Consider the following 57,671-nt stretch of genomic DNA (forward strand, 5'->3'; position numbering starts at 1 on the left):
TGGTCGCCGGGCGCGGCGACAAGGTGTGGACGTGGGGAAGATGCGAGGCGTGTGCGCCGCAACGCCCGGATTGTCGGCCGCCGTCGCGCATGCGCCATGCCCGGGCGCGAAGCCTTGTCGTCAAACTTGAATCGATGTGCTGCAGCGATGCAGTTGCGTGATCGAGCGCGTGGACCGGACACGCGGTTGCAGCACCTTGCGGCCGCAGGCGACGGCGCGCGCGTCGGGCGCGTGTGGGCAACCGGCCGCCACCGTGAAGTGCGCTGTTTACATCCAGCGCAGTGCTCATGCAGCACAGTGTGCGCAACCGCACCCTGTGCACGGGCGTGTCACCTGCGCATCCGCAACTCGCCAAGTCATGCCGCGCCGCGCCACGCGCACTGGCTTGCGCCACCAGTCGTGCACCTGGCGAGGGTCCGCGGCGTGGCGAAAAAGTTGCCACTACCCTGATGCCCACCGGTGCGTTGCCACCCTGCGCACGCTGCGCGGCGCAGGCAGCCGCATTGCCTACCTGCGCCGCATGTCGCATCGCGTTAATCATGCGCTGTGTACTATGGGCGTCCGGCCAACCGGACCAGCAACGCGGTCCTGTTCCCCTCGCGCCGATCTCAGCCATGACCATGCAATGCCCGCAGGCGACGCCCGGCGCAGTGCCGTTGGCTGGGCCTGCCCGCCTCGTTCTCCCGGACACTCTCACAACGGATTGGAATGCATCACGACACCAGCCTCATCGACATCATCGCCGTCGGCCTCGCGGTCGCCTTCATCCTTGGCACGCTCGCGCAGAAGGTGAAGCTCTCGCCGCTGGTCGGCTACCTGTTGGCAGGCGTATGCGTCGGGCCGTTTACGCCGGGCTTCGTGGCCGATCAGACCATGGCCAACCAGCTGTCCGAGCTGGGCGTGATGTTGCTGATGTTCGGAGTGGGGCTGCACTTCTCGCTCGAAGATCTGATGGAAGTGAAGTGGATCGCGGTGCCCGGTGCATTGGCGCAGATCGTGGTGGCTACGCTGCTCGGCTGGGCGCTGGCCTGGAGCATGGGCTGGCCGCTGATCCACGGCCTGGTGTTCGGCCTGGCGCTCTCGGTGGCCAGCACCGTGGTGCTGTTGCGCGCACTGGAAGAACGCCGCTTGCTGGACACCCAGCGTGGCCGCATCGCGGTGGGTTGGCTGATCGTCGAAGACCTGGTCATGGTGCTGGCGCTGGTGTTGTTGCCGGCACTGGCGGATGTGCTCGGTACCGGCGCGCCGTCGGCGGCGCACGACGGCCAGTCCACTTCGCTGCTGGCCGCGCTCGGGTTGACCCTGCTCAAGATGGTGGCGTTCGTCGCGGCGATGCTGGTGATCGGCCGCCGGGTGATTCCGTGGTCGCTGGAAAAGGTCGCGGCCACCGGCTCGCGCGAACTGTTCACCCTGGCCGTGCTCGGCATCGCGCTGGGCGTGGCGTTCGTGTCGGCCACGCTGTTCGGCGTGTCGTTTGCGCTGGGCGCGTTCTTTGCCGGCATGCTGCTCAAGGAATCCGAACTCAGCCATAAGGCCGCCAGCGACTCGCTGCCGTTGCGCGACGCATTTGCGGTGCTGTTCTTCGTGTCGGTGGGCATGTTGTTCGACCCGATGATCCTCATCGCCCACCCCTGGCAGGTGCTGGCCACGTTCCTGACCATCACCGTGGGCAAGTCGCTGGCGGCATTCCTGATCGTGCGCGCCTTCGGCCACCCGACCGGCACCGCGCTGACCATTTCCACCAGCCTGGCGCAGATCGGCGAGTTTTCTTTCATCCTGGCCGGGCTCGGTGTGCAGCTGGCGATCCTGCCGGAAACCGGGCGCGATCTGATCCTGGCCGGCGCGCTGTTGTCGATCGTGGCCAACCCGTTCCTGTTCTCATGGCTGGACCGTTGGCAGGCCAAGCAGGCGCAGGACGCACCGGCCACGGCGCAACCGGAGCTGCCGCCTGGCCCGCCGTTGCCGGCCGACGGCCATGCCATCGTGATCGGCTACGGCCGCGTCGGCAGCGCGCTGGCGCAGCTGCTACGCAGCCGCGGCGTGCCAGTGCTGGTGATCGACGACAACGGCGACCACGTGGCCAAGGCGCATGCAGCGGGAATTCCGGGCATCCGGGGCAGCGCGGCAGCGGATCGGGTGCTGGCCGAGGCCCGCCCCGAGCACGCCAAGATCGCGATCCTGGCCATCCCACAGCCACTGGAAGCCGGCGAAGCGCTAGCCAAGCTGCGCGCGATCAACCCGTCGCTGACCCTGCTGGCGCGCGCACACAGCGATACCGAGGTCAAGCATCTGCTCGAACACGGCGCCGACGGTGCCGTGCTGGCCGAGCGCGAACTGGCCTATTCGCTGGCCGAGATGGTGATGTCCACCCCGCCGTATCGGGCGTTGAACGTGCCGGCGTCGTGACGCCGGCGGCTTGTTTCGGTAGCGTCTAGTTCATCGCCAGACCAACTGATGCGCATGAAGCAAGGCGTCGGCGATGGAGTATGTTGTAGCTACTTTGCGCAGAGCGTTTGCGCAACGCTTTGCAAGGCGATAGGCAAGACCGCAGTCGACGCCGACATCAGCGGGATTTGACCGGTCGATACTGACGACGGTCGCCGTAAGCGGCACCTTTGGTCTCCACATTGGCGCATAACCGGTCGCCGCATAGCACTACGTCTGCGGCGTTGTAGGCGCGCAGCAGCTCCGCACGCAACTGATTGTCGCGGATCTCCTGGCGATACTGGCTCAGTAACCATCCGCCGCCTACCAGCAGCAGCAGACTCCCCAGGACAACTGCCGCGCCTTTCCAGAGCAGCAGGCGCTGCCCGCGTTCGATACGCTTGAGTTGATCAGACAGCGACTGCGCGCCTTCGCCGATCAAACCGCCCGCTTGCTGTAGCCGCTTTTCGAACCCGGCGACAGGTTGGTCCAACCCCTGCTGGATGCTTCGAATCAACGTGTCGGGCACGCGTTGTAGCGTTTGTTCGGCCGAACGCGTCACTACATTTGGCAGCGACTGCGCTACCTGCTCCAACTGCTGCGCAAGACGGCGTTGCAGTTGCTCCAATTCGGCACATCGGCGCTCGAACTGTTCCATCAAGGCAGCGGTCTTGCTGGCCAGCTCCATCGGGTCGTGTGTGCTCATCGTGCGTCCTGCCTTGCTGGTGATGACGATTACAGGCTGCGCGCACCGACGCGCATGGTTTCCTGCTGTTGCGACTCGGCCTGTTGCCGCTGTGCCTGCATCGCCTGCTGGGCCGCCTGTTGTTCCTGCTGGTTTACCGCCTCGACCGCCTCGGCGCGCAAGCCGCGGCCGGGCGGTTCGTTGGCCAGGGTATGAGTCATCTGACGGAACTGATCACGGTCGCCGTTCTGTGCGGCGGCCAACATGCGGTCGAGAAATGCGCCGGGGTCGTCCTGCAGGGAGGACGGCTTGCCGCCGTGTGTCGGCGACGCCGCGCGCACCTCCTGCGTATCCTGCTTGAGCGGGACCTGCCAGGTCTGTGGCGCATGGCTGCGCTCGCGGTCTTGCTGAAATTGTTGCATCTGCTGCTGCCAGCTGGGCGCATCCATTTCCCGACGCCCGGCGCCCGACTCCGCTGGACCGCGCAGCTGGTCGACGCCATCACGGACAAGGCCAGGGATTCCACGCGAATACAACGTCAAGCCCGCCCGCAGCGTTTCGACGTCGCCGCGATACTTCTCGATCATTGGCGCGTACTGCTGCGCGAGCTGACGTGTTGCGGGATCGTCCAATACGGAACGATCCGGCTTGCCGTCCGCATCGACGGGGAGAAAGTTATGCATAACGTGCGAATCGCCCAGCTTGGCTGCCGCTAATAACGGAAGGCGCGCATCCAGCACTTCATTGTCGTTGGCGTAATCAGCTCTCTTCAGCGTGGCGATCTCTTGCGGCGTAGCGTATATCTCCACGCGCCCGTAATGCCGGCTGGCGGCGCTGACCGCATCGCCAGCCATTACGTGATTAATTACCTCGTTACCACCCTCGGGAATTCGCCGATCCAGGCTCGTCGCTCCGTAGGCGTTGAATGTCTGTCCTTTCAACCCGAAATGGTGCGCCGTGACCTGAGTCAGTCCGCCGCCAAGGGAATGCCCGGTGACAGTGACTTCGGGCTTATGCCCATCGCGCTTCGCTAGACGCTCTGCCAGCTCGATCGCCCGTTGTGTCAGCTCGATGGCGTCGTCGACCTGGGGATTATGACGCTTCACCACCATGCTGCCATCAGCATAAGCGCCATCTTTCAAGAGCTGTCTATCAGGCTCGGTACCGCGATGTGCAACGATTACCTCCCTAGTATCCACGCTCCGATAGACGACCCCCTGATATCCCGAAGGGCGATCCATATACTCGAGGCGCTGATATCGACCCTCTCCAATTGAAATAACGGGACTCTTTAATCCAACCATATCAGGCCGATTATAAGAATCATTTGCCAGCGCCGCGTAATCTCGGTCAGTTAGAGTCACGGCACTTCCTTCCTGGCAGATAATGTCACCTTAAACAATTCTCCCCGCAACTCATCCTTGAATTTAGCAGGATCGCCCTCACCAGTATCTGGAAAGTCTTCCAACTCGTCCCGCGGGTAGCCACCCCTCCAAAAATAAGTCGTCTTTTTGCCTGAACTTAGAATCTGATCTTTTTCCAGACTAGGCGAAAAGTTCGTCTCCTCTTTCTTGCCATTCGCCTTTAAAGAAATGCCGACACCCATCAATTCCCAATGACACACGCCCTTTCCATAATAATCTGCGTCAATCATGCCGTCTGCAAAAATCGTCGCAACATAGGTCGTGGTATCGATTTTCTTGAAAACTGCAGGAATACTATCTTCTTTTTGCTTTGACCAGACGCCGGCAATCGGCTCAATCGGGGTGCACAGCGTATGGTTAGTCATCTGATAAAAAGCCGCGCCATCTACAAAATCGAACGGTCCTGGCGCATTCTCGATGGTCATGGTGATTCGATAGGCTTGCGTAGGGCGCGGATTCTTTCGATAGATCGGATCACCGTCAGCGTCGCGGGCCTGCATGTCCTTGGATTGCATGGTGGTCTCCTTTGCTCCGCAAGCGCACAGCAATGCGGCCAGGGAGATGCATAGCAGTGTGATGGAGGCGCGATACACGATTGGATTTGGCCAATAAATGCTTGATAGCAGAGCCTACGCCGTTTTTATAGTCGTCTCAACAAGATTCGTCAGGGACGCGATTCAGCCGCTGGCCCATCGCGCTCTGCCTGAAGCTCCGCCGGTCGATTGACCGTTGGATCAGCTCGATTGCATCGTCGACCTAGGGATTATGCCGCTTCACCACCATGCTGCCATCAGCGCAAGCTCCATCCTTGGAAAGCTATCGATCAGGCTCGGTGCCGCGGTGAGCGACTACTATTTTGCGGGTATCCTTTCTCTGGTAAATGATACCTTGATACCAGATGGATGGCCCACATACATTAGCCGCCGGCAAGGAACCCCACCAATATCGATAATCTGGCTTCTTTCTCCAGTCTCACGCGGCCCATCGCGAGCAAGCACCGCCTATTACTGACTTTTAAAACTCATGGCGATTCCTTTACAGATTGCAGGGTGACCTTGAAGAGATTGTCGCGCAGTTCCTTCTTAAACGCTTCGAACACTAGGAAGCACTGTATCCGGGTAGTCCACCACATCTTCCTTACGATACCCACCAGACCAAAAAACAGCCACTGGTTCAAAAGCAAAAAAATCCTTCTTATCCAGACCTAGCATGAAGTTTGCCTCACCCCGTGCACCGGTCGCCTTGAGCGAAACGCTTACCCCGCCAAAATCCCAATGACAAATCCCTTTTCCATAATACATGATACGCCCAGGGTTTCCTAGACATCTCATGGCCATGGAAAATGGTCGATTCGGAGGTGTCTATGAGCAGCAAGCGGTATACGGATGAGTTCAAGATCGAGGCGGTCCGGCAAGTGACTGATCGTGGGTTCAAGGTGGCAGAAGTCGCCGAGCGGGTGGGTGTCACGACGCACAGCCTGTACGCCTGGTTGCGCAAGTTCGGCAAGCCCGGCGTGGTACAGCGCGCCGAGGTGGACCAGAGCGCCGAGGTTCGGCGCCTGAAGGCCGAGTTGCGTCGAGTGACCGAGGAGCGCGACATCCTAAAAAAGGCCGCCGCGTACTTTGCCAAGGGGTAAAGGCAAAGTACGCCTTCATGCAAGCCCACTGCGGGGAGTTCAGGGTGTGTGCGATGTGCCGGGTGTTGCGGGTGAACCGGGCTGGATACTACGCGTGGCTAAAGGCGCCCGACAGTGAGCGCGCCAAGGAAGATGATCGGTTGTTTGGACTAATCAAGCACCACTGGCTGGCCAGCGGCAGTGTGTATGGGCATCGCAAGATCGCCAAGGACCTACGCGATCTGGGTGAGCGTTGCAGTCGCCATCGTGTGCATCGATTGATGCGCGCCGCGGGATTGCGTGCCCAGGTAGGCTATGGTCGCAAACCGCGCTTCCATGGCGGAATGCCGTGCAAGGCGGCGGCCAACCTGCTGGACCGACAGTTCGACGTGACTGAGCCGGACATGGCCTGGGCGAGTGATTTCACCTTCATTCGCACGCACGAAGGCTGGATGTACCTGGCTGTGGTGATCGATCTGTTTTCCAGGCAGGTCGTCGGCTGGGCGATGCGCGATCGGGCCGACACCGAGTTGGTCGTGCAGGCCTTGTTGTCTGCGGTGTGGCGGCGCAAACCCAACGCTGGTTGCCTGGTTCACTCGGACCAAGGGTCTGTCTACACCAGCGATGACTGGCAGAGTTTCCTGGCGTCCCATGGCTTGGTGTGCAGCATGAGTCGGCGTGGCAACTGCCACGACAACGCACCCGTGGAGAGCTTCTTCGGCCTGCTCAAACGCGAGCGGATCAGGCGACGGATTTATCCCACTAAGGACGCCGCACGCGCCGAGGTATTCGACTACATCGAGATGTTCTACAACCCCAACCGCCGCCACGGTTCAACTGGTGACCTGTCCCCTGTAGAGTTTGAACGGCGCTATGCGCAACGAGGGTCTTGAGTGTCTACGGAACTCTGGGCGTATCAACACCGCATCCAACATTCCATCCGAATAAACGATCGCAACGTACGCCCCGTTGTCTACTCTTTGAAAAGCTATTCAAATTCCGTTTTATTTCGGTTTGTCGACATGCCCAAAGCGGGATCGAACGGCGCACGTTCACCGCGATTTGTCATGTCATAAAAGGCTGTACCTGACACTGCCCCAAACGGTCCTGGCGCATCCTCAATGGTCATGGTGACCCGATAAGCCTGCTTTGGATACGGGTTCTTTCGATAGATCGGATCGACGTCAGCGTCGCGGGCCTGCACGTCCTTGGATTGCATGGCGGCCTCCTCTGCTCGCAGGCGCACAGTAAAGTCGCCAGGGAAATGCATAGCAGCGCGACTGAAGTGGGATATATCGTGTAGTTGGCCGATAAACGCCCTGTTTCTACAAGGCTACGTCCTTTCCTGGACAGCAACAATATTTCTCCTGGCGCAACGCCAGTGCTGCTACTCGAATCGGGCGACATAGCTGCACCGGTATCGATGCCTATCTCCAAATTCAGTCCAACGAGTCGAGCCACCTCTCCTGGTTACCCAAAAAGACCGAAAGACACACTTGATAATCATTCCCATCAAGCGCAGGATGAGCGCCCGTTTCCTTGGCGGCCTCTACCATGGCGTATGCAGTCGGCCTTCTCAATGCGTTGCCCAGCGTGCAGCTGTGCGAGCTGCTGGGCCGCATCGGTTGTGGATTCGTGGTGCTCGATCTGGAGCACGTGCTGCGTGCGCCGGAGCAACTGGAACATGCCATCCGCGCGTGTGAGCTGTCCGGCTGCGAAGCCTGGGTGCGGGTGCCGGAGGTGGACGAAAAACTGATCGGCCGCGTGCTGGACGCCGGTGCGCGCGGCATCGTGGTGCCACGCGCCGAATCGGCGCAGCAGATGGCGTGCGCGGTCGCCGCCGCGCGCTTTCCGCCGCTGGGCCGGCGCGGCATCACCGGCGGCCGCGTCACCGGCTTCGGAAACACCGACCTGCCGACCTATATCGCGCAGGCCAACCGCGACATCCGCATTGTGCCGATGATCGAAAGCGCTGCTGGCGTAGCCGCATTGCCCGACATTCTTGCCGTGCCCGGCGTGGCGCTGGTGATGGAAGGTGCGCTGGATCTGGCACTAGATCTGGGCCTGGGTCCGCAACCCACCCATGCGCAGGTGTGGGAGTTGCTGCTGCAACTGCAGGCGCACTGCCGCGCGGCCGGCGTGCCGTTCTGCCCCAATCCACGCACCGACGCGCAACGCGCGCACTGGCTGCAACAACCGGATCTGCGCTGGCTGCTGGCCGGCGAAGACCGCGCCCTGATCCAGCGCGCGTTGCGCGGCCATCTGGCCACGTTCGACGCGCCCGCCTCCCTACCCGCCTGCAGGAGCACGCCGTAGATGTCGACGTTCCGTTTCCACACCCTGACCACTGCCGTCATGGCCGCGCTCACCTTGAGCGTGTCGCCGTCGGCGTTCGCCACCGATACGCCCGATGCCGCCGGGCTCGATGGCGAGACGCCGATCCGTGCGCTGGACGCGATCCAGGTGCAGGGCAGCCTGCTCGGCCGCTCAAAACCCGACGACGTGCAGCGCTACGCGGGCAGCCGCCAGGTGATCGACCGCGAGCAGCTGCGCAATGGCGGCAACCGCTCGCTGGACGATGCCCTGCAGCGCGTGCCTGGCATCAAGATCTTCGACGAAACCGGCACCGGCGCATTGCCGCAGCTCATGCTGCGCGGCCTGTACGAAAGCCGCAGCGGCCGCGTGCAGGTGCTGGAAGACGGCATCCCGCTGGCACTGGCGCCGTACGGGCAAACCAGCCTGTCGCTGTTTCCGGTGGGGCTGAATCAGATCGACCGCATCGACATCGTGCGCGGCGGCGCGGCGGTGCAATACGGGCCGAACAACGTGGGCGGCGTGATCAATCTGGTCAGCAAGGAGATCCCCAGCGACTGGAGCACCACGCTGGCGCACAAGGTCACCGCCGGCGGCCGGGGCCAGTTCCTGCAGGACAGCGCGCTCAGCAGCGGCGGCTACCTCAGCGACAATTTCGGCATGCAGGTCGATGCCAATCGCACCTACGGCGATTATTGGCGCGCGCACAGCGACACCGACATCAGCAATCTGCGCGTGCGTGCGGAATGGTGGCTGGACGACACCAAGCTGCTCAAGGCCAGCGTGCAGCGCTACCTGGTGGACATGGATCTGGCCGGTGCCCTGAGCCCGGCCGATTATCGCCGCGATCCGCGCCAGGCCACGCGCCCGCTGGACACCTTCAACGGCCGCACCACGCGCGCGTCGTTGAGCTATGAGCAACTGCTGGGCGACTGGGGCCCGCTGCAGGACGTGCGCCTGGACTGGACCAACTTCAGCGCGCGCAGCAGCCGCAACTTCATCGTCGGCATGCGCCAGGCCGCCACCGAAACCTGGCGGTCGGACCTGCCGCCGCAACTGCGCCAGACCGCACCGCGCGACTTCCGCGTGGTGGGCAGCGAGCCGCGCCTGAGCTGGAGCATGGGCAGTGCCGGCGGCGTGCGGCAGCAATGGACCGCCGGTGTGCGCGCCGTGCGCGAAGACATCGATTTCCTGGTCGGCAACCTGCGGCTGCGCGATGGCCTGTTCACCACGGTGCGCGACTGGCAGTTCGAAGACCGCGCGCTGGCGGCGTATGTCAGCAATGCCATCACCTTGCCGGACGAGCGCCTGACCATCACGCCCGGCCTGCGCTACGAGCGCCTGGATTCGCGCTATTTCAACCGCGCCACCGGCGTGAGCACGCTCAACCAGACCCGCGACGTGCTGCCGGGGCTGACGGTGGGTTTCCAGGCCAATGAACAGTGGTTCCTGTATGCGGACGGGCAACGTTCGATGCGCGCGCCACAGGTCACCCAGATCATCTTCGGCAACAATCTCGATGCCGAGCTGGCGTGGAATTACGAAGCCGGTACGCGCTATCAGCCCAACGACCGCACCCGTATCCAGGTCGGCGCCTACCTGATCGACTTCGATCAGCAGATCCAGCTGGACAACACCACCCGCGTGTTCCGCAATCTGGGCGAGACCCGCCACCAAGGAGGCGAGGTGGAACTGCAATGGAGCCCGGAGAACCTGCGCGCGCTCACGCTCAACGCCGGCTATGCGTATCTGGATGCCAGCCAGGAATCAGGGACATTCCGTGGCTTGCGCGTGCCGTTTACCTCGCGCAATCAGATCACCTGGGGCGGCACCTACGCGCTCGGTCATACCACTGTCGCGCTGTCGGGGTACTACTTCAGCAAGGCCTTCAGCGATGCCGCCAACACCGTGCAGGAAAACGCCATCGCCTCGGTGGGCCAGCTGCCGGCGTACATGGTGTGGAACACGCAGGTGAGCCATACCTTGTTCGAACGCGATGGGCAGAAATTCAGCGCCTCGCTGGCGATCAACAACCTGTTCGACCGGCAGTACTGGTTCCGTGGCGTGGACACCAGCCCGTGGGGCCGTCAGGCCGCGCCCGGCCGCACCGTCACTGCCGGCCTGGAGTACACGTTCTAACGACTGCGCCCGGTGCGCGGTGCGGGCCGCAGCAAGCCGCACGCGGCGTGAGACGTGTTGCGGTACTGCACCGGCACGCACACCTGGCCGATGTCGGCATCGCTTGATCGGCGTCGCTGCAGCAACCCGCAGCGGCACGACGCGACCACTGTGCAGGGGCAGTGGTCGACCACGATGGCCATGGCGCTCACGCCATCGCCATCGCCCACCACATGGCGTGCATGAGGCACGCATCAGCGCCGCAGCATGCGGCAGTGCGATCGCTGGATCGCAGGCCACCCAACGCCCGTTCGCGGCGCCAGGCAGCCCGTTTACCTATCGGTTTCCCCACCGCCCTGTCGAACGAGAGCTGCCATGAATGCTGTACCCGACGCCCCCCTGGTGATCCTCACCCATGTCTGCCACCCGGCCATCACCGATGGCTTTTTGCCGGCCGCGCACGCGCAAGGCATTCCGGTGTGGCTGCTGACCGACCATCGGCTCGATCACCTGGCCTATTTCCGCGACCACCCCACGCATGCGCCGCAGCGGGTGATCGAATGCGACGTGTTCAATCCGCTCGGCGTGCTGGATGTGCTGCACGACGCCGCACTGCGGCCACGCGCGGTCTTCAGCAACAGCGATCATCTGCAGACCAGCACGGCGCTGGTTGCGGCCGGCCTGGGGTTGCCGGGCAAGGATTGGCAGGTCTGCTACGCGGCCAAGAACAAGGCCGCGATGCGGCAGCGCCTGCGTGCACGCGGCCTGCCCTCGCCGTGGTTCTGCACCCTGGCGCCCGGCGCCGCGCCACCGGACGAGATCCCGTGGCCGGTGGTGGCCAAACCGCGCGAAGGCGTGGCCAGCCTGGATGTGCGCCATTGCGCCGATGCCACGCACCTGCAGGACTATCTCGATGAGGTATGGCAGCGCCACCCGCAGCGCACCGTGCTGCTGGAAGGCATGTTGCAGGGGCCATTGTTCACGCTGGAAACGCTGGGCGACGGGCAGACGCTGCAGGCCATCGGCGGGTTCAGGGTGCGCCTGTCGCCGCCACCGCATTTTGTCGAGTGCGAAGCGCAGTGGGATGCCCGGGTCGATACCGCAGTGGTTGCGCAGGCGCTGCAGCAACTGCGTGCCTTCGGCGTCAACTTCGGCCTGTGCCATAGCGAATTCATCCTCACCGACCAGGGCCCGGTGCTGGTGGAAATCAACTACCGCAGCATCGGCGACCGCCGCGAATTCCTGCTCGACGGCATGTTCGGCGGGCACTGGTTTGCCGCTGCGCTGGCGCCGCATCTGGGCCAACCGCTGCCGCAGCTGCGCAGCGAGCGTGCGCATGCCCTGCTGCGTTACTACGTGGCCGAAACGGAAGGCGAACTGGTCACCGCCAGCGAAGACCGCCGCCATCGCGACGCGCACAGCGACGTGCAGTACCGGCGCATGCGCGCACCGGGCGAACGCATCCAGCTGAGCCACTCCAACAAGGATTACCTGGGCGTGCTGAGTGCGGTGGCCAGCGATGCGCAGGCGCTGGAGCAGGCGGTGGTGCAGGCCGAGGCCGGTCTGCACTGGCGCATCGACACCGCGCAGGTGCACGCATGAGCCGCGCCGACGACCAGCGCTACATCACCACCCGCATCATCGACGCCTGCCTGCGCGAGGATCTGCGCGGAATCGTCAGCCGCGGCCAGGCGGCCACGCCCGACCCGCGCGTGCTGGCGCAGTGGCCCGACCCCGGCCCGGTGGGCGGTTGGTGGCGCATCACGCATCTGCCCGGCGGCACGTTGTGGCTGCCGATCCACCACGGCGGCGTGCTGCAGGACTTCAGCGCCTGCAGCGATCGCTGGGTGGTGCAGACGGCCGACGCTGCGCAGCTCGAACAGGGCGCGCGGGCCTGGCTGCAGCGCATGGGCGCCGAGCTCGATGCGCAGACCTTGCAGCTGCACCGCGCCTATGCCGACGAGGCCGACTGCGCTGCTGCACACCGCGGCCTGGCACGCCAGGCCTACGATGCGCAGGCACCGGCGCTGGCCACTGCCCTGCAGCACGCAGACCCGGCCGAACGCGCCTACCGTTGCGACCAGCTGGCCAGTTACCGCGACCACCCGTTCTATCCCACCGCGCGCGCCAAGGCCGGGCTGGAGGCATCGGAGTTGCGCGACTACGCGCCGGAGTTTGCGCCCACCTTCGCGCTGCGCTGGCTGGCGATCCCGCATGCACTGGTCAGCTGCACCAGCACGCCGCCGGCCGCGCTGTGGCCTGACATGGCCACGCTCGGCCTGCCGCCGGCGCTTGCGCACACCCACCTGGCCTGGCCGGTGCATCCGCTGGTGTGGGAACGACTGGAACAGCCCGGCTTCGAGCTTCCGGCCGGTGCGGTGCGTGCACCGCGTGCATGGCTGCAGGTGCGCCCCACCCTGTCGGTGCGCACGCTGGTGCCAGTGCAGCAGCCGCACCTGCACCTCAAACTGCCGATCCCGATGCGCACGTTGGGCGCACTGAACCTGCGTCTGATCAAACCGTCCACGCTGTACGACGGGCACTGGCTGGAGCGCGCGTTGCGTCGCATCGATGCGCACGACAGCGCCCTACGGGGCCGGTGCGTGTTCGTGGACGAGTCGCATGGCGGGCATGTGGGCCAGACCCGGCACCTGGCCTATCTGGTGCGGCGGTATCCACCCCTGGACGACGCCACGCTGGTGCCGGTGGCCGCGCTGTGCGCGTGGCTGCCCGATGGCCGGCCGATGGCGATCCACCTGGCCGAGCAGTTCGCCCACGGCGACGTGCAGGCCTGGTGGCGCGACTACACCGAGTTGCTGCTTGCGGTGCATTTGAGGTTGTGGCTGCGCTACGGCATTGCATTGGAAGCCAATCAGCAGAACAGCGTGCTGGTGTATGCCCACGGCCAACGCACCCGCCTGCTGATGAAGGACAACGACGCCGCGCGGATCGCCATGCCGCAACTGCGCGCCCAATTGCCGGACATCGACACGCTGGGCCCGCTGCACGATGCGCGGATTGCGGTGGACGATGCGCAGGCGCTGGCGCAGATGTTCTGCACCATCGTGCTGCAACTGGATCTGCAGGCGGTGCTGGAAGGCCTGGCCGAGTGGCAGCCGGCGCTGCGCGCGCCGCTGGCGGCGCAGCTGCAGGCGCAGCTCGCGCGGACGCTTGAACACCTGCACGCCGAAGGCATCGATACCGCGCCCGCGCGTGACCTGCTCGCCATGCCCCGGTTGCCGGTGAAGTACCTGCTCAGTGCCGGCAGCCTGCTCAGCAAGCAGCTCACCGGGGCGAGCGACATCAACAAGTTCTACGGCAACAGCGCGCCCAATCCGTTCGGCACTGCGTTTGCGCAACAGCCGCGCCATCAGGCCGGTGGTGGGCGATGAAGCGCATTCTCGGCCCGGTGCTGGCAGCGCACTATCTGGCCGCCTTCACCGCCCTGGGCATGCCGCTGTTCCTGCCGCAGGTGCTGGCCGAACTGGCACCGGGCGCGGCGGTGGGCTGGAGCGGCGTGCTGTACGTGCTGCCGACGCTGTGCACCGCGTTGACGGCCGGCACCTGGGGGCGGCTGGCCGACCGCTACGGGCGCAAGCGTTCGTTGCTGCGCGCGCAGCTGGGGCTGGCGCTGGGCTTTGCCATCGCCGGCTTCGCACCGTCGCTGCCCTGGCTGGTGGTTGGCCTGGTCGTACAGGGCGGCTGCGGCGGCTCGCTGGCCGCGGCCAACGCCTATCTGGCCAGCCAGCCGCAGGCCGGCCCGTTGGCGCGTGCACTGGACTGGACCCAGTATTCGGCACGGCTGGCAATGGTGAGCGCACCCGCGCTGCTGGGGCTGGCCCTTGCCCTGGGCCCGGCGCAATCGCTGTACCGCGCGCTCGCGCTGCTGCCGCTGATCGCGTTCGCGCTGACCTGGCGGTTGCCGGCGGATCACCCCGCTCCACGGCCAGTGGCCGCACGCAGCGCCGCGTCGGGTCCGGCGCCATTGCAGGCCACTCCAGCGTCATGGCCTGCGCTGCTGCTGGCGCAGTTCCTGTTCTGTTTTGCGATGGTGGTGACCTTCCCGTACTTCATTCCCTACGCACTCGCGCGCGGCGCCGGCCACGATGCGCTCGCCGGCCTGCTCTACAGCCTGCCGCACCTGGTGTACCTGGTGGTGCTGCCGTGGTGGCGGCGCGGCGATGGCCATGCATGGCTGATGCCCGGGCTGTTGCTGTTTGCGCTTGCCTGCCTGTGGCAGGCGCTGCTGCACGACGCCATCGCGCTGGTGGCGGCGCGGCTGCTGTTCGGCCTTGGCATGTTGTTCGGCCTGCGTGGGCTCAACCGCAGCCTGGCCCTGGTCGCCAGCGGCCACGGCGCCGGGCGCCTGTTCGGCCGGTTCGATGCCTGCGGCAAGTGGGCCGGCGTGGCCGCCGGCGCCGCCGCCGGTGCGCTGGCCCAGGCCGCCGGCCCGGCCAGCCCTTTCCTGGCCGCCGCGCTGGCGGCCGCCGCTGCTGCGCTCACCGTCCTGGTGCGCTTTCCTTCGAGGAGATCTGCCGATGTCGCCGCACACGATGCATGACCCCTGGTACGACAGCATGGCCGACGCCCAGGCCTGCAGTTGCTGGTTGAACTGCTACCTGCGCGAGTTCGCCATCCCGCAACATGCCGCCGATTTCGATTACCGCGGGCTGGATCGCCCCGGCCCGCGGGTTGCCGAACAGCGCTGGCTGCGCATCGCGCTGGGTGCCGCCGGCACGCTGTGCGTGCGCATTGCCCATGCCGACCGGCTGGGCCGCTGCCGTTTTGCATCCACGCCGTTTCTCAAGAGCGCCGGCCAGCCGTGGCAGAGCCTGGCAGCGCACGCCCTGGCACGCTGCCTGCTGCAGTCGCTGGGCAGCAGGCAGGCGGTGAATCCGGAGCTGCTGGCACAAAGCGCCAACAGCGTGGCGGTCACCGCGGCGTTGTTGCGGCAGGCCCAGCACAGCGCGGCCAGCGGCGAGGCCATGATCGATGCGGAGCAATCGATGCTGTGGGGGCATGCGCTGCATCCCACGCCCAAAAGCCGCGAAGGCGTCGCGCTGGAGCAGGTACTGGCCTGCGCCCCGGAAGCGCGCGCGCAGTTCCAGTTGTTCTGGTTCCGCATCGACCCGCGCCTGCTGCGCGTGCAGGGCCAGGACGTGCGTGCCAGCTTGACCCAGCTGTCCGGCGACCCGGCGCTGTATCCCTGCCACCCGTGGGAGGCGCAACGCCTGCTGGACGACCCCTTGCTGCGCACGCTGCAATCGCGCGGCCTCATCGCACCGGTCGGCCTGCGTGGCGCTGCACTGCGCCCCACCTCGTCGGTACGCACGTTGTATCACCCGGCGCTGGAGTACTTCCTCAAGTGCTCGGTGCATGTGCGCCTGACCAATTGCGTGCGCAAGAACGCCTGGTACGAACTGGAAAGTGCGGTCGCCCTCACCGAGCTGCTGGCGCCAAGCTGGCAAGCGTTGGCCGCGCAGGTGCCCGGCTTCGATGTGATGCTGGAACCTGCGGCAACCTCGCTGGATGTAGCTCAGGTCGATCGCGCGTTGCACGACGCCGACCCGCACGCCGCACGCAACCTGTCGGAGAGCTTCGGCATCCTGTACCGCAAGACCATCCCCGCCGCGCAGCGCGCGCACTGGCAGCCACAGGTGGCGGCAGCGTTGTTTACCTGTGATGCGCAGGGCAATAGCGTCTGCGCCCGGCAGCTGCAGGCGCTGAGCCGCACGCCGATGGATCGCCGCACCGCCACACTGCGCTGGTTCGGCACCTATGCCAGCGTGTTGCTGGACGGCGTGTGGAGCGCGTTGTTCCAGCATGGCATCGCCCTGGAGCCGCATCTGCAGAACACCGTGATCGGGTTTGCCGACGGGTGGCCGACGCGGGTGTGGATTCGCGACCTGGAAGGCACCAAGCTGCTTGCCCACCACTGGCCACCGACACGGCTGCACGGCGTCGGCGAGCGCGCGCGGCAATCGCTGTATTACACGCCCGAACAAGGCTGGAACCGCGTGGCCTACTGCGCCCTGGTCAACAACCTGGCCGAGGCCATCTTCCATCTGACCGAAGGCGACGGCACGCTGGAAGCGCAGCTGTGGCGCCGCGTGGGAGAGATTGCCGTGCGTTGGCAGCAGCGCCACGGCGCACAGCCCGCGCTGCAGGGGTTGATCGACGGCGCGCCGCTGCCGGGCAAGAACAATCTCGGCACCCGTCTGTTGCAACGCGCCGACCGTCAATCCGACTACACCGCCCTGCCCAATCCCATCGCGCCGCTCCTCCGCGCACGGCAGGTGGCGGCGTGAGCCTGCAGATCGACACGGGCCGCGTCATCGCTGCGTTGCCGCAACTGCGCGCCAGCAGCGATGGCCCGGTCTGCGCGTATGTCTACGATCTGGCCGCGCTGCACGCGCATGCGGCGTGGATGCGCGCGCAGCTACCTGCGCCGTGCGAGCTGTTCTACGCGGCCAAGGCCAATGCGGAGCCACCGATCCTGCATACGCTCGCGCCGCATGTGGACGGCTTCGAGGCCGCATCCGGTGGCGAACTGGCCTGGCTGCATGCACAGCAACCGCAGGCAGCGCTGCTGTTCGGCGGGCCCGGCAAACTCGACAGCGAACTCGCCCAGGCGGTGGCCCTGCCCGACTGCAGCGTGCACGTGGAAAGCCTCGGCGAGCTGCAGCGCCTGGCGGCCATCGCCGCGGCTGCCGGCCGCTGCGTGCCGGTGTTCCTGCGCATGAACATCGCCGTACCCGGCGCCAAGAGCACGCGCCTGATGATGGGCGGGCAGCCCTCGCCCTTCGGGCTCGACCCGCAGGACCTGGACACCGCCATGCAGCTGCTGCGCGCAACGTCTGCGCTGCGCCTGGAAGGGTTTCATTTCCACCTGATGTCGCACCAGCGCGATGCCGGTGCGCAGCTGCACCTGATCGCCGCCTACCTGCGCACCGTGCAGCAGTGGCGACACACCTACGGTCTCGGGCCGCTCAGGGTGAATGCGGGCGGCGGCTTCGGCGTGGACTACCTGGCGCCGCAGGCTTCATTCGACTGGGCCGGCTTCTGCGCGGGGCTGCCGGCGTTGTTGCACGAGCACGGCGATACGGTGCGCCTGCGCCTGGAGCCGGGCCGCTATGTCAGCGCCAGTTGCGGCTGGTACCTGATGGAAGTGCTCGACCTCAAGCGCAGCCACGGCGCCTGGTTTGCAATCGCGCGCGGCGGCACCCATCACTTCCGCACGCCGGCCGCGCAGGCGCACGACCACCCGGTCCGCGTGCTGCGCGGGGTGCACCCGCCGGTCATCAGCGACACCGCAGTCACCCTGGTCGGCCAGCTCTGCACGCCCAAGGACGTACTGGCCCGCAACCAACCCGTCGCCGCACTGGCCCCCGGCGACTGCCTGGCCTTTCCGCTGGCCGGCGCCTACGCCTGGAATATTTCGCACCAGCAGTTCCTGATGCACCCGCCACCGCAGCAGCTGTTTTTGCCGGTGGTGGGTTGATGGTGACCGCACACGATGCCCGCCATACGAACGCACGTCGCACCGGGTCCACCTTGCATGCTGCCCGGATTCCAATCACCCACTGCAGTAGCCGCGCGCAGTTGCTGCCACCCCGGTTCGGTCAGCGGGTCTTCGAACTGGCCGCGCTCACTGCGCTGGCGGTATCGCATGCCGCAGCAAGGTGGTCCGCACGCTCATGCGTCGGATACGCCGGCCTCGGCAAAGGTGGCCATGCCGTTGTGCAAGGCGCAGGCGCTGCGCAGCAGCGGAATCGCCACCGCCGCGCCGCTGGCCTCGCCCAGGCGCAGATCCAGCTGCAGCAGCGGTTCGGCATCGAGTGCGCGCAGCAGCGCAGCGTGACCACGTTCCTGCGAGCGATGCCCGAACAGCAGCCATTCGCGCACGCCAGGGTTGAGACGGGTGGCGACCAATGCCGCAGCGGTGGAAATGAAGCCGTCCACCAGCACCGGGATGCCGGCCTGCGCAGCGGCGATATACGCCCCGACCAGCGCGGCGATCTCGAAGCCGCCGAGCCGGCGCAACCGTTCCAGCGGGGTAGCCGCATCGGAGTGCACGGCCAGCGCACGCGCGATCACCGTGGCCTTGTGCGCGATGCCCTCGGCATCCAGGCCGGTGCCGGCACCGGCCATCGCCTGCGGAAATTGGGACAGCAAGGCGCAACTCAGCGCGGCGGCGGCGGTGGTATTGCCGATCCCCATCTCGCCGCCGACGAACAACTGCGTATCGCAACTCCTGGCCTGCGCGATGCTCTCGGCGCCGGCGGCAAGCGCATCGCGCAACTGCGCCTGAGTCATCGCCGGCTGCTCGCAGAGATTGGCGGTGGACGGCGCGATCCACGCACGTCGCACCCGTGGCAGCTCGCCCGGGTCGTTGACCACGCCCAGGTTCACCACTTCCAGCCGTGCGCCGAGCTCGCGCGCCAGCACCGCGATGGCTGCGCCGCCGCGTGCGAAGTTGCGCACCATCTCGCCGGTGACCGCCTGCGGAAAGGCCGAGACACCTTCGGCGGCAACGCCATGATCACCGGCGTACACCGCAATCCACACCCGCTGCACGGTCGGGTGCGCGTTGCGTTGCCAGGCGGCCAGCTGCACCGCCAGTTGCTCCAGCCGCCCCAGCGCGCCGTGCGGCTTGGTCAGCTGTTCCTGCCGCGCCAGCGCCGCAGCGCGCACGCGCGCATCCGGCGTTGCGCATGCAGCAAGGATCCAGTCGCTACTCACACCGCTTCTCCCGTCAGCACCATGGGCAAACCTGCCACCACCACCATCGCAGGCCCGCACTGTAGCGCCAATGCCTGGCGCCGCCGGCCGGCTTCATCGACAAAACGAGGCGTGAGTTCGCCCGGCGGTACATCGCCGTGCCCGACCGCATTGCTGACCAGCACCCCCTGCCCGGGCAACTGCGGCAGCGGTGTGCAACAGGTCACATTCGCGCATGCAGGCGCCCCGCATCCGGGTGGCCCGGCAGGTTGCGCAACCACAGCGTCAGGTCGACGGCCGGCAACGGTCGGGACCATCGGGAAGGGTCAGGTGGCTGCGGCAACGGCTCGCAGCCATAGATCAGTCGACCAACGGGCCGTGCCCAGGCACGGCCACTGCCCGCAAGGTGCCGTCCAGCGTGATGGGCGCTTCCATGCAGCACCCCCGCAATGGGCGCCAACCGCGGTGACACGCGATGCCGGTGCTGCATCGCCGCTTCGAAGGCCTGCGCGGTGGCCATGTACCTCGCAGGATCGGACGCGGTGCCGGCAACGCATCGGCCAGCGCTTTCCCGAGCGCGTGATTCCAGGACCAACCGGCGCTTCCTGGGTCATGGCGGGCGGGCTACGTCAGGGCGGCGGTCTCCGGAGGCGTTGCAGCGCGTCACCCGGACGGGCGAGCGAGCCGCCATGCAGCGCGGCATGAGCCCGGGGGACGCAGCACAACCAATCCCCAACCCGGCAAAGCGGCCAGCGCCTGCGGACCGTCGGGACCCGCCGCAGCGCAACCCGCCTTCGCGCGACGAAAGGTCGCGTTATTGCGCTGGCTGGTAGCGGAAGGTGAGCAGGTAATTCCGCCCGGGCTGCGCATACCAGCGCGCGGTTTCGTAGCGGCGGTCGAACACGTTGTTGGCGGTGAACTGCACCTTCCAGTCCGTGTTGATCGCATAACTCATGCGCAGGTCCAGCAGACCGTAACCGGCCAGGCGCTCTGTGTTGGCCAGGTCATCGAAGCGCTTGCCCGAGCCGAACAGGCTTGCGCCCACGCCGAACGCGCCGACGGTGCGGTCGGCATCGATGCGCCCACTCTGGCGGGCGCGACGCGGCAGCCAGTTGCCGTGCCCGACCTCGCCATCGGCCTGCGGCGCCAGCCAGGTCAGCGCGCTACGCAGCGTCCAGCCAGCCAGCGCGGTCTCGTAACCGGCTTCGGCGCCACGGATGCGCGCCTTGTCGATATTGTTCGGCTGGCCAAAGGGGTGGGCGGCATCCACCAGCGAGGCGTCATAGGCGATTAGGTCGCTGATGCGGGTCTGGAAGGCGCTGAGCGTCCAGGTGCCCCAGTCGTAGCGCCCCCGCAGCCCAAGCTCCGCACTGTTGGACGTCTCCGGCCCGAGCAACGGGTTACCGAAGTCCGGGTAGTACAGCTCATTGAAGGTGGGCGCCTTGAATGCGGTGCCGTAGCTGGCGGTCAGGCGCAGGTGCTCGGCAAAGTCCCAACCCCACAGCAGGCTGCCGGTGGTCTTGCCGCCGAACTGGCTGTTGTCGTTGCGACGCAGGCTGGCCTGCACCGACTGCGCACCGAAGCTCTGCTGCCACTGCGCAAATGCCGCGCGGTCGATGCGGCTGTCGGCGTCGTAGTTGTCGCTGCTGGCGATGGCGTCGCGCTGCCAGTCAAAGCCGACCGTCAACAGGCCCGGTGCCGTGGTGATGTCGGCCTGCAACGAGCCCTGCTTGCGGCGGGTGTCGTAAGTGGACACGTACGCACCGTCGTAATACGCATCGCTGAAGTCGGAACTGCCGCCGACGCTGGCGGTGAACTTGAGCGCATCGGTGGGTGCGTAACGCACACGGCCACCGACCGCCTGCTGCACGCCCTTGGACAGGTTGCCGCCAAAGACAGAGCCGTCGTAGTCGTTACGGCTCTGCGCACGCAACGCGTGCACGTCGGCATCCCACTGCCGGTTGAAGCGCCAGCCGCCTTGTGCACTCAACGAATCGTTGCGACACCCATCGCGATCCGGGTCGTAGGCGCTGGAACTGGTGTCCAGATACGCATTGATGCCGTCGGTTTCGTCATGCACTGCGTTGACCGAGTACCAGCCGCCGGCCTCGCCCAGATCGCCCTCGCTCCGCCCGGCCAGGCCGGCACCGTAGCGGCGCGCGTTGTTGCTGCCGGCAGCCACGCTGAGCATCGGCACGAAGCTGCCCTGCGGGCGACGGGTGAAGATCTGGATCACCCCGCCCAGCGCTTCGGAACCATACAGGCTGGAAAACGGGCCACGCACGATCTCGATGCGTTCGATCTGTTCGATCGGCAGGTCCTGCAGGGCCGCCCCACCGGAGGTGGCCGAGCCGATGCGCACGCCATCGATCAGCACCACCACCTGGTCGGATTCGGTGCCACGCAGGAACAGCGAGGTCGGCTTGCCCGGACCGCCGTTGTTGGCCAGCGACACCCCGGCTTCGCCACGCAGCAGATCCTGCAATGCGGTGACCTGGCGACGCTCGATCTGCGCGCGGTCGATCACCGTGACCGGCGCCAGTGTCTGGTCCTGGGTCTGCGCGGTGCGCGAGGCGGTGACCACGACTTCGTCGAGATCGACGGCGGCCTCTGCCCGGGCCAGGTTGGTCATGCACAGCGACAGCCCCACGGCCAGCACGGCGCGGGTCGGCAAAACGGAAGAAACGGACATCGACTGCTGCTCCTGGAACCGCGCCTACCCGCGCGGGGGGCAATGGGGGCGGCAGACAGCAACGGGCCAGGCGCCCAACGCCGCAGCGCCAGACGATCAAGGCCACGCCCACCGCGTGCCGGGTCTTGTCCCTCAGGCCGGTCTCCGGGCTCGCGAGTGGAAGCGGACGCTTCCCAGGCCTGCGCCTTCCCATGCAAGCACAGTGGCGTGACGTGCAGACCCTTATCTCGCCCACCGTTGCGGGGGCAGCTCCGGAATTGCGCCCCGCCCAAGGCGAGCCGCGCACCGGATTCCCGTTTAAACCACCGCAACTGCGGCAGTCACCTCAGGGGCGCGCATGGTAGCAGGCGCCTCAGAGGTCTGCGACCACCGGCCAAGCCAAGCGCGTCTCCACGCGCTGGGCGGTGAATGACCGCTTCCTTCTCCCATCGGGGACATTGTCCTCCTTCATGGGGAGAAGGGCTCAACCTGTCCTTCTCCCATCGGGAGAAGGTGCCCCGAAGGGGCGGATGAGGGCGCGATTGCGAGTCGATGGCGCCGTTCGACGTCGACTGCTGCATTGCAGACCTACCGCACCCTCACCCCAACCCCTCTCCCGCAGGAGACTGGCTAAACCTCACGCCCCCTGCAGCGCCTGCTCCAGATCCGCCAGCAAGTCATCGATATGCTCGATGCCGATCGACAGCCGCACGGTGTCTTCACTCACCCCGGCATGCTCCAGCTCGGCCGGGCCCAGCTGGCGGTGCGTGGTGGACGCCGGGTGCGTCGCCAGCGACTTGGCATCGCCGATATTCACCAGCCGGGTAAACAGCTGCAGCGCATCCAGGAAACGCGCGCCGGCCGCACGCCCGCCGGGCAGACCAAACGTGAGCACGCCGGACCCGTGGCCGCCCAGATATTTCTGCGCCAGTGCATGCTCGGGGTGATCCGGCAGCGCGGCATAGTTGACCCAGGCAACGCGTGCGTGGTGCTGCAGATACCTCGCAATGGCCAAGGTATTGGCGTTGATGCGCTCCATGCGCAGCGGCAATGTTTCGATACCTTGCAAGATCAAGAACGCATTGAACGGCGACAGCGCCGCACCGGTATTGCGCAATGGCACCACGCGCGCACGCCCGATATACGCTGCCTCGCCCAAGGCCTCGGTATACACCACGCCGTGATAACTCACGTCCGGCTCGTTGAGGCGCGGAAAGCGTGCCTTGTGCGCCGCCCACGGAAAGCGCCCGCTGTCCACGATCGCCCCACCGATGCTGTTGCCGTGCCCGCCTAGATACTTGGTCAGCGAATGCACCACGATGTCGGCACCGAAGTCGATCGGCCGCAGCAGCGACGGCGTGGCGACGGTGTTGTCCACGATCAACGGCACGCCGTGCGCATGCGCCACGGCCGCCACCGCTTCGATATCGGTGATGTTGCCGCGCGGATTGCCGATCGACTCGACGAACACCGCCTTGGTGCGTTCGTCGATCAAGCCGGCGAACGCCTGCGGGTCGCGATAGTCGGCAAAGCGCGTACTGATGCCGAACTGCGGCAGCGTATGCGCGAACAGGTTGTAGGTGCCGCCATACAAGGCGCTGGAGGACACGATATTGTCGCCGGCCTCGGCGATGGTCTGGATCGCATACGTCACCGCGGCCTGCCCCGATGCCAGCGCCAAGGCGCCGATGCCGCCTTCCAGCGCGGCCACGCGCTGCTCCAGCACGTCGTTGGTGGGGTTCATGATGCGGCTGTAGATGTTGCCCTGCACCTTCAGGTCGAACAGGTCCGCGCCATGCTGGGTATCGTCGAACGCATACGCCACCGTCTGATAGATCGGCACCGCCACCGCGCGCGTGGTCGGGTCGGGGCGATACCCGCCATGCACGGCGATGGTTTCAGGCTTCCACTGCGGATCGGTCATGGCACGGCTCGCTGCTGGACAAGGAGCCCGACGATACCCGGCCGCCGACCCGCACCTCATGACAGCCGGCAATGACGACATCGCCAACGATCAGGTCGTGCAGAGGCGCACGCGCGCCCGCCGTCGCTGCTGGCAACCCGACGCCCCTCAACCATCGCTCACCGCACCGGCTGATGGTAAACGTCGCGCAACATCTCTTTGTACTGATGCATGGGAGGGAGCCCCATGCTACGGCGACGCGCATCCAGGCCCGCTTCGTCCTCAGTGGGCTGCAGCGACATGTAGCCATCCGCACCCGTCTGAAACTGGGTGCCGTAGCGCTGCGGCTTCCCTTGCGCGCGCAAGACACGATCGGTGAGTAGCGCCACATCGTCAGGCGCCACATCCTGCCTGGCAAGCGCCGCTTCCATCAATGCCAGCACCTGCGCCTGAAACCCTGGATCGGCGTCGGAATGCTGTATCAAGGTCCATGCTGCTTTTGCGCCGTCTTCGCCCACCAGGCGCCGTCCCGGCCACCCCTGCGTCGCGACGACCTGCTTGAGCCATTCGGTGTTTTCGCGCATCACCGGCACGATCGATGCCCAGTCGGCTGGCTTGCCTCCAGCGGTGATTGCTGCATTTTGCGCATGCTGATCCTTCTCTACGCGCGCAAGCAGCTCCTGCCGCAATTGCAGATTCAACGCCGTCTGCTGCTGCGCACTGATGCGGTCGGCCTTCGCCAGCAGCGCAGGCCACCCATCCGTCTTTCGCAGCCGATTCAGGCCGGGCCGGTCCTTGCTGCGCAGATCATCGATGGAAATGCGCCCCCGTGGAATTTCCTCTTCGAGATAGCGTATCGCCTCGTCGGTCTGTTTCGCTGCCGCCAGACACTCTGCACGCAGGAGTTCGCCATTTTGCTGCAGTTCGCCGGAGGAGCGCTGCAGTGCGGCCATCACCTGGGCACAACCCGCGTAGTCCTCGGCCTCGTAGGCTTTGAGCGCGGCGAAAATATCCGGCACTTCCGCTGCGTGCAGGGCACCTGTTAATCCCAAGGCGACGCCGACATAGATCGGAACATACGCAAGACGCATCTGAAGTTCCTTGCCAGATGAGGTGTTCGAGGGAGGCAGAGCGCGGCAATCCGCCAGGCTCCAAAGCGGCCCGCATGCCGCAGGCGAGCCGCCCCCGCATCCTGCGGGACGACTCGCCCTCCAATCAAGCCTTACCGAACTCCAGATGCCTGCCCTGCGCATGCGCGCGCATAACCGGTGCTGCGCCTCAGCCCTTGGTGAAAGCCAGCCGCCCGCCTTCAGCGCGCACTTGCACGGTGTCGCCGCTGAGGTAATGCCCCGACAGGATCTGCTGGGCCAACGGGTTTTCCACCTGCGACTGAATCGCGCGCTTGAGCGGGCGTGCGCCATACACCGGGTCGAAGCCGACATTGCCCAACAATTCCAGCGCGGGATCGTCCAGATCCAGCTTGAGGCCGCGCTCGGCCAGGCGTTTTTCCAGCCCATGCAACTGGATGCGCGCGATCGACTTGATCTGCGCCTTGTCCAGCGGGTGGAACACCACGATGTCGTCCAGCCGGTTGATGAACTCCGGGCGGAAGTGCGCCTGCACCACGCCCATCACTGCGGCCTTCATCTGCGTATAGGCCTCGGCGCTGCCGTCGCCGGACAGCTCCTGGATCTGGTGCGAGCCCAGATTGGAGGTCATCACGATGACGGTATTGCGGAAGTCCACCGTGCGGCCCTGCCCATCGGTGAGGCGGCCATCGTCGAGCACCTGCAGCAGGATGTTGAAGACATCGGCATGCGCCTTTTCCACCTCGTCCAGCAGGATCAGTGAATACGGGCGACGGCGCACCGCTTCGGTGAGATAGCCGCCTTCTTCATAGCCCACATAGCCCGGGGGCGCACCGATCAGACGCGAGACCGAGTGCTTCTCCATGAACTCACTCATGTCGATGCGGATCATTGCTTCGGTGCTGTCGAACAGGAAGTCCGCCAGCGCCTTGCACAACTCGGTCTTGCCCACGCCGGTCGGCCCCAGGAACAGGAACGAGCCACTCGGGCGATTGGGATCGGATAGACCCGCGCGCGAGCGGCGCACCGCGTCGGACACGACCTTGATCGCTTCGTTTTGCCCGACCACGCGGTGATGCAGCTCGTCTTCCATGCGCAGCAACTTGTCGCGCTCGCCTTCGAGCATCTTGTTGACCGGAATGCCGGTCCAGCGCGACACCACTTCGGCAATTTCCTCGGCCGTGACGCGGTCCTGCACCAGCTTGAAGTCGTGGTGTTCGACCTCGTTGGCCAGCAGCATCTGCTTCTCCAGCTGCGGCAGCACGCCGTACTGGATCTCGCTCATCTTGGCGTAGTCCTGGCGGCGCTGCGCGGCCTCCAATTCCAGCTTGGCGTGCTCGATCTGCTCCTTGATCTTGGTGGTGCCCTGCAACGCGGCCTTCTCCGATTTCCACACTTCGTTGAGATCGGAGAACTCGCGCTCCAGCTTGTCGATGTCGGTTTCCAGATCAGCCAGACGCTGACGCGAGGCGTCGTCCTTTTCCTTCTTCAGCATTTCGCGCTGGATCTTGAGCTGGATCAGGCGGCGCTCCAGGCGATCGAGTTCCTCCGGCTTGGAGTCGATCTCCATGCGGATGCGCGATGCGGCTTCGTCCATCAGGTCGATGGCTTTATCCGGCAACTGGCGATCGGTGATGTAGCGGTTGGACAGCGTGGCCGCAGCCACGATCGCCGGGTCGGTGATCTCCACGCCATGATGCACTGCGTAGCGTTCCTTCAGCCCACGCAGGATCGCGATGGTGTCTTCCACCGTCGGCTCGCCCACGAACACCTTCTGGAAGCGCCGCTCCAGTGCCGCGTCCTTTTCGATGTACTTGCGGTATTCGTCCAGCGTGGTGGCGCCGATGCAATGCAGTTCGCCGCGTGCCAGCGCCGGCTTGAGCATGTTGCCGGCATCCATCGCGCCGTCGGCCTTGCCCGCGCCCACCATGGTGTGCAGCTCGTCGATGAACAGGATGATCTGGCCTTCGTTCTTGGACAGGTCGCTCAGCACCGCCTTCAGGCGCTCTTCGAACTCGCCGCGGAATTTGGCGCCGGCGATCAGCGCGCCCATGTCCAGCGACAGCACGCGCTTGCCGCGCAGGCCTTCGGGCACTTCACCGTTGATGATGCGCTGGGCCAGGCCTTCGACAATGGCGGTCTTGCCCACGCCGGGTTCGCCGATCAGCACCGGGTTGTTCTTGGTACGGCGCTGCAGCACCTGGATGGTGCGGCGGATCTCTTCATCGCGGCCGATCACCGGATCGAGCTTGCCGCTTTCGGCACGCGCAGTCAGGTCGATGGTGTATTTCTCCAGCGCCTGGCGCTGTTCCTCGGCGTTTTCCGATTGCACGGTTTCGCCGCCACGCAGCTTGTCGATGGCCGCTTCGATCTTCTTCTTGTCGCCACCGGCCGCGCGCAGGGCCACGCCCAGCGGGCTGGCATCGTCGGCGGCAGCCAGCACGAACCACTCGCTGGCGATGAAGGCATCGCCATGTTGCTGGGCCAGCTTGTCGGTCTGGTTGAGCAGGCGATTGAGGTCGTTGCCGATCGACAGGTTGCCTTCCTGCCCGGAGACCTTGGGCAGCGTGTCCAGCGCCTCGCCCAGTCGCTCGCGCAGCAGCGGCACGTTGACCCCGGCCTGCGACAGCAGCGGGCGCGTGCTGCCGCCGCTCTGGTCGAGCAGCGCGGCCAGCACGTGCACCGGCTCGATGATGTTGTGGTCGCGGCCCACGGCCAGCGACTGCGCGTCGGCCAGTGCCTGCTGGAACCGCGAGGTGAGCTTGTCCATCCGCATGGGAAATCCTCTGAACGGGTGGCCGGCGACGCCGGCGATACCGTGCAGATGCGGTTGCAGGGCGGGGTTTCAAGGCTTGCCGGTGCCGGAGCCGGGCTGCAGCGACGCCGGTGCCCGGCTCCAATCAGCAGTGCCAGGCGGCGCACGCAGCCGGTGTGCGGTTGCGATGGCGCACCGCAGCCTCTTGCCTGCTGGTTGAGGGAGGACGCGTAGCGCAGGGCGCGGCGGCGGAGCCTTCGCGCCCGACGCCGGCTGCTAGACGATCCGCTGCAGCGGTGCCCCTCCGTGTCGCGCAGCCTCACGCGTGGCGTCGCGCCGCACATCGGCCTTCGCCGCAGCCGCCTGCTCGGAGGTCTGCGCAGCTCCCAGCAGGCGCGACAGTACCTGCGCCTGGATCGCCGCCAGGGCCGGTGACCCGGGCGCACGCGGGTGCGCCACCGGCACCGCGACATCCAGGCCGACCTGACCCTGCTCGACCACCACGATGCGGTCGGCCAGCGCGCAGGCTTCGGCCACGTCATGGGTCACCAGCACCAGGGTGAAGCCGTAGTGCCGCCACAGCTGCACGATCAGCTGCTGCATTTCGATACGGGTCAATGCATCCAGCGCGCCCAGTGGTTCGTCCAGCAGCAGCAGCCGTGGCCGATGCACCAGCGCGCGCGCCAGCGCCACGCGCTGCCGCTGGCCGCCAGACAGCGCCGCTGGCCAGTCGCCGCCACGCGTGCCCAGCCCCACCGCATCCAGCGCGGCCTGGGCCTGCATGCGGCCGGCACGGCCCAGCCCCAGCGCCACGTTGTCGATCACCCGCTTCCACGGCAGCAACCGCGCGTCCTGGAACATCAGCCGCACTGCATCGCGCTGCGCGGCAAGCGGCGCAGCGCCGCTCTCCACGGTGCCGCTGTCGGCCGCTTCCAGCCCGGCAATCACCCGCAGCAGCGTGCTCTTGCCGCAGCCGCTGCGGCCCACCACCGCGACGCAGGCGCCGGGGACGATCTGCAGATCGATGCCGCGCAGCACCTCGCTGTCGCCATAGCGCTTGCCGATGCCGCGCAGGCTCAGCGGCAGGCCGGTGTCGGTCGCGCTCATCGGCGCACCTGCGCACGCTGCTGGTGTGCCGGATGCCAGCCCAGCCACCAGGCTTCCAGGCCGCGTGCGGCCAGGTCGGCCAGCTTGCCGAGCAGCGCGTACAGCACGATCGCCACCACCACGATGTCGGTCTGCAGGAACTCGCGCGCATTGGTGGCCAGATAGCCGATGCCGGAACTGGCCGAAATGGTCTCGGCCACGATCAGGGTCAGCCACATCAGCCCCAGCGCGAAGCGCAAGCCGACCAGGATGGAGGGCAACGCGCCGGGCAGCAGCACATCGACAAACAGCTGCGGCCCACGCAGGCCGTAATTGCGCGCCATCTCGATCAAGGCCGGGTCCACGCTGCGGATGCCGTGATAGGTATTGAGATAGATCGGGAAGAACGTGCCCAGCGCCACCAGAAACAGCTTGGCACCCTCGTCGATGCCAAACCACAGGATCACCAGCGGAATCAGCGCCAGATGCGGCACGTTGCGCAGCATCTGCAGGCTGCTGTCGAGCAGCCGTTCCGCCACCTGCGACACGCCCGTCAACAGGCCCAGTGCCAGGCCGATGCTGCCGCCGATGGCCAGGCCCACCGCCGCGCGCCAACCGCTGATGGCCAGGTGCTGCCACAGCTCACCACTTTGCACGAGCGTGATGGCGGCACGCAGTACCGCATCGGGCGCAGGAAGAATGCGCTGCGGCAGCCAGCCCGTGGCCGCGGCAATCTGCCATGCCAGCAGCAATGCCAGCGGCAGCAACCAGGGCACCAAGCCAGCGCCCAGACGGCGTGCGCGGGCGCTCATTGCAGCACCGTGGCGGCGGCGCATCGCCTTACCGCGTGTTGCACCGACACGTGGGCGCTCACCTGCGCGCGCGCAGGTTCCCGGTGCCGCATTGCACACGTGCATGCCATCGAGCGCATCACTTGCCCGCCGGCTGTGCAGCGGCAGGCGCAGGCGCGCGCCACACCGCCGGTGCCACCAGCACGCGCTTGGGCAGCAGGCGCTGTGCATGGAACAGGTCGGCAGTGGCTTGCTGGGCCTTGATGACCTGCGCATTGAGCGGCTGCACGCTGGCCGGCGGGCGGTGCGCCAGTGTGCGCTCGACCACCGCAGGCGGCAGCCCGCTCACCTGCGCCAGCACCTTGATGCTGCCGGCGCGGTCGCGCTCCAGCAGGCCATCGGCCTGGTTGAGTTGCACCATCACCTGTTGCACGAACGGACCCCACGCGGTTGCATAGCGGCGCGACGACAGGAAGAACCCGCCGGTCAGCCCCAGCCCTTCGCCGTTGGCGAGCAGGCGTGCACTGCCATCCAGGGTCAGGGCCGAATACCACGGGTCCCAGATGGCCCACGCATCCACCTGCCCGGCCGCGAAGGCCGCACGCGCGTTGGCCGGCGACAGATACAACGGCGTGATGTCGCGCAGGCTCAGGCCGGATTTGGCGAGCAAGCGCAACAACAGGTTGTGCGCGCTGGAGCCTTTCTGAAACGCGACGCGCTTGCCCTTGAGGTCGGCCACGGTGCGCAGCGTGCTCTTGGCCGGCACCAGGATGGTCTCGGCCTTCGGCGTGGGTGGTACCCAACCTACATACAGCAGGTCGGCCCCGGCGGCCTGCGCGAACAACGGCGGAATGTCGCCGGCGCCGCCGAGGTCGATGCTGCCCACGTTCAAGGCTTCCAGCAATTGCGGTCCGGCCGGAAATTCCACCCAGGTGATCCTGGTGCGGGGAAAGCGCTGTTCCAGCAAGCGATGCTGCTTGGCCAGCACCAGACTCGACACCGCCTTTTGATAACCGATGCGCAACTGCGCCGGCTCGGCCGCAAGCGCAGGCTGCCCCAGCACGATGCTGGCGAACAGCAACGCAGACACCCACACGGCCACCCAGCCCGCGCGCGCAGCTGTCAGCCGGCGGCGTGCCGCACGCAGCCAGCGCTTTGCACCTACCGTACCCGCGGCCTGCGTTTCGCCGCCACGCGCGGCCAACGACTGCGTGGCCGTTTCGATTGTCGTTGCTGAAACGCAGTGACGCATCGGCAGCTTCCTCATTGCCAATCGGTGGAGGGTTTTTCCCAGAGGTTGATCCCGCCTTCGACCGCATGGCGATCGATCTCGGCCAACTCTTCTGCGGTGAACGCAGGCGCCTGCAATGCCGCCACGTTTTCGATCAACTGCTCCGGGCGGCTGGCACCCAGCAGCGCCGAGCTCACCCGTGGATCGCGCAGCACCCAGGCCAGCGCCAGCTGCGCCAGGCTCTGCCCGCGCCGCTGCGCAATGGCATCCAGGCCGCGTGCGCGTTGCAGGTTGTCGTCGGACAGGTGTTCGGGCCGCAAGGATTGACCACCGGGGCGATTGACGCGCGCATCCTCGGGAATGCCCTCCAGATACTTGCCGGTAAGCAGGCCCTGCGCCAATGGCGTAAACGCAATCACTCCGGCACCGAGGTCGGCGGTGGTGTCCAGCAACTCCTGCTCCGGCCAGCGGTTGAACAGGTTGTAGGCCGGTTGATGGATCAGCAGCGGCACCTTCCACTCGCGCAGCAGCGCGGCAATCTCGCGCGTGCGCGCTGCCGAATACGACGACACGCCCACGTACAGCGCCTTGCCCTGCTGCACCGCACTGGCCAGCGCACCGGCGGTCTCTTCCAGCGGTGTGTCCGCATCGAAGCGATGCGAATAGAAGATGTCCACATACTCCACGCCCAGCCGCTGCAGGCTTTGATCCAGGCTGGACAGCAGATATTTGCGCGAGCTGCCGCCCTGCCCGTACGGGCCCGGCCACATGTCCCAGCCGGCCTTGGTAGAAATGATCAATTCGTCGCGATACGGCCTGAAATCTTCACGTAGCAGCCGGCCGAAGTTGATCTCCGCGCTGCCGTACGGCGGGCCGTAGTTGTTGGCCAGATCGAAGTGGGTGATGCCCAGGTCGAACGCGGTGCGCAGCAATGCGCGCTGGGTGTCGATCGGCGTGCTGTCGCCGAAGTTGTGCCACAGGCCCAGCGACAGAGCCGGCAACACCAGGCCGCTGCGGCCGACGCGGCGGTAGGCGATACGGTCGTAACGGTCGGGATGTGCGAGATAGGTCATGAGTGGTTCCGGTTGATCAGCGAGCGCTGAAGCGATTGGCGGGGCGTGCCAGCCCCAGATGATCGCGCAGCGTGCGCCCGGCATATTCACGCCGGAACAGTCCACGTCGCTGCAGCTCCGGCACCACGTGCGTGGCCACATCAGCCAGGCCGCCGGGCAGATGCGGCACCAGCACGTTGAACCCGTCTGCCGCGCCCTGTTCGAACCAGGCCTGCAACTCGTCGGCAATCTGCGTGGGCGTGCCGATCAGGCTGTAGTGGCCGCGCCCGCCGGCGATGCGCCGGCCAAGCTGGGCGATGCTCAGCTGTTCCTGCCCGGCCAGCTCGGTGAACAATTGCTGGCGGCTGCGCTGGCCGGTTTCGGTGAGCGGCAATTCCGGCAGCGGACCATCGGCCGGATAGCCGGACAGGTCGAAGTTGCCCAGCATCCGCGACAGCAGCGCGATGCCGACCTGCGGCTCCACCAGGTCCTGGAACTGCTCGAATTTTTCTTGCGCCTCGGCCTGGCTTTGCCCCACCACGATGAACACGCCCGGCAGCACCTTCAGCGCATCGCGCGTGCGGCCGAACTGTTCCAGTCGTCCCTTGATGTCGGCATAGAACGCCTGCGCCTTGGCCAGCGACGATTGCGCGGTGAACACCACCTCGGCGGTCTCGGCTGCCAGCGCACGCCCTGGCTCGGACGAGCCGGCCTGCACCAGCACCGGGTGGCCCTGCGGCGCACGCGCAATATTGAGCGGGCCACGCACCTGGAAGTGCGTGCCGCGGTGGTCCAGCACATGCGCACGCGCCGGGTCGTGATGCAGGCCGGCCGCCTTGTCGGCGATGAAGGCATCGTCGTCCCAGCTGTCCCACAGCCCGGCCACCACCTGCTGGAACTCGCGCGCCCGCGCATAGCGCTCGGCATGCACGTAATGCGCATCGCGATTGAAATTGAGCGCCTCGTCGGCGGCATCGGAGGTGACCAGGTTCCAGCCGGCACGCCCGCCGGAGAGATGATCCAGCGAGGCGAACTTGCGCGCCACGTGATACGGCTCGTTGTAGCTGGTGGTCATGGTGGCGATCAGGCCGATGCGCTCGCTCACCGCTGCCAGCGCGCTAAGCAGGGTCAGCGGCTCGAACAGGCTGGAGCGCGCCATCTGCGGAGCGACCGGCCCGCCGGCTGCGGCCAGGCTGTCGGCGACGAACACCGCGTCGAACTTGGCGGCTTCGGCAATGCGCACCATCTCGCGATATTGCGCAAAATCCAGCGTCTGCGCATTGACCTGCGGATGCCGCCACGCCGCCACGTGGTGACCGGTGGCCATCAGGAACGCACCCAGCGACAGCTGACGTGGCGCACTCATCGTGGACCGCCGCACGTGTCGCAACTCACCGTCACGTTCAAACCCATCGTCAAAAATCCTTGCGCACTTGCAGGCCCAGGTAACGCTGATCGTCGCGCGGTACCAATCGATAGACATTGCCGGTGGCGTTGGCCAGCAGTGGCGCGTACGACCGATCGCCGAGATTGCGTCCCAGCACCGCCACCCGCCAGCCGTGCGCATCGTCGGCCAGCGCAATGCTGGCGTTCCAGATCGCATACGGTCCCTGGATGGTCTGCGGAGTCTGGCTGAGGTCGTACTGCACGCTGTCCTGCCAGCTCACATCGCCGTTGAATTCGAGCGCCAGGCTGCCATGCAGCGGCAGGCGATAACCTGCGCGCAGATTCCCCTTCCAGTCGGGCGAAAACGGCAGCGGCCGGCCATCGACATTGCAATTGGCCGCAGCCGCTGCCGGGCAGGCAAAGCGCTGGATGCGTGCCTGCGTATAGGCCAGCGAGGCGGCCAGGCTGAGCCGCTCGGTCGGGCGGTAGTCCAGATCCAGCTCCAGGCCCTGCGTGCGCACCTGCCCGGCGTTGATCAGCCGCGTCACCACCTGCCCGGCCACGGTGTCGAAGAAGTTGGCCTGGTAATTGGCGTATTCGGTATGAAACAACGCCACGTTTGCACTCAGCCGGTCATCCAGGGCGCGCGCCTTCAAACCCAGCTCCCAGGCGTTGGAGGTTTCCGGCTTCAGTGCCGGCGTGTCGCGCGGCTGCATGTTGAAGAACACGTTGTAGGCCGGGCCCTTGTAGCCGCGCGAATAGGTGAGGTAGCCGGTGGTGCGCGCATCGAAGTCGTATTGCAGGCCGGTGCGACCGGAGACGCCGTTTTCTGCGGTGCTGCCGCTGCTTGCAGTGGCCGGCTGGATGCCGGTGACCGCCGTTGCGGAGGTGGACACGCGCCGATGGTCATAGTCCAGCGTGTCGCGGGTGAAGCGCACACCCAGCAAGGCGCGCAGATCCGGGCGCCAATGCCAGGTGGCTTCGCCGAACGCGGCATAGGTCTGCGCACGGGTGGCGTAGTCGGCCACGCCGACCGTGCTGGCAGTGGGCGAGGTGACGGTGCGGCGATAGGTTTCATCACTGCGCGCGTGCAGGTAATACAGCCCGGCCACCGCCTCCACGGCGCGGTCGCGCGGGGTCTGTACGCGCAGTTCCTGCGAGTACTGCGTGTAGCCCAGATCGCCCCGGTCATGCGATGCGGGAAACGCCGCACTGCGCTGGGCGGTGCGGTCGCCATCCTGGAATTGCGTGTTGTCCCATTGCCGCCATGCGCTGATCGAGGTCAGCACCAGCTCGCCGATGTGCTGATCCAGCTGCAGCGAGGCGCCCTTGTTGATGTCGTCCAGAGACGTGGGGAAATCGCTGTTGATCTGCCGGTTGTCGGCCCCGGCCCGCACCGGCGCCAGGGCGGCGGCAAAGTCGGCACGCGTGCTTGCCACCACTACCCCGCTGGGCGCATCGCTGTGGGACTGCAGGTAATCGGCCAACAGGGTCGCCGTGAAGTCGGGCGTGGGGGTGAGATCCAGCCGCAGCCGTGCACCGGCGCGTCGGTAGCCATTGACGGTCTGCCCATCGGCCACGTTGCGCACGTTGCCGCCGTACTCGGCCCACAACGCCGACACGCTGGCCTTGAGCACCTCCGGCAGCAACGCGCCCCCGATGCTGGCACGCACGCGGTCTTCGTCGCCGCCACCAAAGTGCGAGTAATCCACATAGCCGCCAACTGTCTCCGGCGCCGGCTTGCTGACGATGTTGAGCACCCCGGCCGAAGCGTTCTTGCCGAACAGGGTGCCCTGCGGCCCGCGCAGCACCTCGATGCGTTCGACATCGAGCAGATCCAGCGTGGCCTGCCCGGGCCTGCCCAGCACCACGCCATCGATCACCGTGGCCACGCTGGGCTCCACGCCCGGCGAAGTGGAAATGGTGCCCACCCCGCGCAGGAACAACGAGGTGTCCTTGTTCGACGCGCCGGTGCGGAAGGTCAGGCTGGGCACCAGTGCCGGCAGGTCCGCCACGCTGTTGCGGTTCTCGCGCTCCAGCGTCTCGCCCTGCACCACCGACACCGCCACCGGCACCTGCTGCAAGGTGGTTTCGCGCCGTGTGGCCGTGACCGTCACTGCACCGAGCGTCTGCGCCGCGCCCGCCGGCGTCGCGGGTTCACCTACTTCATCCGCCATGGCCGGCGCACACGCCAACGCCAGGCTCCATGCCAATCGTTGCGGGGTAGCCAACCACCTTGAAGCAGAAGCGATCCCGGCGGGGATCCGGTGTTGCACAGGCATGGAGGTCCTTGTGGGTGGGCGATATGGCGTATTCCGAGCGCGTTGCGGCCGGTTGTGCGCGCGTCGCTTGGCGTTCTGTCGCCAAGCCGGCCGGACCGCGCATGGCAGTAGGGCATGCTGTTTGCCGGCGCCGCGAGCGTCAAATAACCAATGTTTAGGTGGTTATTCACTCGCGCGTTGCGTGGTCGGCGCCGGCCCGCACCGCCACCGTCGGTGCGCTGACGCTGTGCAGGCGCCGGCCAGCGGCGATAATGCGGCCATGGATGCACCCAAGCCCTGGTATCTGTATCTGCTGCTGTGCCGCAACGGCAGCTATTACGCCGGGATCACCAATGATCTGGAGCGGCGTTTCCAGGCGCATGCGCAAGGCACCGGCGCGTGCTACACGCGCGCCAATCCGCCACTGCAGATCATGGCCAGCCACCGCTACCCGGACCGCAGCAGCGCCTCGCGCGCGGAGTGCGCGCTCAAGCGTCAGCCGCGTGCGCGCAAGCTGGCGTGGCTGCTGGCGCAGCCGGCGGCTGTGGCCGGGTCACAGCCCGCTGACGCTGCGGTCACGCCCGACTAGCCGCGCATTGCGTAGGCTGCAGCGCCATTCGAACGCGGAGCAGCGCATGCACTATCAGCTCTACTACTGGACCGGCCTGCAGGGACGCGGCGAATTCGTCCGTCTGGCGTTGGAGGATGCAGGCGCCCGTTACACCGATGTGGCGCGCGTCGACGGCGACGAGGCCATGACAGCGTTCCTGCAGGGTCGGCAGGACGGTGCACAGCCGTTCGCACCGCCCTTCCTGCGTGCGGGCGATGTCGTGGTGGCACAGGTGGCAGCGATCCTGCATTTCCTGGGGCCACAGCTGCAGTTGGTGCCCGAGGCCGAGGCCCAACGGCTGCAGGCGCTGCAACTGCAGATGACCATTGCCGACCTGGTGGCCGAAGTGCACGACACCCATCACCCGATCGGCGTCGGGCTGTACTACGAAGACCAGAAAGCCGAAGCGGCCAAGCGCGCTGCGGACCTGCGCGAGAACCGGCTGCCCAAGTTTCTGGGCTATTTCGAGCAGGTGCTGCAACACGCCGGTGGCGCGCATGCGCTGGGGGTGCACTCGTACGTGGATCTGTCGTTGTTTCAGCTGGTCAGCGGGCTGGACTACATGTTCCCCAGGCGCATGGCGACGCTTGCCAAGGACCTGCCTGGCCTCAAGGCCCTGCAGCAGCGCGTGGCCGAACGGCCGCGGATTGCGGCCTATCTGGCCTCCGAGCGCCGTGTGGCGTTCAACACCAACGGCATCTTCCGCCACTACCCGGAGCTGGATGCCGACTAGAGATCTGCGTGAAGCCTTCGCATGGCGGCCTGCAATCGTTGACGCGTGCGTCGAATGCGCTCATCGCACTCGCCGCCGCTGTCTTCAAACCGCTCGAAGACATGACAGACCGGGCCGCACGTGTGCGCCGCTGGTACAACGCACCCATCACTGCCATCAGCGTCCCTGCAACAGTGCCGCGCGTATGGCGCGCAACTGCGCCTTCACTGCCTGCGCCTGGCTTGGCCCCAGGCGCAGGATCGTCTTCTGCCCGACCGACAAGCCTTCCAGCGCCGGATCCACGAAGCGGTAGCGGCCACGCTCGTCGCGCACGACGGCAATGGGCTGGCGTGGCTCGGGGGTCCGCAGCAGATGGTCGATCACATCGATCACGCGATCGTTGAAGTAACGGTCGGGCGCGCCCAGGTTGGCATAGGCCTGCTGAAACAACGGGTAGAAGCGCACATAGCTGCGGACCAGTGCCTGCGCATCCACCGTGGTGAACGCGGTGACATATGGCGCGTAGCGCGCGGCATTGGCCTGATCGATGACGCTGTGATCGGCAGCGCTGCTGACCTGGAACTCGCCCGGCACCGGCTGCAGCACCAGGGCACGCCGGCTGATGCTGGGCTGGGTCAGATTGTCGATCATCACCACCACGCGCTCGATCAGGTGCGCACGCAGCACGATCGACAACGCGTCGTCTTGCTGCACCAGCGCCTGCAGTGCCTGCCACGCGGCCTCATCGCTTTGCGCCAACGCCGGAATCGCTGCGTCCGCCGCATCGGGCGATGGCGTCTGCACCGGATGGCGGGGCCCGGCCGGCGCCGGCGTTGCCGGAGTGACCGCCGCCGCCACTGCGGTGGCGGTTCGGCTGATGGGCGCGGGCAGCGCGCCCGTATGCTCGGATGGCCCGCTGAACAGCCACCAGGCAGCGCCGGCGATCACGGGCACGGCCAGCAGCCATGGCCAGCGCGAGGACGGTGTTTGCATCGTGGAACTCCTTACGTCGACAACATCCAGGGTGTGACCATGGGATGGCGCAAGGGTTCCATCGCTCGTGGCCGCACGCGCATTCATCGCGCACGCCGGCCCACGCAGGGCACCGCGGCATGCACGGGGTTGCCTGTATTCCAGCGCAAACCCGCGTCATTCCGACCTGGAGCTGCAGCACCACGCTGCGGGTCACGCACCCATGGTGCATAAACGCACGCGTGGCGCTGGAAACGAAGCGTTACCGGCGCCCGGCCGCGCTCATCCGGCGAAATCCAGCCGCGCATTCACCCACGCCGCCACGATGGCGGCCGCTGCCTGCTCGGCCTGTTCTGCCGGCAGCTGCTTTTCGCGCACCAGCCATGCGGCGGTGTCTGCGCGCACCTTCGGTAACAGCGCGCGCACCGCCTTGCGATCTGCGGCCGGCCAATCACTGTCATTGCCGCTCCACGCGGCAATCGCCTTGTCCGGGTCATTGCCGTAGCGCTTGCGCAGTGCCGGCTGCAGGTACAGCAATGGCGAAACCGACGCCCGCAGCGCGACGACTTCCCACTCGGCGTAGCTTGCATAGCGAATGGTGCCGGCGTCCTTGCTCATGGCCTCGATCATCCCCGCAAAGCCGGCATCGAGCTGTTTCCAGCTGGCAAGCGCGAACAGCCCGCCCGGCGGCGCGCAGATCGGCGCGAACCCGTCGCGCGTGGAGCCATACAACGGCCCGAATGCGTCGTACGCCGGCTCTCCCACTGCCGCGAAGATGAAGCAGTGCACATAAGGTCGTTGATCGCCATTGTCGCGCTCGATCCACATCCGCAGCAGGGTCAAGACGCGTTCCTGCCGTGAGCTGGGCGCTGCGCCGGCCACGTCATCGAGCAGCGAGGCCGCAAACCCATCCACCTTGCGCAGCGCCGTGCGCGCATGCGCGAACCGCGCATCTGCCAGCGCGGCATCCACACCGGCGGCCGGCACGAACTGATGCAGGTACGCCAGCCACGCCGACGCCAGCGGCGCGTCGTAGCCCTGCAACTGGCGCGCCGCGTCGGCAGGGGCGGCGGGAATGCTGGCGATGATGCGGTCCAGCCCTTTTTGCTGGGCGGTGAGCGCCTTGCTCAGCACATCGGCCCTGGCCGTTAGACTGCGCTGCAGGCAGTCATCCGGCCTGGCGTCCTGCGCGCAGGAATTACGCTGCCGCAGCCAGGCGCGCTGTTGCTCGCGTACGCCGGCCACTGCCGTACGCGGCGCAGTCTGCACCAGCGCCTGGTAGCTCTCATCCACCTGCTCGTCCAGCAGGCCGAGCGCAGGCACCGCACACAGGCGCTTTTCCACCAGTGTGCTCGCCTGCTTGCAGTCGAACGACGCTGCCCACGCGCCGTTGGTACCCAGCACCAGGGCACCGCCCAGCAGCCACCGCAGCGCGCATGCCGGGCGCGTCATTGCACGGCCTGCTTGCGCACCGGCAGCAGCGACAGCAGCAGCAAGGTCACTGCCAGCGCCATGTAGGCACCGACGAACTGCCAACTGATCACCCGCGCCAGGCCGTGCAGCGACCACGGCAGATAGATGCCGCCACGCGGGTCCACCGAATGGATCAATCCGAACAGGGTCAACCCCGCGGCGACCAGCAGGAACACCGCACCGCGCCGCAGCCGGCCATCGATCATGGCCGCCACCGTGGCGATCCACAGCATCGCGGTGATGATGAAGCCATTGCCCAGTGCGAAGATCACTGCCAGCTCCGGCAAGCCATGGCCATCGAGCTTGGTTGTCAACGCCACCAGCTGCTCCGGCGCGATCCAGCCCGGTGCCTTGATGGTCAGCAGGTACGCCACCGATGGCAGGAACCCGAGCACCATCGCGCCGGCATGCTGCCGGGGTGTGGCCTGGAAGGCCTGGGTGGTGATGTCGATGGACACATACACGATGATCGGCGCCAGCACCGCCAGCGGCAGCCACTGCACCAGCCCGCTGATCACCCCGAGCATGCCGCCAATGCCGACGAACAGCCCCGTCAGCAGCGTGTAGCCCGAGCGCGCGCCCATGTGCTTGTAGGCGGGCTGGCCGATGTAGGGCGTGGTCTGCGCCACGCCGCCGCACACGCCGGCCACCAAGGTGGCGAAGGCTTCCACCAGCAGGATGTCGCGGGTGCGGTAATCGTCGCCAGCGGCGCGTGCGCTTTCGCTGACATTGATGCCGCCCACCACCATCAACAGCCCGAACGGCAGCAGCAACGGCAGATACGCCACCGTCGCCGGAAGCCCGTCGATGAAGCCCAGATTCGGCAGCGGCAGCACGATCTGCGGCGGCGTCCACGCCGGCACCGTGAAGCCCGGTGCGCCCAATCCGGCCAGGCCAAGCCCGTAATACAGTGCGGTGCCGATCACGAACGCCACCAGCACGCCGGGCAGCTTGGTCGGCAGGCGGCCCTTGGCCAGCAGCACGTACAGCAGCAGGCCCAGGGTGACGAAACCGGCCACTGGCGAGCGCAGCGTTTCCAGCAGCGGCAACAGACCCATCAGCACCAGCGCGATGCCGGCGATCGAGCCGAGCAGCGCTGCACGCGGCAACGCCCGGGTCACCGCCTCGCCCACGAACGACAGCACCAGCTTGAGTAGGCCCATCACCACCAGCGCGGCCATGCCGAGCTTCCAGGTGGCGATTGCCGCCGCCTGCGGGTCCAGTCCCTGCGCCTTGAAACCGGCGAACGCCGGGCCCAGCACCAGCAGCGCCATGCCGATGCTGGTGGGCGCATCCAGTCCCAGCGGCATGGCGGTGACGTCATCGCGCCCAGTGCGTGCGGCCAGCCGCCGCGCCATCAGGGTATAGAGCAGATTGCCCACCAGCACGCCGAACGCGGTGCCCGGGAACATGCGCCCGAACACCACTTCCGCGGGGAACTGGAAGATGCCCACCAGCGCCATCGCGATGAAGCCGAGGATGGAAAGATTGTCGACCACCAGGCCGAAGAAGCCATTGAGGTCGCCGGCGACGAACCAGCGCGGCGAGGCCGCAGGACGCGAAGAGGGAGCGGACATGGAGGTCTGCGAGACGTGGGGACAGGCGATGGTAGCCGCTGCCTGGTACGCGCGACAGCGGCCCGATGGAACGAGGTGTTGGCGCACCCGGTATGGAGGCGTGCGGCCGTCAGCAGGATCCTGCACAGGCTCTTGCACACACTGCCAGCGCGTTGCGACGGGTTGCAGGATCCGCCTGCGCGATCAGCCAGCACCCCGCTGCGCAGGCCGTGCCAGCGATACGACAGAGCCGGCACATTGAACAGTCGCCAGCTACATGCAGGCTCGCTTGCAGCGCATCGCACGGCTGCCGGTGCCGATTCAGCGCCGTGGCCGCGCCGGCCCCAACAATCAGCTGGGATGCCTGCGCGCTACTGCTGGCGCAAGGCGTCCACACTCACCCAGCCCAGCATGTCGCCTGCCGTGGCGCTGCGGTAACGCAGCTTGATGCGCGTGGCATCGGCGCTGACATCCAGCGCGTCGGCGCGATCGCCGCGCACCAGATAACGCCGCGTCGTGGACGCGGTTGCCGTGGCGTAGAAGGGCAGGCGCGCTACCTGCACCCGCAGTTGCACCGGCATCGGCGACTCCAGTGTTTCGCCGATGGCAGTGGCGATCACGACGCCCTGCGGGTCGAAGGTGGACCACACCGACAGCGGATACGCGTCGTCGCCGTCGCGCCCAAGCAACGCCTGGATGTCCGGCGCGTTGATCGGCTGCTGGGAGCGATAGACATAGAGCCGGCCAGCGCTATAGCGATATTGGTCGCTGTACCACATCGGCCCGCTACGGCAGGAGCTGGTCAGGCTGCGGTCCTTGGCATCGGGGGTCAGATTCCACAGCCCATCGCATTGCACCGCCGGGTGCGTTGGCGCGGCCAGCGGCTGAAAGCGCCGTCGTACCGGGTCGAAGAGGAACACCAGCGTCGCTTCATTGACCTGGCCCAGCATCGCGGTCACCGCAAGATCGCGGTGCCCGTCGAAGTCGTAGTCGTCGCTGCGCAAAGCGCTCCCGCCTTCGCCGTCATCCACATCCGCGTCCAGCCACTGCGTACTGCCGCCCGGCGACAGCACCACCTGCAGGCGCGTGCCGACCAACGTGGCGGTGGCCTGGGTGTGCGCATCGATGCGCACCTGCACGCGGGCATCGTCGGCCGCAGTCGCCGCGCCGGTGAACGCTCCCAGCGCCACGAACAGGAACGCGGGCACGCCGCGATGGGCGTGCGGCCATCGCCATCGCGGCCTGTTGGTCACCATGCGCGATGCCCTCAAAAGGACACCTCCACCGCCTGCCGCGACCACAGCACCGACTGGTGTCCGGTGGCCTGCTTCCAGGCCAGCCGGATCGCCTCGATGTCGTTACGCCGCTGCGGGGTGTCTTCGTGCAGGATCACCAGCACCTTGGTGCCCAGCCGGTTCGGCTCCTTGGCGCCGCGGAACAACCACTGGCCGTAGGCATCGAACACGGTCAGTCCGTCCGGAAAGCGCGGGGTCACTTCCTTGTCCAGGAAGGCGCGCCACTGGGCATCGTCGATGGTGCGGGTCTGCGGGCGATCGGCCGGGCCGGTTTCTTCGCCCACGCCGAAATACAGCTCGCTGCGCACCCAACCCCGCGCCGCCGCCGGCCGCGCCGCATCGCCCTGCAGGCTGGCGGTGGCCGCTGCGGGCGCACCGCCGGGCGTGGTGGCGCAGGCGGACAACGCCAGCGTGGCGGCAAGCAGGCAGGACGGCAGCAACTTCATCGACTTCTCCGGATCGGGGGGGGGGGGGGCAGGCTCATGCGGGCCGGGTATCAGCTGATGCCGGCGTGCGCGCACTGTGCCACCTCGCGCCGGCCTGAACAACGCGATAATATCTCTCCATCCGGATGAATGTGGACAATCCGACCCCTTTGCGCCCCAGCCCGGCCGGATGCCAACCGCGTGGCGCGTTGCAGTTGCAGGAGAGAGAGCATGACCCGCCCCACCCTATTGGTGATCGGCCTGGCAGTGGCCGCAGCACTGAGCGCCAATGCGCAGGCCCAGCAGGCCGACCCCGGCGCCACCACCCTGGACACCGTGATCGTCACCGGTACCCGGGCCAGCGACCGCACCGTGCTGGAATCGACCGTGCCGGTGGACGTGCTCACCGCCGAAGACATCCGCAAAGCCGGCGTGGTCAACGGCGAACTGGGCAGTGCGCTGCAGGCGCTGCTGCCCTCGTTCAATTTCCCGCGCCAGTCCAACTCCGGCGGCGCCGACCACATCCGCGCCGCCCAGCTGCGCGGGCTCTCGCCCGACCAGGTGCTGGTGCTGGTCAACGGCAAGCGCCGCCACACCTCGGCGCTGGTGAACACCGACAGCAAGATCGGCAAGGGCACCACGCCGGTGGATTTCAATTCCATCCCGATCAACGCGATCAAGCGCATCGAAGTGCTGCGCGACGGCGCCGGCGCGCAATACGGCTCCGACGCCATTGCCGGGGTGATCAACGTGATCCTGGACGACAACCCCGAGCGCGGCGAGCTGGAAGCCAGCTTCGGCGCGTACAACACCGATGTGGAGCCGATCAATCGCCGCGTCACCGACGGCCAGACCAGCTACGCCAGCGCCAAGGTCGGCTCGCTGCTCGGCGATGACGGCGGCTTCTTCAAGGTGGGCCTGGAGCTGAAGAATCGCGAGGCGACCAACCGCGCCGGCTTCGATCAGATCCCGCCGTTCGAGGAGCAGACCCCGGCCAACCTGGCGCTGGCCGGGCAGCGCAATTACGTGCTCGGCGACGGCGCCACCAAGGGCTTGAACGCCTGGCTCAACACCAAGGTCCCCTTCAGCGACAGCGGCGAGTTCTACGCCTTCGGCACCTACAACCAGCGCGACACCGAAGGCGCCAACTACTTCCGTTACCCGGACAGCAGCGCCAACTGGCGCGAGATCTACCCCAACGGCTACCGGCCGATTTCCGAAGGCGAAAACCGCGACCTGCAGATCGTCGCCGGTGCGCGTGGGCAGTGGGGCAACTGGGACTATGACGCCAGCGTCAACCATGGCCGCAACGATTTCACCTACCGCCTGCGCAACTCGCTCAATGCCTCGCTCGGCCCCACCAGCACCACACGCTTCAAGACCGGCGACTTTGCGTTTTCGCAGACGGTGGGCAACCTGGACCTGACCCGCGTGTTCGATGCGGCCGGCGGCACCCATACCTTCGGCACCGGCGCCGAGTTCCGCCGCGAGCAATACCGCACCCATGCCGGCGACCCGGCCAGCTACGCCGCCGGCCCGTTCACCGACCGTCCCACCGGCTCGCAGGCCGGCGGCGGGCTCACCCCGCAGGACGAAGCCGACCTGTCGCGCAACGTAGCCAGTGCCTACGCCAACGTGTCCAGCCAGTTCGGCGAGAAGTTCTCTACCGATCTGGCCGGCCGCTACGAGCATTACCAGGATTTCGGCAGCCAGTGGACCGGCAAGCTGGCCGCGCGCTATGCGTTCGCCCCGGCGTTTGCGCTGCGCGGCGCCATCTCCAACAACGTGCGTGCACCCTCGCTCAGCCAGATCGGCTACGAAGCCACCTCCACCGGCTACGATGCCGCCGGCCGCCTCACCCAGGGCCGCCTGCTGTCGGTCAACAACCCCATCGCCCGCGCGCTCGGCGCCACCGACCTGAAGCCGGAAAAGTCCGTCAATTACAGCCTGGGCTTCACCAGCAAGCTGGGCGATCACTTCGACCTGTCGCTGGACTTCTTCCAGATCGATATCGACGACCGTATCGCGCTGTCCGAAGACATCACCGGCGATGCGCTGACCAGCTTCGTGCAGCAGAATTTCGGCGTCACCGGCGTGCAGAGCGCGAGCTACTTCCTCAATGCCGCCGACACCCGCACCCGCGGCGCCGAGCTGGTCGCCAACTGGCGCCAGTACGCCTTCGGCGGCGACCTGCTGCTCACCGGCACCTACAGCTACGCCAAGACCGAACTGGAAAACATCATCGCCACCCCGGCGCAGGTGCTGGCGTTGAACCCGGAGTACGTGCTGTTCGGCGTGGAAGAAAGCAATACGCTCACCGATGCCGCACCGCGCACCCGTGCCGCGCTCGCTGCCAACTGGAGCAACGAACGCTGGAACCTGCAGACGCGCGTCAACCGCTACGGCAGCGCGACGCGTGTGTTCGACTTCGGCGGCGGCTTCGTGCCGCGCCAGACCTACGGCGCCGAATGGCAGCTGGACCTGGAAGCCGAATATCACCTGGGCACGCACTGGACGCTGGCTATCGGCGGGCAGAACATCCTGGACAACTATTCGGACCGCTCCATCGACGACATCGCCTACTTCGGCAACCTGCCCTACGACGTGCTCTCGCCGATCGGCAGCAATGGCGCGTACTGGTATGGGCGGGTGCGGTACTCGTTCTGAGCAAGAGCGTTAAGCCCCTCTCCCCTCGGGAGAGGGGTTGGGGTGAGGGTACGGGGGCGAAGCCCTTACGGCGTTCAAACTGCGCGAGGCTTCGCACGTACCCTCATCCGCCCCTTCGGGGCACCTTCTCCCGATGGGAGAAGGATGGCAGCCGCCGTTGCATAACCTGAATATCACACTGCCTTGCGCACACTAGCGCGATGGCAGACGTGCACTCCCCCCTTCCCTCGCCGCCATTGCTGGACGATGCCTGCGCATTGTTTCTGGACGTGGACGGTACTCTCATCGACTTTGCCGACAGCCCCGAGGCTGTTCGGCTGCTGCCCGAGGTCCGCGAGGCCATCGGGCGCCTGAGCGACCGCCTCAACGGTGCGGTGGCGCTGGTCAGCGGCAGACCGCTGTCGCAGCTCGACGCCTTGTTCGCGCCGCTGGTGCTCCCGGCTGCCGGCCTGCACGGGCATGAACTGCGCAGCGATGTCGATGCGCGCGCCGCGATGCCACAGGACACCTCCGCCTTTCTGCATGGCCTGCATCAGCGGGCCGCTGCACTCACGCACACGCACACGGGCGTCCTGGTCGAAGACAAGGGCGTCAGCGTGGCCTTGCATTGGCGCGCGCAACCGCTTGCCGGCCCCGACGTGCTGGCATTTGCGCAGCAGGAAATCGCCCAGCTGCCCGGCTATCGCCTGCAGCCCGGAGACCATGTCGTCGAGTTCGTGCCCGAAGGCAGCAACAAGGGCCTGGCCGTCGAACAGCTGATGCAGCAAGGCGCCTTCGCCGGCCGCACCCCGGTGTTCGTCGGCGACGACCTCACCGACGAATTCGGCTTCGAGGCGGCCAATCGCCTGGGCGGGTGGAGCGTGCTGGTCGGCGATCGTGCGCAGACCAGCGCGCGCTTCCGCGTTGCAGGTACCGCCGCCGTGCACGCCTGGCTGCAACACAACGCGCGCACCGCATAACCGCAGGCGCGCCTCCTTTCGTCACTACAGGAACGTTTGCACTTCATGACCGAGCCAAACCTGGATCTGGGCGTCATCGGCAATTGCAGCTTTGGCGCATTGGTCGATCGGCGGGCACGCGTGGTATGGAGCTGTCTGCCCGCCTTCGATGGCGATCCGGCCTTTTGCACGCTGCTCTCGCCCAAGACCGAAGGCGGCGACTTTGCCGTGGAGCTGGAAGACTTCGCCAGCAGCGAGCAGCACTACCTGCCCAATACCGCCGTCTTGCGCACCGTATTGCGCGATCGCCACGGCGGCGAGGTGGAAGTCATCGACTTCGCTCCGCGCTGGCGCAATAACGGCCGTTTCTATCGGCCGGTCAGCATCATCCGGCAGATCCGCCCGCTGGCCGGCAACCCGCGCATCGTGGTGCGCGCGCGCCCGCTGGCCGACTGGGGCGGCCGCATGCCGGACACCACCTGGGGCAGCAACCATATCCGCTGGGTGTTGCCGGAGTTCACCCTGCGCCTGACCACCGACGTGCCGGTACGCTTCGTCCGCGACGGGCTGCCGTTCGTGCTCAGCCATCCGGTGAGCCTGGTGCTGGGCGTGGACGAATCGCTGACCCGCTCGCTCACCGGCTATGTGCAGGAAGCGCAGGAACGCACCGAAGAATACTGGCGCGAATGGGTACGCTATCTGTCCATCCCGCTGGACTGGCAGGAAGCGGTGATCCGCAGCGCCATCACGCTCAAGCTGTGCCAGTACGAAGACAGTGGCGCCATCATCGCCGCAATGACCACCTCGATTCCGGAAGCGCCCAATACCCCGCGTAATTGGGACTACCGCTACTGCTGGCTGCGCGATGCCGCCTTCGTGGTGCGTGCACTCAATCGGCTCGGCGCCACCCGCACGATGGAGCAGTTCATCGGCTACATATTCAACATCGCCACCAGCGACGGCACCATGCAGCCGCTGTACGGCATCGGCTTCGAGTCGCAGCTGGAAGAGCATGAAGTCGACACCATGGACGGTTACCGCGGCATGGGTCCGGTGCGACGCGGCAACTTGGCCTGGATCCAGCAGCAGCACGATGTCTACGGCAGCGTGGTGCTGGCCTCCACCCAGCTGTTCTTCGACCTGCGCCTGAAGGACCAGGGCGATGCCGACACCTTCCGCCGGCTGGAGCCGCTGGGCGAGCGTGCCTACGCGCTGCACAACGTGCCCGATGCCGGCTTGTGGGAATTCCGCGGCCGCGCCGAAGTGCACACCTATACCGCCGCGATGTGCTGGGCTGCGTGTGACCGCCTGTCCAAGATCGCCGACCGATTGGTGCTGCCGGAGCGCGTGGCGTACTGGCGCGAACGCGCCGACAGCATCCGCGAACGCGTGTTGACCGAGGCGTGGAGTGACGAACACGGCCATTTCACCGATACCCTCGGCGGCCATCGGCTGGATGCCTCGTTGTTGCTGCTGGCCGATATCGGCATCGTGGCCAACGACGACACCCGCTTCGTGCGCACGGTCGAAGCCGTTGGCCGCGTGCTCAAGCATGGCGATGCGCTGTACCGCTATATCGCACCGGATGACTTCGGTGAGCCGGAAACCAGCTTCACCATCTGCACGTTCTGGTACATCGATGCGCTGGCCGCGATCGGGCGCAAGGACGAGGCGCGTGAATTGTTCGAGCGCATCCTCTCGCGCCGCAATCACCTCGGCTTGCTGTCGGAAGATCTATCGTTCGAAGACGGCGAAGCCTGGGGCAACTTCCCTCAGACCTATTCGCATGTCGGTTTGATCATCGCAGCGATGCGCTTGTCGCGGAGCTGGCAGGAGGCGTCATGAGTCGTTTGGTGGTGGTATCCAATCGTGTTGCAGTGCCTGGCGAAAATCGCGCAGGCGGTCTGGCGGTCGGGTTGTTGGCAGCGCTCAAGGAGCGCGGCGGCGTGTGGTTCGGCTGGAGCGGCAAGACCGTGCGCGGCGACAGCGGCGGCATGCACGAGCAGACCGAAGGTGACATCAAGTTCGTCACCATGGACCTCAACAAGCGCGACATCGATTCGTACTACAACGGCTTCGCCAATCGCACGTTGTGGCCGCTGCTGCACTTCCGCCTGGACCTGGTCGATTACGACCGCGCCACGCGCGAAGGCTATATGCGCGTCAACCGCCTGTTTGCGGAAAAACTGGCGCCGTTGCTGAAAGACAGCGACACCTTGTGGATCCACGATTACCACATGATTCCGCTGGGCGCGATGCTGCGCGAGCTGGGAGTGGGCTGCAAGATGGGCTTCTTCCTGCACGTGCCGATGCCCTCGGCCGACCTGGTGCAGGCCATGCCCGATCACGCGCGCCTGTTCAGCACCTTCTATGCCTACGATCTGGTCGGCTTCCAGACCCAGCGCGATGCAGAACGCTTCAAGGCCTATGTGCGCCTGTTCGGCGGCGGCCGCATCCTGGAAGGCGATCTGGTGGAAGGTCCAGGCGGGCGCCGCTTCACCGCATCGTCGTTCCCGATCGGCATCGACACCGATCTGATCGCCACCCAGGCCAAGGCAGCGGTCGGCAAGCAGGCGGTACGCGACCTGCGCGAGAGCCTGCGCGGTCGGCAGCTGGCCATCGGCGTGGATCGGCTGGACTATTCCAAGGGCCTGCCGGAACGCTTCCAGGGATTCGAGCGCTATCTGGAGCGCTATCCGGACCAATCCGGCAGCCTCACCTATCTGCAGATCGCACCGGTGTCGCGCGGCGATGTGGCCGAATATCGTCAGTTGCGCGGGCAGCTGGAACAGATTGCCGGACATATCAACGGTGGGCATGCGGGCCCGGACTGGACGCCGTTGCGCTACGTCAACCAGAACTTCAGCCATGCCACCCTGACCGGCTTTTATCGCGCCGCGTCGGTGGGTCTGGTCACACCGCTGCGCGATGGCATGAATCTGGTCGCTAAGGAATTCGTCGCGGCGCAGGATCCGGAAAACCCCGGCGTGCTGGTGTTGTCGCTATTGGCAGGTGCAGCCGACGAGATGAAGGAAGCGCTGCTGGTCAACCCGCACGATCTGGACGGTGTGGCCGATGCAATCGCGACAGCGGCCAGCATGCCACTGGCAACGCGCATCGAGCGGTGGCGCGCGATGATGGATCATCTGCGCAAGAACAACATCAACGATTGGCGCCAGCGTTATCTGCAGGCCCTGGCCGACGTCTGACCTCTCTTCCTGCAGCTGAAAGCACTGCAGGGCCGATAAGGGGCGAAAGTGCTGTTGCGGCGTTGCAGCGGAGCCCGCGCTATTTGCCATCCGCTGCACGACACGCACGCGATACCGCTCCCTTCTCCTCCGGGAGAAGGTGCCCGATGCGATAGCGCTCCCTTCCCCCACCGGGAGAAGGAGCCCGATGCGATACCGCTCCCTTCTCCCACCGGGAGAAGGTGCCCGAAGGGCGGATGAGGGTACGGTTGAAGAAGGCCCCCGACGGTTGTCGCCAAAACGCGACAACCCGGCGCCCCAAACATGACCACCGCCGGATCAAACGATTCGACGCCTTCCCGACGCTGGTGCTATAGCCAGCGATGCTTGCAGCCACCATCCCCGCAGTAGGCACTGGTCATCAACCCGATGCGTGCCCACACCGCGTTGGGAGCTTCGACTTCCATGCAAATCCGTTGCACCGGGCGTGCAGGTTGGAACGGTGGTTCCCATTCCGTCACGGACAGGCAGCGCGTGGAGGTCTAAAATATTCACATGAGTAGCGCTGAGGACCCTGGGAGGGGCTGCGCGTTCATATCCAGGTCGCCGGCAGCCCTGTGCCAACGGGCGACCTCTCTCCCTCCACGACTTGTCGCCCGGTGCGGCCCCAAGTCCTTCCTGACATCTCAAAATGACTGATCAATCCTCAAAACGTGGGCTAGGCACCTGGTTGCTGGTGGCCTATGCGGTGGTGATCGCCGTGCTCGGTGCGGTGCTCGCCTACGAAGGCGGCCGCCTGGTGGCCGTCGGTGGTTCCTGGTACTACCTGCTCGCGGGCATCGCCCTGCTGGCGGCCGGTGTGCTGCTGGCACTGGGCAAGCGCGCCGGCCTGTGGCTGTTTGGCGCCACGCTGGCTGCAACGATCGCCTGGGCGCTGTGGGAAGTGGGCCTGGACGGCTGGGGCCTGGTCCCGCGTCTGGCCTGGATTTCGGTACTAGGCCTGGTGCTGCTGCCGTTCTGGGGCGTGGCGCGTCGCCGCATGCAGCCGTTGTCCGGTGTCGGCTACGCCATTGTCACCGGCGTGCTGCCGTTGCTGGGCGCCGGCCTGATCCTGTGGCCGCTGTTCCTGCCGCGCAATGTCGAGCTGGCCGACGCCTCCAAGCAGGCCGCCAACCCGACCGCCTTCAGCCGCGGCAGCGTGCCCAGCCCGGATGGCAATGTGGCGGCCAACCACGACGCCAGCAACTGGACCGCCTATGCCGGCTCCAATCTGTCCAACCACTACACGCCAGGCGCCCAGATCACCCCGGACAACGTCAAGAACCTTAAGATTGCCTGGGAGTTCCACACCGGCGACCTGAAGCCGAAGGACTCCAAGCTGGGCTACGCCTTCCAGAACACCCCGCTCAAGGTCGGCGACCTGCTCTACATCTGCACGCCCACCCAGAAGGTGATCGCGGTGGAAGCCGCCAACGGCAAGGAGCGCTGGCGCTTCGATCCGCAGACCAATCCCAAGGCGATGGCTGGCGTGGCCGCCACCACCTGCCGTGGCGTGTCGTACTACCAGGCGCCGGAAGGCACCGCCGAGTGCCCGACGCGGATCTTCTGGCCGATGGTCGATGGCCGCCTGGGTGCGCTGGACGCGCAGACCGGCAAGCTGTGCGCCAGCTTCGGCAACAACGGCTATGTGGATCTGAATGCCGGCACCGGCAACACCAAGCCGGGCTTCGTCGGCCCGACCTCGCCGCCGGTGGTGATGCGCGGCGTGGTGATCCAGCCGACCGGCCAGGTGCGTGACGGCCAGGAAGGCGATGCACCGTCGGGCGTGGTGCGCGGCTTCGATGCGCTCACCGGCCAGCTGCGCTGGGCCTGGGACCTGGGCAACCCGGCAATCACCGCCGAGCCGCCGGCCGGCCAGACCTACACCCGCTCGACCCCGAACGTGTGGTCGCTGATGGCCGCCGACGACGAGCTGGGCCTGGTCTACCTGCCCACCGGCAATGCCTCCGGCGATTTCTTCGGCAAGGGCCGCACCCCGCAGGACGAGGAATACACCGCCTCGCTGGTTGCGGTGGATGCCGCCACCGGCAAGGAGCGCTGGCACTTCCGCACCGTCAACCACGACCTGTGGGATTACGACATCGGCCCGCAGCCGAACCTGGTCGACTGGCCGGTGGCTGGCGGCGGCACGCGTGCTGCGGTGATCCAGGCCACCAAGTCCGGCCAGGTCTTCGTGCTGGACCGCGCCACCGGCGAGCCGATCATGCCGGTCAAGCAGATCCCGGTGCCGCAGGGCACCGATCATGGCGACTGGACCGCTGCCACCCAGCCGATCTCGCCGGGCATGCCCAATACCGTGGGCGCGCCGAGCCGTGAGTTCGAAACCATCATCGAATCCGATGCCTGGGGCATGACGCCGTTCGACCAGCTGGCCTGCCGTATCCAGTTCAAGCAACTGCGCTACGAAGGCATGTTCACCCCGCCGACCCTGCAGGGCTCGCTGGCCTTCACCGGCAATCACGGCGGCATCAACTGGGGCGGCGTCTCGGTCGATCTGCAGCGCGGCATCATGGTGATGAACAGCAATCGCCTGCCCTACACCCTGCAGGTCTACACCCGCGAAAAGATGGACGAGCTGGGCGTGGTGTCGGTGTTCGACGGCAAGAGCAAGACGCCGGGCTACATGGCGCAGAAGGGTCTGGCCTACGGCGCCCGCAAGGAGCCCTGGATGTCGCCACTCAACACGCCGTGCGTGGCACCGCCGTGGGGCTATATCGCCGGCGTGGACCTGCGTACCCAGCAGGTGTTGTGGCGCCGTCCGCTGGGCACCGGTTACGACCAGGGCCCGATGGGCATCCCGTCCAAGACCAAGTTCGAGATCGGCACGCCCAACAACAGCGGCTCGCTGACCACCGCTGGCGGCGTGACCTTCATCGGCGCGACGCTGGACGATTTCCTGCGCGGCTTCGACACCCGCACCGGCAAGCAGGTCTGGGAGACCCGCGTGCCGGCCGGCCCGCAGGCGGCCCCGCTGAGCTACACCATCGATGGCAAGCAATACATCGTGGCCGCCGTGGGTGGGCACGACCGCATGGAAACCAAGTCCGGCGACAGCGTGATCGCCTGGGCGCTGCCGGACGATGCGCCGGCCGCGCCGGCGAAATAAGCGCCTGCCGGACGATGCAGTGACACACAAGCCGGCCGTCGTGAGACGGCCGGTTTTTTTGTGGGTCTGGCGCACCGAGCGGATGCATTGCTTCATGGGCTCGGGTGCCAGAGCAGCGCGCCATGCAATCTTCCCGACCTCTTTCTGGCGGGTGGGCCTTTGCACGTTGCCGCGCAGCAGTTGCAGGCCCCGGCGACGCAAGGTCGGCTGCATGTCGCCGCTCCTGTAGGCATTGGGTGGCACCGCCGTCGCATCTCCGCCAGCAGGAACCGCCCTGCCCGTCGCCCCGGTCGATGCAGTGCCAGGCGCGATGGCTGCAGGCGCAATGCAGCCTGTTGCCAGCCGCAGGTCAGGCGCTTGGCGCGCTCCGGCTCATCCCTGCACCTCGCCCCCGATTCAGCGGACCGATACGTTGCCGTATCCGCATCGGGCGTCGGGTACGCACCGCTGCCGCGTCACAAGCCGGTCGGCACTACCGGGCCACGCACTGCAAGCGCTGCAGGAATGTGGCTAGACCGATCCAAGCGCGCGGCTACACCATCAACGATGCTCTGCCGGACGATATCGAACGGCACGGAGCGACATCGTGATTTCACCCGATATTTACATTTTGATGTTATCGCAAACACATCCCCCGTCCGCTGCTGCGGCCTCGACAATGACTGAAACCGCTTCCAAATCAAGGAGTTCCAGCACTTTACGGTTTGCTCGGCCTTATTCCGACAAACGGTACCTTCACGCCATCATGATTCGAGCTCAGCCGCCGATACCCCCCTTGCAGCCACGCACTGCCGGACACCGATCCATTCCCTCAGATCACCTAGTTGGACTCAGCCTATGTCGCCTTCACATGATGCCGCCCACGTTGCCCGCCCATCGGCCGGCCCCGACGTCGCGCGCACCCGCTGGGCTGCCGGGCTGCCCGCCGCTGCGCAGATCGGCTTGCTGGCCTTGCTGACGCTCTACGCCGCCACGCTGGTGCCCGGCGGTCTGGCAAGCGCCCTGGCAAAGCTGCTCCCCGCGCTGTTGGTGCTGGGCGCGGCCAGCGCCGGCTTGTGGTGGTGGGCGCGACGTCGCAGCAACGTGCAGCTGCAACAGGCCGTGCGCGCGGTCATCGCAATCGGCGAAGGCCGCTTCCACCGCCTGAACCTGCGCAGCGCCTCCGGCGAACTCGCGCCGCTACTGCATGCCTTGCAGGACACCCAGGACAAGCTCGCCATCCGCCTCGATGTGATGGAACAGGGCCTGCGCCACGGCCAGTTCGTGATCAAGGCTCTCGACGATCTGGACACCATGATCCGCATCGCCGACGACGACGGCCAGGTGCTGTTCGCCAACCGCAAACTGCTCGCGATGCTCAAGCTGATCGAGCCGGACGTGCAGAGCTTCCGCCCCAGCTTCCACGCCGAAGGCTTCGTTGGCGGCAGCATTGGCGACATCTATCCGGATAGCCAGGCCGCGATCGACCGCATGCGTGCGTTGACTGCCTCCAAGGCCGTGCGTGCGCCGTTCTTCGGCCGTCAGATCGACTTCGTGTACAGCCCGATCATCGCGGCCGACGGCGCCAAGCTCGGCACCATTGCGCAGTGGATGGACGTCACCGCACAGGTCAACGCCGAGCAGGCGCTGATCCAGATCATCGATGCCGCCGCAGCCGGCGATTTCAGCCGGCGCATGCAGATCAATGGCATGGACGGGGTGTTGCTGTCTTTGGCGCAGGGCATCAACCGCATCTACGACTCGGTGGAAACCCACCTGGCCGCGTTGGCGCGCGTGATCGGCGCGCTGGCCGAAGGCGACCTCACCCAGCGCGTGGAGGGCGACGCGCACGGCATCTTTGCGCGCCTGCGCGACGACACCAATCAGACCGTAAGCCGCCTGACCGAGATCATCGGCGGCATCCAGACCGCGTCCGACACCATCCGCCAGGCCGCGGTGGAAATCGCCGCCGGCAATACCGACCTGTCCGAGCGCACCGAACAACAGGCCGCCAACCTGGAAGAAACCGCCAGCTCCATGGAGGAGCTCACCTCCACCGTGAAGCAGAACGCCGAAAGCGCGCTGCAGGCCAATCGCCTGGTCTTGGGCACCGGTGATGTCGCCCAGAGCGGCGGCCAGGTGATGGACGACGTAGTCGCCACCATGAGCCAGATCAGCACCGCCTCGCGCAAGATCGGCGAGATCATTGGCGTCATCGACGGCATCGCGTTCCAGACCAATATTCTGGCGCTCAACGCCGCGGTGGAAGCTGCGCGCGCCGGCGAACAGGGCCGCGGCTTTGCAGTGGTGGCCTCGGAAGTGCGTGCCCTGGCGCGGCGCTCGGCCGATGCCGCCAAGGAGATCAAGACGCTGATCGCCGATTCCACCGACAAGGTGGAACTGGGCTCGGGCCTGGTGCACCGCGCCGGCGCGACCATGCGCGAGATCGTCGGCTCGGTCAAACACGTCACCGCCATCATGAGCGAGATCACCTCGGCCAGCGCCGAGCAGTCCAGCGGCATCGAGCAGGTCAACCGCACCGTGGCGCAACTGGACGAAGTGACCCAACGCAACGCCGCGCTGGTGGAAGAAGCCACCGCTGCCGCGCGCAGCCTGGAAGAGCAGGCAGTGGAACTGGCCGATGCGGTGTCGATCTTCCGCCTGCAGGCCGCGCACAGCAGCAACCCGAAAGCAGTGCGCGCAAGCTTCAAACACGCAGCCGCGTAAACCGCCGTCACCCCACGCGCAGAATCACCGTAGGAGCGCACCCGGGCGCGACCAAGCTTTCCCGGTAATGCCGCATCGCGCCCAGGTGCGCTCCTACACCAGACTGACGTGCCTGTCCGCCACCACAGATCCAACGCACGCGGCCGAACAGCACTCCGTATCAACAAGCCATCATAGAAATCAGCGCGCAGTCGTAGGAGCGCACCCGGGCGCGACGGAGCTTTATCGGTAATGCCCGATCGCGCCCAGGTGCGCTCCTACACCAAACAGGCGTGCCTGTCCGCCACCACAGATCCAACGCACGCGGCGAACAGCACTTCGTATCGACAAGCCATCATAGAAATCAGCGCGCAGTCGTAGGAGCGCACCCGGGCGCGACGGAGCTTTATCGGTAATGCCTGATCGCGCCCAGGTGCGCTCCTGCGCCTAGCTGGGGCGCTAGTCCAGAAACCGCTCGCGCTGCTGCGGGGTCGGCAGCATGCAGTGTTCGGTGCGACCGAACCAGCGGTAGCGGTTGCGTGCGATCAGGCGGTAGCCGATGTCGCGCACACCGCGCGGCAGCACGCGCGCCAGCGTGGCCAGCCGCCAGAAGCCGCCCAACCCGGACAGCACCCGCACGATCGCGTCGCTGTCGGTCCACGCACCGTCGGCATCCACCAGCAGGAACGACAGCGGGTCGTCCGGATCCAGCCCGTGCTGCTGCAACAACGCGCGCCCGGCCTGGCCCTGCATCGCCGCAAAGCGATAGCGCCCGCGTCGATCGTGGCGCAACAGAAATTTGACCCAGCCGTTGCAGAGCAGGCACACGCCATCGAACACGATGGTTGCGGGCGCAGCGCGTGGCTCCCCGCCGGGCGGCGCCCCACGAGGCGGCTCCGGGCACGCCGGCTCCAGGTGGGTGCGTTCAACGCCCGGTGGATCAACGCGGTTCAAGCCAGCCCTCGTAGCGAATGAACGGCCCCACCAGCGGCAGGTGCACGTCGACGAAAAATCCGTAGCGGCCGGTGTCGGCATGCTCGCGGCAGCGCACCTGCTCGAACCAGCGTGCAGGCAGCGGAATCCAGCCAAACGCCCACACGCCGGTCGCCTGCCAGTACAACGCATCGGCATCGGCGTGCAGCGCGAACTCGAACCGGACCGCGCCAAGGTGCTCGCGCAGTGCGCGGCCATGCCGCCATAACCTCGAATGCATCGGCAGGCCGTCAAACCGGCGATGCCAGCGCTCGCCCTGTGCATCGACCAGAAACTCCACGTCCACCGCGACCGTGCCGCTGCGTGGCAAGCGGCTCAGCAGCGCCAGCAACGGCACCAGGGCATGGCGCCCGCGCTGGATCTGCGCCCTGCCGGCGAAGGTCTGGCGCTGCTGCACCGAATGCAGCGCCCGCACCGGCGCGGGCAATTGCGCGAATGCGGTCTGGCCCAGCACCTGCGCGAACAGTGGCGTGCTCAGGGCGCGATCCAGGCCAGCGTGGCCATGCGCCCGCTGCGGCGATCGCGGCGATGCGAAAAAAAGCGCCCGGCATCGGCAATTGTGCACAGCCCGCCGCCATGAATCGCCGCAACCGGCACGCCGGCACGCTGCAGGCGCTGCCGCGCAAGCGCATACAGATCCACCCGCCAATGGCCCGGACGGGTAGCGACAAACGCCACCTGCGCCTGCGCGTCGTCGCCGACGAAGGCGTTGAACACGTCTTCGCCGATCTCGTACATGTCTGGCCCTGCCGCCGGTCCCAGCCACGCCATGACCTGTGCTGCAGGCGTGCGCATGGCGGCCACGCTGCGCTCCAGCATGCCGTCGGCCAGCCCGCGCCAACCCGCATGGGCGGCAGCCACCTCGCTGCCATCCCGCGCAGCCAGCACCACCGGCAGGCAATCGGCGGTCAGGATCGCCAGCACCACGCCCGGCACCGCGGTCACCGCCGCATCGGCGCTGGGCTCGTGCGCGCCCGGCACTGCATCGCCGCCGCCCCCTGGCTGCGCCACCAACCCGGGCGGCGGCGTCTCCACCCGCAAGACCTCGACACCGTGCACCTGCCGCAACCACCACGGCGCGCTGGGCAAGGCCAGCGCATCCGCCAGCAGCGCCCGATTGCGTTGCACCCGCTCGGGCGCATCGCCCTGGGCACTGCTGCGGTTGCCCAGATTGAGCGTGTCGAACGGGGGCTCCGATTCGCCCAGGCCGTAGCGCAAGGTGGTCAGGGCCCGGATGCGCGGGGGCGCCGGCCAGTCGGCGGGCAGGACGAACGGCGCGGACACGGTCACTTCAGCGACGCGCCAGTTCGGCCGCGCGTGCGCTGTCCTCGCGCAGGGCAGTCATCAGGCGCTGCAGATCGGCCGGCACCGGCGCGGTGGCGCGCACCGGCTGGCCGCTGACCGGATGCAGGAATTCCAGGGTTTCGGCGTGCAACGCCTGCCGCTTGAAGGTCCGCAGCTCGTGCA

41 protein-coding genes, 3 pseudogenes and 1 riboswitch (1 of these 45 running past the window's edge) are annotated in these 57,671 nt (G+C 66.6%); of the genes and pseudogenes, 17 read left to right on the top strand and 27 right to left on the bottom strand.

Features of this window, described 5'->3' with window-relative positions; all coding sequences use genetic code 11:
- Positions 1-708 precede the first annotated feature (708 nt).
- Positions 709-2,406: a YbaL family putative K(+) efflux transporter gene (ybaL, locus tag RZV17_RS15135; RefSeq protein ID WP_104579895.1), complete on the top strand. Its 1,698-nt coding sequence runs from the start codon at positions 709-711 to the stop codon at positions 2,404-2,406.
- 157 nt (positions 2,407-2,563) lie between these two features.
- Here ybaL and RZV17_RS15140 read toward each other — a convergent pair whose 3' ends face one another.
- The 4 genes and pseudogenes from RZV17_RS15140 to RZV17_RS15155 all read right to left on the bottom strand — a co-directional run.
- Entirely contained in the window at positions 2,564-3,130 is a 567-nt protein-coding gene (locus tag RZV17_RS15140) for a relaxation protein (protein ID WP_355604643.1), read from the bottom strand.
- A 29-nt stretch (positions 3,131-3,159) separates the two neighbouring features.
- Positions 3,160-4,473, bottom strand: a complete 1,314-nt coding sequence (locus RZV17_RS15145; RefSeq protein WP_355604646.1) for a lipase — start codon at positions 4,471-4,473, stop codon at positions 3,160-3,162.
- Positions 4,470-5,048: a hypothetical protein gene (locus RZV17_RS15150; protein ID WP_355604649.1), complete on the bottom strand. Its 579-nt coding sequence runs from the start codon at positions 5,046-5,048 to the stop codon at positions 4,470-4,472. The genes RZV17_RS15145 and RZV17_RS15150 overlap by 4 nt, the downstream gene beginning before the upstream one ends.
- Before the next feature lie 244 nt (positions 5,049-5,292).
- A pseudogene (locus RZV17_RS15155) lies at positions 5,293-5,531 on the bottom strand (lipase); the annotation flags it as partial.
- Between the two features lie 365 nt (positions 5,532-5,896).
- On the opposite strand from RZV17_RS15155, the gene RZV17_RS15160 reads away from it, so the two are divergent.
- Positions 5,897-7,041, top strand: a protein-coding gene (locus RZV17_RS15160; RefSeq protein WP_355604652.1) for an IS3 family transposase whose coding sequence is annotated in 2 segments (ribosomal slippage) — positions 5,897-6,134 and positions 6,134-7,041 — 1,146 coding nt in all. Because the reading frame shifts where the segments join, the coding sequence is not laid out codon by codon here.
- Between the two features lie 30 nt (positions 7,042-7,071).
- On the opposite strand, the pseudogene RZV17_RS15165 reads toward RZV17_RS15160, so the two are convergent.
- Positions 7,072-7,367, bottom strand: a pseudogene (locus RZV17_RS15165) (hypothetical protein); the annotation flags it as partial.
- A gap of 335 nt (positions 7,368-7,702) precedes the next feature.
- Here RZV17_RS15165 and RZV17_RS15170 point away from each other — a divergent pair.
- The 7 genes from RZV17_RS15170 to RZV17_RS15200 all read left to right on the top strand — a co-directional run bounded on the left by RZV17_RS15170 (position 7,703) and on the right by RZV17_RS15200 (position 18,080).
- Positions 7,703-8,464, top strand: a complete 762-nt coding sequence (locus RZV17_RS15170; RefSeq protein WP_047695569.1) for an HpcH/HpaI aldolase/citrate lyase family protein — start codon at positions 7,703-7,705, stop codon at positions 8,462-8,464.
- Complete coding sequence (locus RZV17_RS15175) at positions 8,465-10,600, top strand: TonB-dependent siderophore receptor (protein ID WP_184385499.1); 2,136 nt, start codon at positions 8,465-8,467, stop codon at positions 10,598-10,600.
- Positions 10,601-10,954: 354 nt separating this feature from the next.
- Complete coding sequence (locus RZV17_RS15180; protein WP_184438627.1) at positions 10,955-12,181, top strand: ATP-grasp domain-containing protein; 1,227 nt, start codon at positions 10,955-10,957, stop codon at positions 12,179-12,181.
- Complete coding sequence (locus RZV17_RS15185; protein ID WP_355604658.1) at positions 12,178-13,971, top strand: IucA/IucC family protein; 1,794 nt, start codon at positions 12,178-12,180, stop codon at positions 13,969-13,971. Before RZV17_RS15180 ends, RZV17_RS15185 begins: the two co-directional genes overlap by 4 nt.
- Positions 13,968-15,140 carry an MFS transporter gene (locus RZV17_RS15190; protein ID WP_355604661.1) on the top strand — a complete coding sequence of 391 codons (1,173 nt, stop codon included), beginning with the start codon at positions 13,968-13,970 and terminating at the stop codon, positions 15,138-15,140. The genes RZV17_RS15185 and RZV17_RS15190 overlap by 4 nt, the downstream gene beginning before the upstream one ends.
- Positions 15,118-16,887, top strand: coding sequence for an IucA/IucC family protein (locus tag RZV17_RS15195; protein WP_355604664.1), 1,770 nt, complete (start codon positions 15,118-15,120; stop codon positions 16,885-16,887). The genes RZV17_RS15190 and RZV17_RS15195 overlap by 23 nt, the downstream gene beginning before the upstream one ends.
- Positions 16,884-18,080 carry a type III PLP-dependent enzyme gene (locus tag RZV17_RS15200; protein ID WP_355604667.1) on the top strand — a complete coding sequence of 399 codons (1,197 nt, stop codon included), beginning with the start codon at positions 16,884-16,886 and terminating at the stop codon, positions 18,078-18,080. Before RZV17_RS15195 ends, RZV17_RS15200 begins: the two co-directional genes overlap by 4 nt.
- 68 nt (positions 18,081-18,148) lie before the next feature.
- Here RZV17_RS15200 and RZV17_RS15205 read toward each other — a convergent pair.
- The 13 genes and pseudogenes from RZV17_RS15205 to RZV17_RS15265 form a co-directional block, all read right to left on the bottom strand.
- Positions 18,149-18,278 (bottom strand): annotated as a pseudogene (locus RZV17_RS15205) (histidine phosphatase family protein); the annotation flags it as partial.
- A complete protein-coding gene (gene cobT, locus RZV17_RS15210) occupies positions 18,275-19,321 on the bottom strand; it encodes a nicotinate-nucleotide--dimethylbenzimidazole phosphoribosyltransferase (protein WP_047695093.1) in 1,047 nt (348 codons plus the stop codon). The pseudogene RZV17_RS15205 and the gene cobT, both read right to left, overlap by 4 nt.
- Positions 19,318-19,617, bottom strand: coding sequence for a bifunctional adenosylcobinamide kinase/adenosylcobinamide-phosphate guanylyltransferase (locus tag RZV17_RS15215; protein WP_243851636.1), 300 nt, complete (start codon positions 19,615-19,617; stop codon positions 19,318-19,320). Before RZV17_RS15215 ends, cobT begins: the two co-directional genes overlap by 4 nt.
- A gap of 497 nt (positions 19,618-20,114) precedes the next feature.
- Positions 20,115-21,992: a TonB-dependent vitamin B12 receptor gene (gene btuB / locus RZV17_RS15220; protein ID WP_355604672.1), complete on the bottom strand. Its 1,878-nt coding sequence runs from the start codon at positions 21,990-21,992 to the stop codon at positions 20,115-20,117.
- Between the two features lie 117 nt (positions 21,993-22,109).
- Positions 22,110-22,335, bottom strand: a riboswitch (cobalamin riboswitch).
- A 273-nt stretch (positions 22,336-22,608) separates the two neighbouring features.
- The gene (locus RZV17_RS15225) at positions 22,609-23,895 is read right to left on the bottom strand and encodes an O-acetylhomoserine aminocarboxypropyltransferase/cysteine synthase family protein (RefSeq protein WP_104579905.1); all 1,287 of its coding nucleotides are present in this window, start codon (positions 23,893-23,895) and stop codon (positions 22,609-22,611) included.
- Between the two features lie 158 nt (positions 23,896-24,053).
- Positions 24,054-24,965, bottom strand: a complete 912-nt coding sequence (locus tag RZV17_RS15230) for a DUF6624 domain-containing protein (protein WP_355604676.1) — start codon at positions 24,963-24,965, stop codon at positions 24,054-24,056.
- 187 nt (positions 24,966-25,152) lie between these two features.
- The gene (clpB, locus tag RZV17_RS15235) at positions 25,153-27,738 is read right to left on the bottom strand and encodes an ATP-dependent chaperone ClpB (RefSeq protein WP_166752010.1); all 2,586 of its coding nucleotides are present in this window, start codon (positions 27,736-27,738) and stop codon (positions 25,153-25,155) included.
- 255 nt (positions 27,739-27,993) lie between these two features.
- On the bottom strand, positions 27,994-28,824 hold the full coding sequence (locus RZV17_RS15240) for an ATP-binding cassette domain-containing protein (RefSeq protein ID WP_355604680.1): 831 nt from the start codon (positions 28,822-28,824) through the stop codon (positions 27,994-27,996).
- Positions 28,821-29,615, bottom strand: coding sequence for an aliphatic sulfonate ABC transporter permease SsuC (gene ssuC / locus RZV17_RS15245; protein WP_039563706.1), 795 nt, complete (start codon positions 29,613-29,615; stop codon positions 28,821-28,823). The genes RZV17_RS15240 and ssuC overlap by 4 nt, the downstream gene beginning before the upstream one ends.
- Before the next feature lie 118 nt (positions 29,616-29,733).
- Positions 29,734-30,846, bottom strand: coding sequence for an aliphatic sulfonate ABC transporter substrate-binding protein (locus tag RZV17_RS15250; protein ID WP_355609412.1), 1,113 nt, complete (start codon positions 30,844-30,846; stop codon positions 29,734-29,736).
- Positions 30,847-30,857: 11 nt separating this feature from the next.
- Complete coding sequence (gene mgrA / locus RZV17_RS15255) at positions 30,858-31,898, bottom strand: L-glyceraldehyde 3-phosphate reductase (protein WP_355604684.1); 1,041 nt, start codon at positions 31,896-31,898, stop codon at positions 30,858-30,860.
- 16 nt (positions 31,899-31,914) lie between these two features.
- Positions 31,915-33,243 (bottom strand): LLM class flavin-dependent oxidoreductase, encoded by a 1,329-nt coding sequence (locus tag RZV17_RS15260; protein ID WP_355604687.1) that lies wholly within the window; start codon positions 33,241-33,243, stop codon positions 31,915-31,917.
- 49 nt (positions 33,244-33,292) lie between these two features.
- Positions 33,293-35,440 carry a TonB-dependent receptor gene (locus RZV17_RS15265; RefSeq protein ID WP_166744855.1) on the bottom strand — a complete coding sequence of 716 codons (2,148 nt, stop codon included), beginning with the start codon at positions 35,438-35,440 and terminating at the stop codon, positions 33,293-33,295.
- A gap of 364 nt (positions 35,441-35,804) precedes the next feature.
- Between RZV17_RS15265 and RZV17_RS15270 the strand changes: the two genes are divergently transcribed.
- Together RZV17_RS15270 and RZV17_RS15275 are read left to right on the top strand one after the other, a co-directional pair.
- Positions 35,805-36,113, top strand: a complete 309-nt coding sequence (locus RZV17_RS15270) for a GIY-YIG nuclease family protein (protein ID WP_355604692.1) — start codon at positions 35,805-35,807, stop codon at positions 36,111-36,113.
- 46 nt (positions 36,114-36,159) lie between these two features.
- Positions 36,160-36,867: a glutathione S-transferase gene (locus RZV17_RS15275; RefSeq protein WP_166749147.1), complete on the top strand. Its 708-nt coding sequence runs from the start codon at positions 36,160-36,162 to the stop codon at positions 36,865-36,867.
- Between the two features lie 156 nt (positions 36,868-37,023).
- On the opposite strand, the gene RZV17_RS15280 is transcribed toward RZV17_RS15275, so the two are convergent.
- The 5 genes from RZV17_RS15280 to RZV17_RS15300 form a co-directional block, all read right to left on the bottom strand.
- Entirely contained in the window at positions 37,024-37,839 is an 816-nt protein-coding gene (locus RZV17_RS15280; protein WP_355604696.1) for a DUF3014 domain-containing protein, read from the bottom strand.
- 261 nt (positions 37,840-38,100) lie between these two features.
- Positions 38,101-39,270 (bottom strand): lysozyme inhibitor LprI family protein, encoded by a 1,170-nt coding sequence (locus tag RZV17_RS15285; protein WP_355604699.1) that lies wholly within the window; start codon positions 39,268-39,270, stop codon positions 38,101-38,103.
- Positions 39,267-40,868 (bottom strand): hypothetical protein, encoded by a 1,602-nt coding sequence (locus tag RZV17_RS15290; RefSeq protein WP_355604702.1) that lies wholly within the window; start codon positions 40,866-40,868, stop codon positions 39,267-39,269. Before RZV17_RS15290 ends, RZV17_RS15285 begins: the two co-directional genes overlap by 4 nt.
- Positions 40,869-41,218: 350 nt before the next feature.
- Positions 41,219-42,055, bottom strand: a complete 837-nt coding sequence (locus RZV17_RS15295) for a hypothetical protein (protein WP_355604705.1) — start codon at positions 42,053-42,055, stop codon at positions 41,219-41,221.
- A gap of 59 nt (positions 42,056-42,114) precedes the next feature.
- The gene (locus tag RZV17_RS15300; protein WP_039405694.1) at positions 42,115-42,588 is read right to left on the bottom strand and encodes a DUF3574 domain-containing protein; all 474 of its coding nucleotides are present in this window, start codon (positions 42,586-42,588) and stop codon (positions 42,115-42,117) included.
- A gap of 210 nt (positions 42,589-42,798) precedes the next feature.
- Here RZV17_RS15300 and RZV17_RS15305 point away from each other — a divergent pair, with 210 nt between their 5' ends.
- From RZV17_RS15305 to RZV17_RS15330, 6 genes are all read left to right on the top strand, one after another.
- On the top strand, positions 42,799-45,234 hold the full coding sequence (locus tag RZV17_RS15305; RefSeq protein ID WP_355604708.1) for a TonB-dependent receptor: 2,436 nt from the start codon (positions 42,799-42,801) through the stop codon (positions 45,232-45,234).
- Positions 45,235-45,434: 200 nt separating this feature from the next.
- Positions 45,435-46,193 carry a trehalose-phosphatase gene (otsB, locus tag RZV17_RS15310; protein ID WP_179455706.1) on the top strand — a complete coding sequence of 253 codons (759 nt, stop codon included), beginning with the start codon at positions 45,435-45,437 and terminating at the stop codon, positions 46,191-46,193.
- Between the two features lie 45 nt (positions 46,194-46,238).
- A complete protein-coding gene (locus tag RZV17_RS15315; RefSeq protein ID WP_355604713.1) occupies positions 46,239-48,017 on the top strand; it encodes a glycoside hydrolase family 15 protein in 1,779 nt (592 codons plus the stop codon).
- Positions 48,014-49,381: an alpha,alpha-trehalose-phosphate synthase (UDP-forming) gene (gene otsA / locus RZV17_RS15320; protein WP_039405569.1), complete on the top strand. Its 1,368-nt coding sequence runs from the start codon at positions 48,014-48,016 to the stop codon at positions 49,379-49,381. Before RZV17_RS15315 ends, otsA begins: the two co-directional genes overlap by 4 nt.
- A 709-nt stretch (positions 49,382-50,090) precedes the next feature.
- On the top strand, positions 50,091-52,526 hold the full coding sequence (locus tag RZV17_RS15325; protein WP_355609415.1) for a membrane-bound PQQ-dependent dehydrogenase, glucose/quinate/shikimate family: 2,436 nt from the start codon (positions 50,091-50,093) through the stop codon (positions 52,524-52,526).
- Positions 52,527-53,363: 837 nt separating this feature from the next.
- On the top strand, positions 53,364-55,232 hold the full coding sequence (locus tag RZV17_RS15330; RefSeq protein ID WP_355604716.1) for a methyl-accepting chemotaxis protein: 1,869 nt from the start codon (positions 53,364-53,366) through the stop codon (positions 55,230-55,232).
- A gap of 438 nt (positions 55,233-55,670) precedes the next feature.
- Here the strand turns inward: RZV17_RS15330 and RZV17_RS15335 are convergent, their stop codons facing one another.
- The 4 genes from RZV17_RS15335 to rluD form a co-directional block, all read right to left on the bottom strand.
- On the bottom strand, positions 55,671-56,054 hold the full coding sequence (locus tag RZV17_RS15335; RefSeq protein WP_355609418.1) for a thiol-disulfide oxidoreductase DCC family protein: 384 nt from the start codon (positions 56,052-56,054) through the stop codon (positions 55,671-55,673).
- A 97-nt stretch (positions 56,055-56,151) separates the two neighbouring features.
- The gene (locus RZV17_RS15340; RefSeq protein WP_104579918.1) at positions 56,152-56,658 is read right to left on the bottom strand and encodes a DUF4166 domain-containing protein; all 507 of its coding nucleotides are present in this window, start codon (positions 56,656-56,658) and stop codon (positions 56,152-56,154) included.
- A gap of 20 nt (positions 56,659-56,678) precedes the next feature.
- Entirely contained in the window at positions 56,679-57,494 is an 816-nt protein-coding gene (gene pgeF, locus RZV17_RS15345; protein WP_355604720.1) for a peptidoglycan editing factor PgeF, read from the bottom strand.
- 1 nt (position 57,495) lies between these two features.
- Positions 57,496-57,671 carry the end of a 23S rRNA pseudouridine(1911/1915/1917) synthase RluD gene (rluD, locus tag RZV17_RS15350; RefSeq protein ID WP_355604723.1) on the bottom strand. The gene runs 820 nt beyond the window's last position, so only the last 176 of its 996 coding nucleotides appear in the window; the start codon falls outside the window, past its right edge; it ends in the stop codon at positions 57,496-57,498.

Source organism: Xanthomonas cannabis, assembly GCF_040616535.1.
Taxonomy (GTDB): Bacteria; Pseudomonadota; Gammaproteobacteria; order Xanthomonadales; family Xanthomonadaceae; genus Xanthomonas; species Xanthomonas cannabis.

Coding starts and splice junctions, on each gene's coding strand:
- RZV17_RS15195 (WP_355604664.1), top strand. CDS start 15,118: ATGTCGCCGCACACGATGCATGACCCCTGGTACGACAGCATGGCCGAC.
- RZV17_RS15275 (WP_166749147.1), top strand. CDS start 36,160: ATGCACTATCAGCTCTACTACTGGACCGGCCTGCAGGGACGCGGCGAA.
- RZV17_RS15260 (WP_355604687.1), bottom strand. CDS start 33,243: ATGAGTGCGCCACGTCAGCTGTCGCTGGGTGCGTTCCTGATGGCCACC.
- RZV17_RS15180 (WP_184438627.1), top strand. CDS start 10,955: ATGAATGCTGTACCCGACGCCCCCCTGGTGATCCTCACCCATGTCTGC.
- RZV17_RS15290 (WP_355604702.1), bottom strand. CDS start 40,868: ATGTCCGCTCCCTCTTCGCGTCCTGCGGCCTCGCCGCGCTGGTTCGTC.
- RZV17_RS15225 (WP_104579905.1), bottom strand. CDS start 23,895: ATGACCGATCCGCAGTGGAAGCCTGAAACCATCGCCGTGCATGGCGGG.
- RZV17_RS15270 (WP_355604692.1), top strand. CDS start 35,805: ATGGATGCACCCAAGCCCTGGTATCTGTATCTGCTGCTGTGCCGCAAC.
- RZV17_RS15175 (WP_184385499.1), top strand. CDS start 8,465: ATGTCGACGTTCCGTTTCCACACCCTGACCACTGCCGTCATGGCCGCG.
- RZV17_RS15185 (WP_355604658.1), top strand. CDS start 12,178: ATGAGCCGCGCCGACGACCAGCGCTACATCACCACCCGCATCATCGAC.
- RZV17_RS15330 (WP_355604716.1), top strand. CDS start 53,364: ATGTCGCCTTCACATGATGCCGCCCACGTTGCCCGCCCATCGGCCGGC.
- otsB (WP_179455706.1), top strand. CDS start 45,435: ATGGCAGACGTGCACTCCCCCCTTCCCTCGCCGCCATTGCTGGACGAT.
- btuB (WP_355604672.1), bottom strand. CDS start 21,992: ATGTCCGTTTCTTCCGTTTTGCCGACCCGCGCCGTGCTGGCCGTGGGG.
- RZV17_RS15150 (WP_355604649.1), bottom strand. CDS start 5,048: ATGCAATCCAAGGACATGCAGGCCCGCGACGCTGACGGTGATCCGATC.
- otsA (WP_039405569.1), top strand. CDS start 48,014: ATGAGTCGTTTGGTGGTGGTATCCAATCGTGTTGCAGTGCCTGGCGAA.
- RZV17_RS15280 (WP_355604696.1), bottom strand. CDS start 37,839: ATGCAAACACCGTCCTCGCGCTGGCCATGGCTGCTGGCCGTGCCCGTG.
- RZV17_RS15190 (WP_355604661.1), top strand. CDS start 13,968: ATGAAGCGCATTCTCGGCCCGGTGCTGGCAGCGCACTATCTGGCCGCC.
- RZV17_RS15240 (WP_355604680.1), bottom strand. CDS start 28,824: ATGAGCGCGACCGACACCGGCCTGCCGCTGAGCCTGCGCGGCATCGGC.
- RZV17_RS15215 (WP_243851636.1), bottom strand. CDS start 19,617: ATGGTCCCGACCGTTGCCGGCCGTCGACCTGACGCTGTGGTTGCGCAA.
- RZV17_RS15305 (WP_355604708.1), top strand. CDS start 42,799: ATGACCCGCCCCACCCTATTGGTGATCGGCCTGGCAGTGGCCGCAGCA.
- ybaL (WP_104579895.1), top strand. CDS start 709: ATGCATCACGACACCAGCCTCATCGACATCATCGCCGTCGGCCTCGCG.
- RZV17_RS15315 (WP_355604713.1), top strand. CDS start 46,239: ATGACCGAGCCAAACCTGGATCTGGGCGTCATCGGCAATTGCAGCTTT.
- RZV17_RS15140 (WP_355604643.1), bottom strand. CDS start 3,130: ATGAGCACACACGACCCGATGGAGCTGGCCAGCAAGACCGCTGCCTTG.
- mgrA (WP_355604684.1), bottom strand. CDS start 31,898: ATGACCTATCTCGCACATCCCGACCGTTACGACCGTATCGCCTACCGC.
- RZV17_RS15265 (WP_166744855.1), bottom strand. CDS start 35,440: ATGGCGGATGAAGTAGGTGAACCCGCGACGCCGGCGGGCGCGGCGCAG.
- RZV17_RS15170 (WP_047695569.1), top strand. CDS start 7,703: ATGGCGTATGCAGTCGGCCTTCTCAATGCGTTGCCCAGCGTGCAGCTG.
- RZV17_RS15285 (WP_355604699.1), bottom strand. CDS start 39,270: ATGACGCGCCCGGCATGCGCGCTGCGGTGGCTGCTGGGCGGTGCCCTG.
- RZV17_RS15300 (WP_039405694.1), bottom strand. CDS start 42,588: ATGAAGTTGCTGCCGTCCTGCCTGCTTGCCGCCACGCTGGCGTTGTCC.
- RZV17_RS15250 (WP_355609412.1), bottom strand. CDS start 30,846: ATGCGTCACTGCGTTTCAGCAACGACAATCGAAACGGCCACGCAGTCG.
- clpB (WP_166752010.1), bottom strand. CDS start 27,738: ATGCGGATGGACAAGCTCACCTCGCGGTTCCAGCAGGCACTGGCCGAC.
- RZV17_RS15230 (WP_355604676.1), bottom strand. CDS start 24,965: ATGCGTCTTGCGTATGTTCCGATCTATGTCGGCGTCGCCTTGGGATTA.
- ssuC (WP_039563706.1), bottom strand. CDS start 29,615: ATGAGCGCCCGCGCACGCCGTCTGGGCGCTGGCTTGGTGCCCTGGTTG.